This window comes from Agathobaculum ammoniilyticum, from assembly GCF_025567315.1.
Taxonomy (GTDB): domain Bacteria; phylum Bacillota; class Clostridia; order Oscillospirales; family Butyricicoccaceae; genus Agathobaculum; species Agathobaculum ammoniilyticum.
Genome location: NZ_JAOQJE010000003.1, coordinates 110,768 through 160,125, shown reverse-complemented (window position 1 = coordinate 160,125; position 49,358 = coordinate 110,768). Strand labels below are relative to the sequence as shown.

Below are 49,358 nucleotides of genomic sequence, written 5' to 3'. Positions count from 1 at the left end.
AGACGGTATGCACCATACTGGTCACATCCAAACGGCCGGAATCGATCAGATCAAGCGCGCGGCGCTGCGTATAGGGATTGATATAGGACGCTTTGAGGACGATTTCCTTTTGAAAAACGGTAAAAGGCTTAACCGCGATCGCTTCATCCGGCCTGGTCAGGCCGAACATCATTACGACTGCCTTGGGGCCGGCCAGTTCAATGGCCTGCTCGATGGTGGCCGGCCGGCCGACGCATTCGATAACCGTGTTCAGACAGAGCATGCCGTGCGCGGCGAGTGCTGTCGGCACGTCCTCGTGCAGCGGATCGATGCAGACATCCGTGCCAAGCGCTTTACCGACCGCGCGTTTACCTTCGACCGGCTCCAGCAGCGCGATACGCGACGCGCCCGCAAGCCTTGCCAGCTGCACCATAATCAGGCCGATCATTCCGCCGCCGATCACGGCGACATGGCTGCCGGGTCGGATCTCGCACATATCCATGCCGTGCAGACAGCAGGCGACCGGTTCGGTCATTGCGCCCTGTTGGAACGAAGTACCGTCTCCGAGCGGGTAAACCTGCTTTTCGTTGACTGCGCAGTATTCCGCGAAAGCGCCGTCCACAGTGGTGCCGTAGCCGGTCATGTGCGTGCAGTAATGCGCCATACCGTCGCGGCAGAATTCGCATGCCCCGCAATAGTAATTGGGATCGACGCACACGCGGTCCCCTTTGCGGTAGCGCGTGACCGCGCTGCCGGTATCCGCGATAACGCCGGAGAATTCGTGTCCCAGAACCGTGGGGGGATGGGTTTCGGCCGCGCCCTTGTCCCCTTCGAAAATATGCACATCCGTACCGCAGACGCCGCATGCCTTGACTTGGATCAGCACATCGTGCGCGCCGACGGCGGGGATGGGACGGTTCTCTATCCGGATATCATGCCTGCCGTAAAAAACTGCGCTTTTCATAACAGCTTCCTCCTCTGCAATCCGATTGTTTGGATGGTTCTATCCCTATGATACCAGCCTGCGTGGCGCAATACAATATGCACCGCGCGGGTTTTCTGTTTTCCTGCTGGGAAACGCATGGTTCAATGCGCGGGACGAGGGCAGCCCCGTCTGCCGGCGGACACGAAAAGCGGGCGGCAGTCAAAAAAATACCGCGCGGATCAGCCGGTTCGGCCGACCCGCGCGGTACCGATTGGAGGGAGACTTGTGGTTACAGGGCCAATCCCTCCACCCAGGATTTTAGCTCGGACTCGGACAGACGGCCGTTGAGCAGGCGCCCGTTGACGATTTTGGTATCAGCGGCCACGCTGCTTCGCAGGCTGTCCGCAGTCCGGCCAAGGCCGCTGCCGCCCGAGGTGGCAAACAGGATGATGGTCTTGCCCGAAAAATCGTAGCTTTCCAAAAAGCTGTTGATAATGGTGGGCGCGATATACCACCAGATAGGGAAGCCGACAAAAATAACGTCATACGCTTCGATGGGTGCGTCCGTGTCGGCAAGCGCCGGACGGGAGGCGCTGTCCTGCATTTCGACAGAGCTGCGGGAGCGCTTATTGGTCCAGTCCAGATCGGCGCGCGTATAAGGCACGGCGGGTTTGATCTCGTAAAGGTCCGCGCCAATCGCTACGGCCAGCGACTTCGCAGCTTTCGCGGTCACGCCGCTGGCGGAAAAATAAGATACCAATGCTTTTTTCATGGTCAAGTCCTCCTCATTCAGTCAGTGATTTTCCAAGCGCATAGGCCAGCTTGGGGAAACGGCTGCTTTGGGTCATGGATACGGTGCCGCAGCCAGTACCCAGGAGCATGCCTTGGTCGTTGAAATGTAAATACCTGCACAAGGTCTGGTAATGGCCGGCAAGGTCATGCATCGTCCAGTCGTTGCTGTCCCAAGCCGCTGCGATCAGCGCCGTTTTCAGATGCTTTGCCGACAGCTCGTCGTTGAAGCTGTAAAAGCGGTTGATCGCTGTTTTGAGCTGGGCGGACATGCCGAAATAATAGAGCGGCGTGACAAATACCACCATATCGGAAGCAAGGATTCGGCGCCGCAGCTCCTCCATGCCATCCTTCTGCACACAGGAGCCGGACATGCCGCAGGCGTCGCACCCCAGGCAGGGGCGAAGGTCCGAGCGCGCCACGTCAAAGACCTGTGTCTGGTGTCCGGCCTCTGTGGCACCGCGTATGAATTCCGCAGCCAACAAATTGGAGGAACCGTGCTTGTGAGGGCTGCTCTCCATCACTAAAATCTTCATGTTTCACACCTCCTCGGATCAATAGGATAATTATCGTAAGGACGGCCTTGGCGCCTTTACGACAATTTTATTATACCGCACCTCTGCAGAAATAGCGAATGCTTGTTTTCTATCGCCAGAAATACATTTGGTGCATGATCGCGCTTGCGGCCGCCCCGCGCCTGTGCTATACTGGACAGGCAGGGGGTGGAAGCGTGGAACTTCGGGCGTTGCGGTACTTTCTGGCCGTGGCCAGGGAAGAAAATATCACCAGGGCGGCGGCGCTGCTCCATATGACCCAGCCGACCCTGTCCCGTCAGTTGATGCAGCTGGAAGAGGAGTTGGGTGTCAAGCTGTTCCGCCGCAGCCAGCACAGGATTATCCTCACCGATGCCGGCGTGCTGCTTCGCCGCCGGGCGCAGGAGATCGTCGGACTGGCAGAGAGGGCCGCGCGGGAGCTGCATCCGGCGGAAGAGGTTTCTGGCGAGATCTCCATAGGGAGCGGCGACCTGAAAAGCATCAGCCTGCTGGCTGATATGCTGGCGGAATTCCATCAGGCGTATCCCCTGGTGCGGTATGTGATCTACAGCGGGAATTCGGACGGTATCAAGGAGCGTATCGAACAGGGGCTTCTGGATATCGGGCTGCTGCTGGAGCCGGTGGAGATCAGCAAATATGAGATCCTGCGGCTGCCGGTGCGGGAGAGCTGGGGGCTGTTGGTGCCGGAGGATTCGGCGTTTGCAGACAGGAAATGTGTAACACCGAAGGATCTGGTCGGCCAGCGGCTGATCCTGCCCACGCGGGAATTGATGCAGCAAGAGATGCTCCGCTGGTTCGGGCCGTATGCAGAACAGATACAGGTTGTGGCGAGTGGGAACCTGCCGTATAATCAGGCGCAGCTGGCCCGCAAAGGGCTTGGGCTTTATCTTGCGATCGAGCTGGACTGCGCTTACGAAGGGCTACGGATGCTTCCGCTATCGCCGCCGCTGGAATCCAGCACGGTTCTGGCGTGGAAAAAAACAGAATCCTTTTCAGCGGCTACGGCGGCATTCCTTGGGTTTGCTCAAAAATACATAAAACGCATATCTGACCATCCATTATAAGTATTAGACAGGGATCGGCTTTGGCCTTACAATGTAGATGTCCGTTCAGGGCGTCTACATTTTTTTATTTTGAGGGATGGGAAATGACAATCCTGGAGGCGAGCGAACGATATCAGATCCCCCTGGAAATCCTGCGGGAATATGAGCGGTGGGGGCTGTGCGGGGCGGTCAAGCAGGTGATGGGCGAGTGGCAGTATGACGATCAGGATCTGGAACGGCTGAGCCTGATCCTGACCCTGCACGACATCGGCTTTACCTCAGAGGAGGTGGAGACGTACATGCGCCTGCTGCTGGAGCAAAGAGGAACGGGAAAGAAGCGGCTACGGATGCTGGAGCAGAAGCGAAAGGCCGCGCTGGACGAGATCCATTTTCGGGAAAGGCAGGTGGCGCGCATGGACGGCCTGCGGCACCGGCTTTTACAGGAGCAACAATCGACAGAGGAGGCGGAACGATGATTTTGAAAGAAACCTATGCACTGGCCAACGGCGTGGCAATACCCAAGCTGGGGCTGGGGACCTGGTTCATCCCCGACGAGCAGGCGGCGGAAGCGGTAAAAGCGGCGACCGCCTTGGGTTACCGCCATATCGATACCGCGCAGGCTTACGGCAACGAGGCGGGCGTAGGCGAGGGCGTGCGCGCCTGCGGCCTGCCGCGGGAACAGGTGTTCGTCACCAGCAAGGTGGCGGCCGAGGCGAAGGATTACGACAGCGCGGCGCATTCGATCGACGGGTCGCTCGCCAAAATGGGGCTGGACTATATCGATATGATGATCATTCACAGCCCGCAGCCTTGGGCGGATTTCCGCGGCGGGGACTATGCGGAGGGCAATCGGGCGGCCTGGCGCGCGCTGGAGGATGCGTATGCGGCCGGCAAGGTAAAGGCGATCGGCGTATCCAATTTCCTGCCGGACGATCTGGAAAATATCCTGTCGTCCTGCCGGATAAAGCCCATGGTCAACCAGGTTTTGCTCCACATCAGCAACACCGATCGGGCGCTGCTGGACTACTGCAAAAACCAGGGGATATTGGTGGAGGCCTATTCGCCGATCGCCCACGGTGAGGCGCTCAAGAATGAACAGATCACCGCTATGGCGGCAAAGTACGGCGTATCCCCGGCGGCGCTGTGCATCCGCTATGTGCTTGAGCTGGGTACGGTCGCCCTGCCTAAGACAGCGGATCCTGCCCATATGAAAGAGAACGCGGCGGTGGATTTTCTGATCGACCCAGCGGATATGGAAAAGCTGATGCGGCTCCCACCCATCGAGAGCTATGGGGAGTTCAGTTGCTTCCCCGTGTTCAGCGGCAAGTAAAAACAGGAGGGATACCATATGAAAAGCTTGGATCAAAATGCATTTGCAAAGCAGAATATATTTGGCTTGGGCGCGGAGAATACCGCCTATGCCCAGTATTTTATCGGGCAGTCCTTTCTCAACCCGCTGACACGGCCGGAAGACGGGATATTCCTGGGCAACGTCACCTTTGAACCGGGCTGCCGGAATAACTGGCACATCCACCACGCACAAAAGGGCGGCGGTCAGATCCTGCTCTGCACGGCGGGCGAGGGCTGGTATCAGGAAGCGGGCAAGGGGGCGGTCAGCCTGACGCCCGGGACCGTAATTGTCATCCCGCCGGAGATCAAGCACTGGCATGGGGCGAAAAGGGATGCGTGGTTCAGCCATATTGCGATCGAAGTACCCGGCGAGGGATGCAGCAACGAATGGTGCGAGCCGGTGACGGACGAAGAATACGCCGGCCTGTAAAATGTTTGCGGCCTGCGGCGCCGGACTGGATGAAGCGAAAAGGAGAGCGATCGACGATGTCTCGAATGGAAAAAGCGGAACAAGCGATAGCCAAATTGTATGGGGATACGGCTGGCGCGCTGCGGCAGAGCGATCCGGAATTTGCCGCGATCAAGGAGCGACTGATCTACGGCGAAATCTATGCCGAAGAACGGCTGGATGCCGGACTGCGCGAGCTGCTCATTCTGGTGGTGGCGGTCACAAACCAGACGATGCATGAGGTCAGGCGCCATGTCAGAGCGGCGCTCCGGTGCGGCGTACCCCCGCAGCAGATACGGGAGGCGGTCTACCAGTGCGCGCCATACATCGGACTGGGAAAAACCGAAGCGGCGGTAGAGGCGGCCAGCGAAACGCTGGCTGACAGCGGTATTCCACTGCCGCTGCCCAGTGGCTACACGGTGGAGGAGGAAGGGCGGCTGGCGGCCGGCATCGCCGCGCAAAAAGCCATTTTCGGCGGCTCCATCGACGCGATGCGCGCTGCCGCGCCGGACAACCAGAAAAATATACAGGATTATCTTTCCGCCTACTGCTTTGGCGACTTTTATACCCGTGAGGGGCTGGGTCTGCAGGAACGGGAGCTTTTGACCTTCGCCATCCTCTGCGCCCAGGGCGGGTGTGAGCCGCAGGTCAAAGCGCATGTGGGCGGAAACAACGCCGTGGGAAACGGCAAGGAAATCCTGCTGGGCACATTGACGGTGTGCCTGCCGTATATCGGCTTCCCGCGCACGCTCAATGCGCTGGCCTGCGTCAATGAGGTTTTGCCGGAGGAGAAATAAGGAATCATAAGATAAGGACAGCCCTGCCCGTGGACATATGCACAGGCAGGGCTGTTCGCTTGCTTTGAGGGCGGGAAGGCGCAACCCCTATCCGTCTAAAGAATAGGTAATCTTCACATTGCCCTTGCCCATGTCCGATTCCAGGGCGGAGAGGGACCCTTCCAGCCGGCCCAAACGGGTAAAGCTCCAGGAGTTGGTAGAGTAGTAAAGCACGATGTTATTACTCTGATACAGAATAAGGTTCCCGGCCGCAGCGTCGATAGGCTCGTCGCTTTGGGACAGGATGGCGGGCGGCCCGCCCACCTTTTCAAACCCGCCGTAGTCATGAGCCTGTATGGTGAGAGAGCTGCCGTTTTCGGCCAGAAAAGCCGTGAAAGCAGCAGCGTAGGCATTATCCGCCAAGGTCGCGATATAGGTGTGTCCGTTAAATGATACCTGAAGCTGGTCAGCGGCTTGCGCGTCCGCGGCAGGTCCGCCGGCCAGCCGGCGATGTCGTCGGGGGAGACTGTGCCGGAAAAACGCCTGCCCTCCAGCCAGACCGCACCCTCCGTCAGCTCCGGCAGACCCGTGTTGCTGTATGGCACTGCCGCCGGAGGTGCAGAAGCCTGCCACGGTTTTGACGCTCCAGTCGTAGCTTTCCGCGAAGGTGCGCGTGATCTTGGGCGGGATGCCCCACCAGATAGGACACCCCAGCAACACTACATCGTAAGACGCCCAGTTTTCCACGACGCAGCCGCCGGCAAAATCGCGGGACGGGCGGTTTCGTCCTGCTATTCGGTGTTGGTGCGGCAGTCGCTGTTATAATCCAGGTCAGCGGCCGTATAGGGATGTTCTGGCAGGATTTCAAAAAGGTCTGCGTTTAAGGGACTGGGCAATAGTTTCCGCAATTCCGGTGGCGGAGAAATAGGCGACCAGAATCCAGCCGCCCGTTTTGGCACCGGTGTTTCCCTCCGGCGTACTCTGCACGCCGGAATTCTGATCGCTGCCGGATACCGCCGAAGAACCCGCGCCGTTTTCCGGAAGTGGCGCTCCGCCTGAATTGGCGGGGCTGCCGAAGGCCGCGCAGGAAGCGGCCAGAACAAGCGACAGAAAAAAGTTGAAAATACGTTCCATGAGCATATTCTCCTGTTGACAAGGGTGTGCTGTTTCCGCATTTATGTGCGCCGCGCGTGCAAGGCTGGCGCAGCGGTTACAGGCTGGTCAGCACCGGATTGCGCAGGTAGTCATATACCCGACGCACTTCGCTGGGGCGGCGGGGTCCAGCATAAAGTCCCACACATCCAGGTTTTCCGCCCGCCGCTCTCGGTGGATGCTTTTGGGGATGACAGCCACGCCCCGCTGGATATCCCAGCGTAGGATGACCTGTGCCACGCTTTTACCGTGCTTGCAGGCGACTGCCGTCAATACAGGATCGGTGAACATGCCGTGCATGTCCTCGGCAAAGGGCGCCCAGGCCTCGGGCTGCACGCCCGGCTCGGCCATGATGCGCGCAGCTCCTCCTTCCGCTGGAAGTAGGGATGGCGCTCGATCTGGTTGACCATGGGCCGAGTATCCGCATTCCAGCACAGGTCCATCAGCAGGGCGGCGTCAAAGTTGCACACGCCGCTGGCCCGCACCTTTCCGGTATGGTATAGCTCCTCCATAGCGCGCCGCGCGCCGTAGTAATCGCCGAAGGGAATGTGGATGAGGTACAGGTCCAGATAGTCCAGCCCCAGCTTCTGTAGAGACTCGGCAAACGCCGCTTTGGTCTTTTCAAAAGCCTATCTGGTGAATGTACGCCTTGGGGGTGACGAACAGCTCCTACCGCGGATCGCCGCGCCCACCGCCTGTTCGTTTTGGTATGAGCTGGCGGTGTCAATGCGCCGGTAGCCCGCGCCGAGCGCGGGCTGTACGGTCCGGAGGCATCCCTCCCTGTCGGTGACCTGCAAGCCCCCGAAACCTTCCAGTAGCATGGTCACGCCGTTGTACAGTTTGACGGTTTGCATGCGGATGCAAGAGGCATGCGGTGCAAAAGCGGCGCCGCTTACGTCCAACATGATGACGCCGCATATAAAGCAAAATTTCTGTAAAAGAGAGATTGGTATGCGATTGCTTGGTTGACATTCTGATGTTGATATATCATGACATTTAGTGTATAATACATGACATTGCTAAGGGGAGGTATCACAAATGGCTGTTAGTTATGATAATCTCTGGAAATTACTGATAGATAAAAAACTCAAGCGGACCGATTTGAAGCAGTTGTGTGGAATCAGCAGTAACGTTCTTGCCAAGCTGGGCAAAAATGAGCCGGTATCTATTGATTCGCTTGAAAAGATTTGCTTATCCTTAAACTGCCATATTGAAGAAATCATGCAAATAGTGGAGGATAATAAGTGATGGAGCACTTTATTAAGTGTGGAGATACATTGGATTTGATTCAATCGGTTCCCAAGAATTCAATCGATTTACTTGTTACATCACCTCCTTATTGGGCAAAGCGTGTTTATAATGGCGAGGGCGAAATCGGTTCTGAAAAAACACCGGAAGCATATGTTGCTCGCCTTGCGGATTTTTTTGATGAGTTGAAGCCATATCTGAAAGACGAAGCAAATGTTTTTATCAATATAGGGGACACATTCTTTGGTTCTGGAGCAGGAGCATGGAAGAAATACCTTGATGGAGAAGGAAATGTTACGGAAGTACAGAAGGAACGAAAAGAAAAGTTTTTTACAACTAAGCCGCTTCAGCCCAAAATCAGGCAAAACGGAAAACTATATCAAAACAAACAGCTTTTGCTGATACCGTCACGGTTTGCCATTGAAATGCAAGAGCACGGCTGGCTCCTGAGAGATGACATTATTTGGCACAAGCCGAACCGTATACCTGCAAGTGTTACCGATAGATTCAATAACACATATGAGCATGTTTTTCATTTCACACTAAAGAAGAAATACTTTTTTGATCTTGACGCTGTAAAGGTTTTAGGACAAAACGGCAAAATGAAAAATCCAGGAGATGTATGGTCGATCAACACGCAGCCCCTGAATGGAGATCATACTGCAACTTTTCCAGAGAGCTTGGTTGAACAGATTGTAAAATGCGGTTCTCCGGCCGGCGGAACGGTTTTTGATCCGTTCCTTGGAACTGGCACAACATGGGTGGTATGTGAACGATTAGGAAGAAAATGTATTGGCTTTGAAATCAACGAAGGATACTTCAATTTTGCGAGCCAAAGATTTAGGGAGGCAAAAGGCAAGCAGTAATGGCTGATTATATTGAAATAAATAGCGAACGACTTTGTGACTGCAAAAAAGGGTATCTCTCCTGTGTTGAAGCAAGAGAATGGATGAAAAACCAGATTGGGGTATGGAATTTTAATTATGAACCTCGCGATGTTCGGGATAAAACAGTACACCCTGCCGTGTTTCCGATCGGCCTTGCAACAAGAGTAATAGAACAATTTACCCATAAAGGGGAACTCGTTTTAGATCCCTTCTGCGGTTCGGGAACAACACTTGTTGCAGCACAGGACCTTGAAAGAAACTGTATTGGAATTGACCTGAAGCAAGAATACGTTGATTTGTCAAATAGTCGTGTTGACAATGAAAAAAACGGCAATCCGTGCAAGCAAATTGCTGTCTGCAGAGATGCAAGAACGCTTTCTGAGGTGGTCAGGCCCAGGACAGTCAAGCTATCACTCACATCCCCGCCGTATGCCAATATTTTAAATAGAGAAAGAAAAAACAAGAGCAGACGCGGTGATTTAAGAGAAAATAAACAATATCTCAAGGTGGAGCAGTACAGCCAGGACGAACGAGACTTGGGAACGCTCTCTGCTGAACAGTTTGAAACGGCGATTTGCGAAATTTATTCATCAATGAAGTCTGTCTTTTCGGAAAAGGCCCATGCTCTGATTAATATTACAGACGCATGGATTGATGGAAAAAGGGTGCCGCTGCATATCAATATCATTAATGCACTTGTAAAGGCGGGGTATGAATTTAGAAATACAATCATCTGGGACAGAAGAAATCTGGTAAATAGGATCGGTATTTTTGGTTGGCCGAGCAGTTACATCACAATGGGAACAACATTTGAATATATTCTTGATTTTACGCTTCCAGCCGAGCCTGAATCAGCACAAAAGTAAAAGCAGACAGTCTCATTTTTGTGGATGAGGCTGTCTGCTTTTTATATAATGATGAATGACGTGTTTTTCCTATGGAATGGGTTTGCAGATTGCAGAATTTCAAATTTTGTTCCGTAGCTGTGTTTAATGAAACATTCCCAGTGCGTATACTTTATCTCGAGTCTGACTCGCAGAAATATGGGGCCTTCTCCCTTTGCTTTGGTATGCTTACAGGACTCGTTCAACGCTTTCAAACAAAGTGGAAAGTTTTTTTACTGGTATACGGATATGCGGTCCTCGGTCATGCGGGGCTTTTTTTCCGAACTCGTTTGCTGGTTGATCTATGCACAACTCCATTACTACCGCACCGCTGCTTATAGCGTCGTAAATGTTTTTGGGCGAACTTAAAATGTAGGCTTCAATGAAATGAAATCGTTCGTATTCTGAGTTGGCTGGCCCTTGCGTTTCTGCAAGAACGAATAGTACCTGATTGATTTTTCCTTTCCCGCCTGTTAGATCCCAGGTTGCCAGGTATTCCTCTTCGTGATAGAGACACACTTCTGATACCCCCTGCGCGCGCAGAGTAAAACCAAGGCGATTAAATTTATTTCCGTAAATGGTTGTAAAGAGTTTACGCTTTAAGGAGTCGTCTCTGTTTGACGGCTTCTCGTAACTAAAGCGGTTAAAGATTTGCCTGGGAGTCATTCCGGAAGTTGATGTTTGGTGAAATAGGGTTAACTTACTGGTTTTACCCTTTTTCTTGCGCATTCCTTTTAACTCATATGTGCCTAAATCGGCAAGATGAAGGTTGTTTTCGGCAACACCAAATTCGCGTTCTAGTATTTGCCCCACAATTCCGTCATCAGCGCGAAACATACCTTTGGGAACGGAAATGAATCCTTTGGAATTGATTTCTTTCAGTCGTTCTATCACAGCCTCTTTGGTCCAGATATCAGCCATTGCAGTTCCTCGCTTTCTATGAATTGTTTGTCTGTTTTGCGGCTCTGCGGGCTCTGCTGCAGCCAGCCCGCTGATGCTTAGGTGAAAATTGGGCATAAGCTAAAAAATCCTTATTTTATCTTCCGATAAAATAAGGATCTATGGTGGACCTGAAGAGATTCGAACTCTCGACCTCTCGGATGCGAACCGAACGCTCTCCCAACTGAGCTACAGGCCCAAATATAAAAAATTTTTCGCTCTTGGGTGTAGCAGACTAACTGCCCTTGACAAGTAATAATTATACATGTAGAATGGAAATATGTCAAGCATTTTTTTAAACGGCTGGCAAAAAAAGCGTGCATCAGCCAGATGCGCCAAAAGGAGAATGTAAAATGAACAACAGCGAAAAAACCATGGAAAAGATCGTTGCCCTGTGTAAGGGCCGCGGCTTCGTATACTCCGGCTCGGAGATCTACGGCGGCCTGGCCAACACCTGGGACTACGGCCCGCTCGGCGTGGAGTTCAAGAACAACGTTAAGGCCGCGTGGCGCAAGAAGTTTGTGCAGGAGAGTCCGTATAACGTCGGTCTGGACGCGGCGATCCTGATGAACCCGACCACTTGGGTCGCTTCCGGCCATGTCGGCGGCTTTTCCGACCCGCTGATGGACTGCAAGGACTGCAAAACCCGTCACCGTGCAGACCAGCTCATCGAGGAGCAGGCCGGCGAGAATCCGGCCGGCTGGACCAACGAGCAGATGAAAACGTATATTGACGAGCATCAGCTTGCCTGTCCGAACTGCGGCGGTCATAATTTCACCGATATCCGCCAGTTCAACCTGATGTTCAAGACCTATCAGGGCGTAACCGAAAATGCCAAGAATGAGATCTTTCTCCGGCCGGAGACCGCGCAGGGTATTTTTGTCAATTTCCAGAATATCCAGCGCACTACCCGCAAGAAGATCCCCTTTGGCGTGGGACAGGTGGGCAAGTCCTTCCGCAATGAGATCACGCCTGGCAACTTCACCTTCCGCACCCGCGAGTTTGAGCAGATGGAACTGGAGTTCTTCTGCAAGCCTGGCACTGACCTCGAATGGTTCAAATACTGGAAGGACTACTGCCATAACTGGCTGCTGTCCCTTGGCATAAAGGACGAGAACCTGCGTCTGCGCGACCATGATCCGGAGGAGCTGTCGCACTACTCCAATGCCACCACGGATATCGAATTCCTGTTCCCGTTCGGCTGGGGCGAGCTGTGGGGCATCGCGGACCGCACCGACTTCGACCTGACCCAGCACCAGAAAACTTCGGGCGTTTCCATGGAGTATTTCGACCAGGAGGGGAACGAAAAGTATATCCCGTACGTCATCGAGCCGTCTCTCGGCGCGGACCGCGTGGCGCTCGCTTTCCTGTGCGATGCCTACGACGAAGAGGTCGTCGGCCAGGATAAGAACGGCAAGGACGACGTGCGTACCGTGCTGCGCCTGCATCCGGCGCTCGCGCCGTTCAAGGCGGCCGTGCTGCCGCTGTCCAAAAAGCTGTCGGAAAAGGCAATGCCGGTGTGGGAAATGCTGGCAAAGCAGTTCTCTGTCGATTTCGACGACGCTGGCTCGATCGGCAAGCGCTACCGCCGCGAGGATGAGATCGGCACCCCCTACTGCATCACGGTCGATTTCGAAACCGAGCAGGACGGCTGCGTGACCGTGCGCGACCGCGACACCATGGAACAGGAGCGCATCCGGATTGAGGATGTTGCAGACTACCTTGCCAAGAAGATCGCATTCTGAAAATTCGCTGTTTTCAAAAACCCGCTGCATTTTGCAGCGGGTTTTTTCTATACAGGGGGTTGACAAGTAAAGTAGGGAAGTTTATAATTTGATTATTCCTATTGGAATAATATGAAATTAAGGGAGGAGCCGCCATGTGCTTTTGGCTAAAAACGCTGCTGCGGTCTAATTTTCGGTTTGGGCGAATGTGACGCAGCTTCTGTGGAAATAACGGTAATGACAAACCAAAAGGGAAAGGAAGCACTTACCATGACAACAATAAAAAATACCGAAAATTGGGCGTTTGAAACCAAGCAGCTCCACATCGGGCAGGAAAGTCCGGATCCGGCAAGCGGCGCACGCGCGGTACCGATTTACCAGACGGCTTCGTACGTTTTCCAGAACTGCGCCCATGCGGCGGCGCGCTTCTGCCTGGAGGATGCAGGGAACATCTATGGCCGCCTGACTAATTCGACGCAGGAGGTGCTGGAGAAGCGTCTCGCTGCGCTGGAGGGCGGCGCGGCTGCGTTAGCGACCGCGTCAGGAGCGGCGGCCATCTCTTATACGATACAAGCGCTGGCACAGGCAGGGGAACACATCGTGGCGCAAAAGACGATCTACGGCGGCACCTATAATCTGTTGGCGCATACCCTACCGCAGTATGGAATAACGACCTCTTTTGTGGATGCGCATGATCTTGCGGCGGTGGAAGCGGCCATTCAGCCGAATACAAAGGCGGTTTATCTGGAGACTCTGGGCAACCCGAATAGTGACATTCCTGATATCGATACGATCGCGGCGATCGCTCACCGGCACGGCCTGCCGTTGGTGATCGACAATACCTTTGGCACGCCCTATTTGATCCAGCCGATCGAGCATGGGGCGGATATTGTCGTTCACTCGGCGACCAAGTTTATTGGGGGACATGGAACAACGCTCGGCGGTGTGATTATAGACAGCGGTAGATTCAATTGGGCGGCGTCCGGCCGGTACGCACCGATCAGCGAGCCAAATCCCAGCTATCACGGCGTATCGTTCACCAAGGCGGCTGGCTCAGCGGCGTTTGTCACCTACATCCGTGCGATTCTGCTGCGCGATACGGGCGCGGCAATATCGCCGTTTAACGCGTTCCTGCTCCTGCAGGGGGTGGAAACGCTGTCGCTGCGGCTGGAACGGCATGCGGAGAATACAAAACAGGTCGTTGCGTTCTTGGCAGCGCACCCCAAGGTAGAGCGCGTCAATCATCCCTCTTTACCGGAGCATCCGGATCATGCACTTTATCAGAGATACTTTCCGCAGGGCGGCGCCTCTATTTTCACGTTTGAGATCAAAGGCGGGCAGGAGGAGGCGCATCACTTTATCGATAAGCTGCAGATATTCTCCCTGCTGGCCAATGTGGCAGATGTTAAGAGCCTTGTGATCCATCCAGCGACCACGACGCATTCACAGCTCAACGAACGGGAGCTTCTCGACCAAGGGATCAAGCCGAACACGATCAGGCTTTCGATCGGTACGGAAAATATCAAGGATATTCTGGCCGACCTGGAGCAGGCGCTCGCATGAAAGATGGAAGTGCAAAAAAGAACACCCGATCGGGTGTTCTTTTTTGTTCAGGAGGCATGTCGCTCTACAGGCTCCTGGACATTTCGGAACAGAAGCGAGATACACCAGACCGCCGCCAGACCGACCAGGCAATAGACGATACGGCTCATTACGCTGGCGGAGCCGCCAAACAGAAATGCGACGAGGTCAAAGCCGAACAAGCCGACGCCGCCCCAGTTCAGGCCGCCGATGATAGCGAGTGTCAGCGCGATTTTATCGATCATTTGAAAAATCTCCCCTCTTGGTTTTGCAATAGTATGGCCGAAAAAGGGAGAAATATACGGAACGGAAAATAGTTGTTTTATCAAAGCCGGCTGTTGCGCTGCTTGGGGGGCGCCTTTTAAAGCTGTGAGAAAACCTCGCCGATCGGCGCGTGGATGACCAGATCCGCGCGGCGGTCGGCAGGGGTAGAGGTTTTGTTGACCAGTACCAGCTTGCTACCGCGGTAATAATCGATCAGGCTCGCGGCCGGATAAACAGCCAGCGAGGTGCCGCCGATAATCAGGATATCCGCATTTGCAATGTATTCGACGCTTTTGTTGATTGTAACGCTGTCCAGGCTTTCTTCGTAGAGGACGACATCCGGTTTGATGGTGCCGCCGCAGGTGCATTTGGGTACGCCCTTGCCCGCGGCGATGTCACGTACGTCGTACGGCTTGCGGCAGCGCATGCAGTAGTTGCGCAGAACCGAGCCGTGCAGCTCAAGCACTTCTTCGGAGCCGGCCTTCTGGTGCAGCCCGTCGATATTTTGCGTGACGACCGCGCGGCACTTGCCCATGCGCTCCCATTCTGCCAGCTTTCGGTGCGCTGCGTTGGGCTGCGCGTCCAGCGCAAGCATTTTTGCACGGTAGAAGCGGAAAAATTCCTCCGGCTCAGCCATGAAGAACGTATGGCTCAAAATGGTTTCGGGCGGGTATTTGTACTGCTGGTTATACAGCCCGTCCACCGAGCGGAAGTCAGGGATGCCGCTTTCCGTGGATACGCCTGCGCCGCCGAAGAAAACGATATTGTCGCTCGCATCGACCCATTCTTTTAACTTTGCGATCTGTGCGTCCATACCGGCGCGCCTCCTTTTATTCCGTAAACGTGACCGTACCCTCCCTGCGAGGCTTGGCGGGGGTCTCCTTTGCAATGTAGCCGACCGCGGCGGAGCAGATGACGATATGGTCCTCCGGCACGCCGTATTCGGTCAGCAGCGCGCGCACCGAGGGGATGTCGCAGGTCTCGCGCAGCTGGTTGATCCAGCAAGAACCAAGCCCCAGCTCGGTGGCCATGAGCAGCAGGTTCTCCATCGCGGCGGCGCCGTCGACGAAAGCGTGGTGCTCGCCGCGCTGATAGGAGATGATGATGTTGACCGGAGCGCCGTAAAAGTTGTATTCCGGACCGCGGTTGTCCACCTCAGCGACTGCGCGGGCGAGCTTGTAGGATTTTTCCGCGCTGTAAACGACTGTAAAATGCCACAGGTATTTGCCTACGCCGGAGGGCGCCCACTCGGCGGCCTCGACAAGCTGCATGATCTGTTCCTTGGGCGGGAGCTCGGCCTGAAACGCGCGCGTGGAGCGGCGGCTTTGGATGACTTGCATCAGGTTGGACATAGGGAAAGACCTCCTTAAACGATAAGAATAAATATAGTATAGCGCTCCGCGCGGCCGGTTTCAATACAAGATGAACAAAAATGCGGGAAAGGTTGTAAAAAAACTGTGAAAAACCGCGTTTATATGGTATACTGATACAGATTTGAAAAAATGGATGGAGGAGACGAACGCGATATGATCACGATTACCGACCTGAGCCTGAACTTCAGCGGCGAGCCGCTGTTCAAAGACGTAAACCTGAAATTCACCGAGGGCAACTGCTATGGCGTTATCGGCGCCAATGGCGCGGGCAAATCCACGTTTCTGCGCATCTTGTCCGGCGACCTCGACCCCTCGACCGGCACGGTGTCCATCGCGGCCAAGACCCGCATGAGCGTGCTTAAGCAGGACCACTTTGCCTTTAATGAGGAGAGCGTGCTGAATACCGTGCTGGGTGGCAACCCGCGTCTGCTGGAAGTGATGCGCGAAAAGGACGCGCTTTATACCAAGGAGGACTTCACCGAGGAGGACGGCAACAAGGCCGCCGAGCTTGAGGCCGAGTTTGCTGAGATGGGCGGCTGGGACGCGGAAACCGAGGCGGGGCAGCTCATCAACGGCCTGGGACTGGACGCGGACGCGATCCTGTATACCGAGATGCAGTACCTCGGGGACGTGGAAAAGGTCAAGGTGCTGCTTGCCCGCGCGCTGTTCGGCAAGCCGGACATCCTGCTGTTGGACGAGCCGACCAACCACTTGGATATCCAGGCGGTGCGCTGGCTGGAGGACTTCCTCGCGGACTTTGAGGGCACTGTGCTGGTGGTGTCGCACGACCGCCATTTCCTCAATAACGTATGTACCCATATTGTGGATATCGATTACGGTAAGATCAAGCTGTATGTGGGCAACTACGAGTTCTGGTATGAGTCCTCGCAGCTCATCCAGCGCATGATTAAAGACCAGAACCGCAAGAACGAGGAAAAGATCAAGGAGTTACAGAACTTCATCCAGCGCTTTGCGGCCAACAAGTCCAAATCGCGCCAGGCGACCAGCCGCCGCAAGCTGATCGACAAGCTGACTGTCGAGGAGCTGCCGGCCTCCTCGCGCCGCTACCCGTGGGTCGCGTTCCAGCAGGACCGCGAGGCGGGAAAGGATATCTTAGAGGTGCGCGGCATTTCCAAAACCATTGATGGGGAAAAGGTGCTGGATAATGTGTCTTTCATTGTGCGCCGCGGTGATAAGATCGCCTTTATCTCGGATAATGAGCTGGCCATGACCACGCTGTTCCAAATCCTGATGGGCGAGATTAAGCCGGACGAGGGCAGCTTCAAGTGGGGCGTGACCACCTCGCAGAGCTATTTCCCCAAAGACAACAACGACTTTTTCGAGGGCCATGAGGAAAACATGCTCGACTGGATCGCACCCTATTCCCAGACCGATACGCTGGAGTCCACGCTGCGCGGCTTCTTGGGACGGATGCTGTTCTCGGGCGATGATGTGTATAAGCCGGTGCGCGTGCTGTCCGGCGGCGAAAAGGTGCGCCTGATGCTTGCCCGAATGATGCTGTTCGGTTCGAATGTGCTGGTCATCGACCAGCCGACCAACCATCTGGACCTGGAATCCATCACTGCCGTGAACAACGGCGTGCGCGATTTTAAGGGTACGGTGCTGTTCGCCTCGCATGACCATGAGTTTGTGCAGACCATTGCGACCCGCATCATCGAGATACGGGAACAGGGCGTTCTGGACAAGGAATGCACCTACGACGAGTTCCTCGAGTTCCGCGAAACCTATCAGGGCTGATGCGCGGGCGTTTCGGGGCGGGGCTGCTCGGCGTGCTTGTGATCGGGCTGCTGTTCGGAGCAGCGAGCCTCAGCGCTTCCCTGCTAGGGTGGGGCTGTCCGGTGCAGCATTTTACCGGCGTGCCATGCCCAGGCTGCGGCCTGTCTCGCGCGGTATACGCGCTGCTGCGCCTGGATTTTGCGGCAGCGTTTCGGTATCATCCGATGGTCTATGTGCTGCCGCCGGTGGTTTTATATGTCCTGTTCGGGAAAAAACCGCTGCTTGGCAGCAAAACACGCGAGCGGGCGCTGCTCTGGGGTGTAATGACACTCTGGGCGGCGGTCTGGATAGTTCGTCTGGCCGCGCACGACCCGCTGGTATGGGGGTCTGTCTGAAACCGGATACAGCAGCGCGCGGCGCGGGCCGTGCGCTGCTTTTCTGTGCTGGATAAATCCGGCGCGATTGCTTGCCTATATCCGGTATTTTGTGGTATACTATAAAATAACTGGGCATATATCGAGGAGGAAAACGCAGCTATGACCGTTACCTGTCCGCATTGTCAGGCCGAGACCGACCATAAGATGCTCGACCATATCAATATTGACCGTAATCCCGAACTGCGGGCTAAGGTGCAGGATCTGTCCTGCTTCCGCGTCGCATGCCCAAACTGCGGCGAAACCGTGCTGGTGGTGTACCCCTGCCTGTACCATGATATGTCGAATCAGTTTATGGTCTGGTTGTGGCCGGAGGAGGGCGAAGCGCCCCGCGCGGAATTCGACCCGCTGGCAGGCTATACCCTGCGTATTGTGGACAGTATGAACGCGTTCCGCGAAAAGATCAATATTCTGGAGCACGGCCTGGACGACCGCACGGTTGAGATCATGAAGCTGCTGCTGTTTACCCAACTGGACCACGATCTGGATGTGGTTGAACTGCTGTTTCATGAACTGGACGAGCGCACGGGGGATATCCGGTTCGTTGCCGTGCTGTCGGACGGGGCGGAGCAATACGCCGCTATGCCGGGGGCGGTTTACCAGCGCATACACGGTGATGTGGAGGACTACCTGTATACCACCGGCGGGGATTTTGCGCGCATTGACATGACCTGGGCGCACGAGGCGCTCGGGCTGCTGCACGAGCTGGGATAAAAAACAGCCGCTCCGTATAGGAGAGGCTGTTGAAAATACCGGCTGTGTTATCCGTAAAAGAACTGGACAAGCGTGCCGCCGATGACTGCAACGGCGAGCGTGGCCGCAATGACTGGAAGCGCGCGCCGGCGGCCCTCTTTTTCTTCAAAGAGGACGATGTAGCCGAAGCCGGCGCCGGTTGACAGGCCGGCGATCAAAGCGCCGAAGCTGATCGTCCCGCTGACGAAAAGCTCGGAGAGCAAAACGCTCATCGCACAACTGGGTACCAGGCCGAGCAGCGCGCAGAGCAGCGGCTGGAAAATGCTGTCCGACAGCATGAGGGCGGCGACGCGCTCCTCGCCGATGCCGTGTACCACGAGATTCAGCGCAAGCAGTACGGCAAACAGGAAGAACGCGGTCTTGAGCGTGTGCCAGACAACGCTCCAAATAGGCGAGCCTGCACTGCAGTCACAGGCGGTCATTTCGATCTCCAGCGCTTCGCCGCTTTCCGCGCGGTGGGAACGGAATACGGTAAAACGCAGGATATAGCCGCCGATCACCGCAATGCCGAATTTGACCGCCAGCAGCAGCACGACCTGCGGCACGCTTGCACCGCCGGCCAGCATAACGGGCACCGCCTCGTCGGAGGTAGCCAGAAAGACGGCGACCAGTGTCGCGGGGGCGAGATAGCCGGCGGAAAAGAGCGCGGCCGCGGCTGCGGAAAACCCGCATTGTGGGATTGTTCCGGCCAGCGCGCCGACGACCGGACCGAATTGCGCCGCGCGGGACAACAGCGCGGGGGTGTTGGTGAGGCGGTTTTCGATATAGTAAAGCAAAGCATAAACCAGCAGCAGCAGAGGTACGGTTTTGACGACATCGAAAAACGCTTCGGGTACCACATGGGCTAAAAGATGCAGCAAAAAGATTCACCTCAGATTTAATGGGGGCATAAAAACGTACTATAATAGTATAACACAAGGCGGTGCGTTCGGGCAAGCGGGATTTGCCGGAATCAGCCAATTCAAAAAAGGAAACGAAACGATATTATGAAATTTCAAGAACTAAAGATCGAAAAAAATATTCTCAAAGCGCTGGAAGAGGCGGGCTATGAGCAGCCAACGCCGATCCAGCAGAAGGCGATTCCGCCCGTTCTGGACGGACACGACCTGATGGGCTGCGCGCAGACCGGTACGGGTAAGACGTGCGCGTTTTCCGTGCCGATCATCCAACGCTTATGCGCGCAGGGGGAAACGGGCGCGGTGCGGGCGCTGATCCTGACGCCGACCCGCGAGCTGGCGCTGCAGATTTATGAAAATGTGTGTCAGTACGCGCGCTATACGCGCTGCACAGCCGCGGTGGTGTTCGGCGGCGTTTCCCAGGTGCCGCAGGTGGAAGCGCTGCAGCGCGGCGCGGATATCCTGATCGCAACACCCGGCCGGCTGTGGGACCTGATGGGGCAGAAGCTGGTTTCGCTGGACAAGGTGGAATGCTTTGTGCTGGATGAGGCGGACCGCATGCTGGATATGGGCTTTTTCCCAGATGTCAAGCGCATTATCAAGTATCTGCCGGAGGAACGGCAGACGCTGCTGTTCTCCGCGACAATTCCGCAGGAGATTGCGTCGCTGGCCAACAGGCTTTTGAAGAATCCGGCAAGGATCTCGATTACGCCGTCCGCCAAGCCGGTCGAGAAAATTGAGCAAAAGGTGTACCTGGTCGAAAAAGCGGAAAAGCGGGAACTTTTGACCGAAGTCATCCGTCAAAGCAACGTGCATCAAACGCTGGTCTTTACGCGCACCAAGCACGGTGCGGACCGTGTGGCGCGCGACCTGAACCGCGCGGGCATCAAGTCCAAGGCGATCCACGGCGATAAATCGCAGAACCAGCGCCAGACCGCGCTGGCGGATTTCAAGGCCTGCAAGATTGCGGTGCTGGTCGCGACCGATATTGCGGCGCGTGGCATCGATATCACCGAGCTGCCGCTTGTGATCAATTTCGAGCTGCCCAATATTCCGGAAACGTATGTCCACCGCATTGGCCGCACGGGCCGCGCCGGACAGGAGGGGACGGCGGTTTCGTTCTGTGACCGGAGCGAGCGGCCGTATCTTGCGGATATCGAAAAGCTGATCGGGAAAAAGATACCGGTCGCGGGCGAGATCCCGCATGAGGAAAAGCCAGCGGCCTCCGCAGAGCGGGAGAGCGGCCAGCGCAAAACGACGAATACCCGCACCCGCCGCAAGCTGGTTTCGGAAAATGCCCCCGCAGAGGCGGTAGCGGCTGAAGCGGAGCGGGAGAAGGCCGAGAAGCAGAAGGCGCGCAAAGCCGCGCCTGCCAAGCGTGCGCCGCGTAGGGAAAAAGCGGCGGAGCTGCAGCTGGAGCAGCGCGCGAAAGCGGCCGCACCGCGCGCGCGGCGCACCGCCGCCGCATCCGTATCCCGCGGCCGTGGACGGAGAAACGACCCATACGCGCGGTTTGAAAAAAATGAACCGCGGGTGGACGCGCATACCCCGTCCCGCGCCTATGCGCTGAGCGCGGAGGCGGCGGAACGTATCCGCAAAAAGGTGGAGGCCGCGCTGTCGGCCCGCGGACAGAAGGCGGAAAAATCTCCTGCGGCGCAGCCGCAGGAGAAGAAAAGCGCAACGGCTCGCCGCCACAGCCCGCGCCGCCGCAGCGGGAAATAGAAAAAGCGTAAAAGGGGAGAAAACAGACCATGAACGGCGCCAGACACCGCTTTGCCTTAGGGCTAACCTGTTTTTTTATGATATGCCTGACCGTGGTCTACCCCTTTTTGCTGTATACGCCCAATGCATTTGTAACACGCTGGCGAGAGTGGTATATCGAGACCGCAATGGGGACGATGACGCATCAGTGGCTGGCCACCTGGTTTATCCCACACGATATTATCGAGGAGGTCATGGTGAAACGCTATCTGCTGAACCAGAAGCAGGAGGGCGCGGAAAGCGCCTGGGGAGACAGTGGAAATCATACGGCGACGGCATCCACCCCCAAGGAGCGTTTTTACCAGACCTTTTCCGAACTGGACAGGGACAGCTTTGAGCAATTCCTTCAGGACAATCCGGAGTACATAGCCAACGGATACGACCATATTGATATTGACCTGATCGGCGAAGCGGACAAAAGGGATTATCATACCGGCATAACGACTAAGCAGGGGGATACGGTGTTAGCGATCAACGCGGAATACGGTATCCTGATCGCGGAGATGGTCGGCGAGGACGCGCTCGGTATGGAGTATGCGGGTAAGCTGGCGCTGTGCAAGCAGCCGGAGCGTGTGATTGTCGGCACCTGCGAGGGCTTGTTTGAATATGGCTCCTATGTGTCGGACATAACGCGCGCGTATGACGCTATACTCGGCATCAACGCATCCGGCTTTGCCGATTATGAGGGGAACGGTACAGGCGGGCTGCCATATGGGTTCCTGAAAAGCGAGGGCAGGAAACTGCAGAGCGCGGTCGGAGACGGCTGGAAGATCATCGGCTTCGATGAAAACGACCATTTGCAGGTCGGCGCGTTCAGCGATACCTCCAATCTGCGGGATGCGGTCGAATTCCATCCGGCGCTTATCATTAATGGGGAAAACCTGGTCGCGGGTACGGGGCTGAATGAAGAGCAGCCGCGTACTGCGATCGGACAGGCAGAGGACGGCACTGTGATTATGCTGGTCGTGGACGGGCGGCAGTTCCACTCGTTTGGCATTTCGATCGAGCGCTGCGGCGAGATCATGGAGAGCTATGGCGCATACCAAGCCTCCATGCTGGACGGAGGCTCGTCCTCGGTTATGGTGTACGACGGACGGGAAATCACCAGCCCGACCACACTTTCCAAGAATCCGGAGGGCCGCTATCTGCCGGACGCCTTCTTGGTAAAATAAAAATCCGGATGGAAAATGAAAAAAGCCTTGTGTTTCAGCGCAGCATATGGTAAAATAATTAAGCGCCTGTAGGACAGGCGCAAAATGGAGAAGTATCGAAGTGGTCATAACGAGCTCGACTCGAAATCGAGTTGACGGTAAAACGTCACGTGGGTTCGAATCCCACCTTCTCCGCCATATAATCGCACTTTTTCTTGATGGAAAAGTGCGATTTTTTAGTCCCAATTTCCTTGTCGATCCACATGCTCCCGTCGGATAACTATGCAAAATGTCTTGCAATATTGCCTGAAATATAGTAACTTTGGTACTATAAGAAAGAGAGAGGTGCCGCATGGTGCGGAAAACAGTCTGTACCTCCGTGTTGAAGGCCGTGCTGGCCGGGCTGCAGTCGGGCGCATAGGACGGTTCAGAGTTCTCGATGAGTTGCTGGGCGCAGGAGGGCGTGGCTGCAGCCTACCAAAGCAGGGCCGTTTCGGACGAGTTTGATTTGGGTGCAGATTGCCTATTCTTTGGGGAATCTGGTGTTCGGCGGCAGCAATAACCCGTCGGACAAAAACTGCCTGATCTACCGGCATACGTTTACGCTCGATCTGTACAGCCGTCAGGTTGCTGCCTCCTCTCATCAGGCCATTCCCTGTTTGGTTTCTTCCGTATCGTGGCGGAACGACTACCATCCTGTAAAGCGCTGAGTGTTTTCACCGGCCTTTAGGTTGGTGAGAACAGACAGGGTGTCAATATACAAAGAACAGTCTCGGATCAGATCCGAGGCTGTGTGGGTTGTGATCTGCCAAAGTGCCAAAATGGGGGAGGGGCTCTGCCGGATAAAACTGCCGAACTGTGGCGTTGTGAAGCCGGTTTCTGTTTAGACAATAGGATAGATCTTGCCCTTGCTGATGAGCCTTGCGCGGAGTGGAGGGCGAATGCGTTTTTACATACATATACTCTTGAACTTCTTTTATAAGTGAATTTATATCACAAAGAAAAAGGGGCGGCTGTGATACCACAGCCGCTCTGGTATAATCATTTCGCTTAAGGATAGCGCGCCGCTCGGTATCATGATAAACTGATATGGCTTGACTCCATGCACCGGCCTGCCTTTTACGATAAAATAAAACCGGCGTGGGAGCAAAAATAAACCGTTTCCCGTGAACCGTGCGGATACACCGGAGGCGCCAATCCCATTGCCCTCCTATGCTTCGCAAGGCAAGTCGGGAATCTCGTCGCATAATTTGCGGCCTGCCCTCTGCCGCAGATGTTCGTTTGCCTGATTGAGCGGGCCGAACGTTTGGCATGGGCAGAACACATATCGGCAGGCATCCATTACAGCACATGCGGACTGTAACGTCTGTTTGGTGATCGGCTGATAGGCATGTTCGGAAATGACCTCCGCTGCCAGCATGGACGCGACAGGATAATCCATGTCGTTTTCATGCAGGATTCCGGCGGCGAACGGGATGCCGTGCTGTTGCAAGCGGCGGTATATCGGGAGTCCGCTGCCGCCTCCGCCGATGACAAACACCTGCGGCTGCCCCCGCGCTGCCTGCAGTTCCGGAAAGCCAAAGGCTTCATTATAGGAACCGGAGGTGATTCCATACAGTTCGGCAATATAGCCGCCGGAGAAAATCTCTTCCGGCGTGCCGTAGCGGTCTACCGCGTTGTGCCGGACACAAAGGATGTGATCGGATACCTTTTGCGCCAGATCGATCTCGTGCAGGGACATAACGACCGCCAGTTGTTTTTCGCGCACCAGTTGTTTGAGCATAGACAATAATTCGAGCTTATAGCGGATGTCCAGAAAGGAGGTTGGCTCGTCAAGCACGATTACTTCAGGCTCCTGGCAGATGGCGCGTGCCAGAAGTACGCGCTGCCGCTGCCCGTCGCTGATCTGCGAAAAGTCGCGGTCATACAGCTCCTCCGCATGCACCAGCGCCATAGCTTCCCGCACTTTGCGGCGGTCAGCGGCGGATAAAACGCCCATAAGCCCTGTATAGGGATACCGTCCCGTGCTGACTACATCCCCGCAGGTCATCAGTTCAGGCTGGACACGCTCAGTCATCAGGACGGACATCGACTGTGCAACTGTCTGCTCCGACAGGCTGCGCATCGCGCGGCCGTCCAGATATACGGTCCCGCCAATCAGGGCAAGCTGCCGAATGATGCTTTTCAATATAGTGGATTTACCTGCGCCATTCGGCCCGATGAGCGACAGGATCTCGCCTTTGCGGACGTGAATCTCAATATCGCGGATCAGAGGAACGCCGCGATACCCTACTGTCATGTGTTCCGTGCGGATTTTATAGGTATCCACAGCGGCTTCCTCCTTTCATCCTGCCTGCATCCTGCGGCGCACCATGATGTAAATGACGACCGGTGCGCCTAAAACCGCTGTTACTGAGCTGATGCCTAGTTCGGTAGGAGCAAAAGCTGTGCGCGCGATCAGATCGCAGAACAGGCTGAAGGCCGCGCCGCCCAGAAAAGAGCCGGGGATGATCAGAAGCGGTTTGGCAGTCTGGAACAGGCTTTTTACAAGATGCGGTACCGCAATGCCGACAAACGAGATCGGTCCGGCAAAAGCGGCCACGCATGCGGATAACAGGCTGGACAGCAAAATCAGGGATAAGCGGAAGGCCCGAATATTCACCCCCATATTCTGCGCATAGACCTCGCCCATCTGATAGGCGCTGATCGGCTTAGAGAGCAGGAAGGTAAGCAGCAGCGCGGCCAGCACAACGGGTGCCATGATGTAAATGTTTTCCCATGAAATGCCGGAAAAGCTGCCCATTGACCAGTTATGAAGATTGACGATATTGGAATCATCGGCAAAGGTTACAACAAAATCCGTAACCGCAGAACAGATATTGCCGATCATTACGCCGCAGATGATGAGCAGCGACATTTTCCTGACCTTCTGGGAAATGAGCAGCACAAACCCCATGCATAGCATGGCGCCCACAAAGGCCGCCGTAATCATCAGCGCCGAGCCGATGATCAGGCCGTGCGCAAGTGCGCCCACCAAAGCCAGCGAAACCATCAGTCGGGAACCGGATGAAATGCCCAGAATAAACGGGCTGGCGATAGGGTTGGCAAAAAAGGTCTGCAGCAGAAAACCGGAAACCGACAGCGCGCCTCCCAGTAAAACCGCGGCCAGAATGCGCGGCAGGCGGATGTCCCAGATGACGGCGGCGTTTTCACCGCTGCGAAACAGCAGGATGTGCAGCACTTCGCTGACGGACAGATGCAGGCTGCCCGAATGGATGTTCCAGATCAGCAGGGCCAGCAGCAGTATGGCCAGCATGCCGAAGGATAAGATATAACGCCTGGTTCGTTTTTCTTCCATAGGTACCTTCTTTTATGTCAGCCGATGCAGGTAGGTCAGAGGTTCCGGAGCCTCTTCGGTCAGTACGGCGTGGATATCCAGAATCATATCGCCAAGGCCCATCGTGGACTGGAACAGGTTTTGTCCGGTACACCACACGTCGCCGTTCCGGACCGCCTTGAAATCAGCGAGTAGCGGGCTTTTGGCCAGCAACTCGTCGATGGAATGCAGTTCCCCGTCAATCGTGCTGTTATAGATGATGACATCCGCGTCTTTGGCTCCCGTATAAAACATCTCCATCTGCATATTCATGGTAGAGAGTGCGTTGTCATTCCCAAGGTCGCTGAAGATGTATGTTCCGCCCGCCATTTCGATCATTTTCGCCACATAGTCGTTGGACTTGCGGACATTGGCGGAACCATTGGAATTGATATAAAAGAACACGACGGCCTTGCCGGTGTTCTCCTGCTCTATCACAGGCCGCAGGCTGTCGAGCGCCTGCTGATATATGGCTTCCGCCGCCTCCTCACGGTTCAGCAGCACTCCGTACAGCTTCAGCCACTCCATGCGCCCCAGCGGGCTGCTCTCGTAGCTGGAGCGCTCTACCAGTACGGGTACGCCCAACCGTTCGAGCTGTTCTTTCACCTCGGGTGAATGATAGATCATGGTCGATTCGACCGCCAGATCGCATTGCTCAGCATAAATCAGTTCATAATCCGGCGCACTGTATTTGCCGGCGTACAGCATCGCTCCGTTTTGCATTGCGGCTTTGGCCTCATCAATATACCAGCCTCTTTCGTCTGTGCCGGACAGCCGGATGCTGCCGATACCGTCCAGCGCGCAGAACAGGTCCATGGCAGAGGTTGCAACCAGATAGATATGGTCCAGCGGTTGCGTAAGGACAACGGTCGTATCCGCCAGCCCATCCGGCACCGGCTTGTTTTCCGGAACGACAAGATAATCGTTGCCGTCGACAATATGGATTAACGCATAGCCGCCGGTGTAATAATCGACTGTGAACTGGTCGGCGTATTGCAGGTCAAGGCCGCTTTCCACCGTGAGGCTGTCCCAACTGACTGCGGAAGGCTCACCTGACACCGGCTCGGATGCGGGGGAGCAGGCGGCCAGCAGAACGGCAAGCGAAAGGATGGCCGCCGCCATTCCATGCCTTTTCATGATGCCGCCGGAGAAAGGGAAGCCGAATCGAAGCGTAGCGCGTAATCAATTTCATGCGGCTGGCTCATTGCAACCGTATCAGCAACCACCGCCATTTTCCAGTCAAAACAGGCCACAGGGATGGTAAACACCGAACGGTCGTTTTCAATGACAGCGTCATAGCGCACATCAGCAACCTTCATGTAGTCGTAGTTCGAGCTGCTCCAGACGATAGTTGCCGTGACCTCGCCGTCCCTGACCGTCACCTGCGCGGGCGATTCCACGCTCGCGCGGCCGGAGCCGCCCTCCAGGGCGACGTCAACCTGATAGCTGCCATCCGCCAGCGCCAGCTCCTCCGGCGTTGTTACGACGCCATCGGCAAAAGCGTCAACCGGCAGGGAATCGGCGCGGAACACCAGCGTGCGGTCGTACCATTTTTCCTTGTTTTTGCTGAATGCGGCGCAGGGGATGCCAGCATCCAGCGCATCGACCGGCACGGTATAGGTGTGGGCGCCTGCGGCCTCTTCGACAAACGGGATATATGCCGTCTTGTCTGCGGCTGCGGCCTGCTCGCCCGTACCCATATAGACATACAGGTAGCCGGCTCCGCCCATGGTCATTTGTGCGGTCATGCTTCCGTCCTTTACGGTAAGCCGACAGGCGACGATATGGAACATGGATGAGCTGGAGTCTACCGTTATATCGTATACGCCGTCCCTGATCTGAGAGCCGTCGATCGGTGTCATATCCTCCGCAACAACGTCTTCTACGCCGGCCATCTCGTCGGCGGAAGCGACTGCGTCATTTACGGGTGGAATATCGGATTGCTGACCATTTCTATCAGCGGTGCAGCCCACCCCGAACAGCAGCAGGGCCGTCAGAGCGGCAAGTGGTACAAGGTTGCCTGTTCTCATGTGTTTAGCGCGGTTTTCGTGAGAATACCGCATCCTCCTTTTGCAAAAAAATGTTCCCTCGACATTCTGAACGGGGTCCGGCCTGAGAAGCCGCACCCCGTTCAGAACAAGAAGTATAAAAAAGCAGAAAGATAAGGAAAGAAAGCTGTTTGAAATAATCAGCCTAATTTTGCCGCTGCAGCCTGTGCGTGCTGTACCAGCAAGTCCTGGATCGCTTCGAGCTGCCCTAAGCCCTCTACGATCGTAATCACTTCATAACCGGCGTCCTCGAAAGCGGTTTTCCAAGCGCCTTCCTCATCGCCGGCCATATCGTTGTTGGCATGGTCGCCTGCCACGATCATCAGCGGACGAAGCACTACCTTTTTGTAATTGCCGGCCTGGACAAGCGACAGGACATCCTCTAACGTCGGAGAGGCTTCCACCGTGCCGACAAAGTAATTGGCATGGCCGCCGTCCGTCAACACCTGCTGCATCCTGGCATATACGCTGTTGGAATCGGCCTCGGTCCCGTGGCCCATAAAGCAGATTGCGGTTTCGCCGTCGTCATATTCCGCAGTCGCCGCGACGATTGCATCCGCGACGGCCTGGAAATCCGCGTCACTGGTCAGCAGCGGTTCGCCGATGACTACCTTTTCAAAAGAATCGCTGTATTCCGCGAGTTCATTGACCAGATCATTGTATTCCAGACCATTCATCAGATGGGTCGGCTGAACGACCAGATTTTTGACACCGTTATCAGCGGCGCGGTTCAGCGCCTCGCCAACGTTGTCAATCACTTCGCCATCGCGGTCCTTGACGTGGTCAAGGATGATTTGGCTGGTAAAGCCGCGGCGTACCGAGTAGTCAGGGAATGCTTCCTGCATGGCTTTCTCGATGGCGCCGATCGTAAGCCGGCGGTTGTCGTTATAGCTGGTGCCGAAGCTGACAACCAGCAGTTCGTTTTCGCCAATATCGTCCTGATTGAGCGGATCGTCCAGACTGGCGTCTCCGGTATCATAGTTTTCATCGGGGGCAGTCTGTTCTGTCTCCCCGCCGGCCGCGGTTTCAGCGTGGGTATCCGTGTTGTCTTCCGCCTGCGTTTGAGTGGAAGCGCATCCGGCCAGCAGAGAAGCAAGCAGGACGGCCGATAGCAGGACAACCAGCAGTTTTTTAAGTTTCATTTTTGTTTTTCCTCCTTTTGGGGGACATCCCCTGTGATGTATATAAAATGCACACCACTTCTGAAAAAGTACAGGAAAAACAAAACCCTTTTACTGCATATGACGTGCAAATAAAAGGGTCGTAAAGAGACAAACGCGGCTACAGTACGACCAATTACTCGTGATCTGGAATGTGATTCCTGTACCAACAGGCGGCAGGTTTCCTGACTTGCAGATCGCTACGCACGGCCGCCTTCCCGGTTTGCACCAGTGGACTGAATGGACGCGCATTCCCTGCTTACAGTGACGAGATCGTACAGGCTTCCCACCTGTTTCCCTTTTAACCCGCATCTTCGACAGATAAGGAAGTGCAGGCACCGACTGCTCGCTGTATTCAGTTTTGAATCTATTCCTCATTATACAACCTATATCGCAGATGTCAAGCAGATACTTTGGATAAGCTTATTGAACTTTTATAAATCCGCTGCCGATCTGTGCTATGATAATAAACGGGCAGGTGAACGATATGACGGATATTCCTTATATCATAGCAGATTTCGCGCGGAGGGTATGGGAATGAACAAAGGTATTAACGCTGTCAAAAAATAAGGAAGCGTTTTGCTGCTTCCTTGAGATAGCAGAAGCTTTGAGAAAAGCTCTGGTCTGAATCAGACCAGAGCTTTTTTGCTGCATAAAAATCAGGCAGGAGCGGGAAAAACTTTGCTGATTGAACGGCGCATCAAAATACTCGGCCGGCAAAGAGGGGATACAGAAAGCCGCTGCAGATATGCGCCGAAGCGCTATAGCAGATTTTGTGTCCGGTACGAGCGGGGTGTAGCCTTATACTGTTCCTTGAATTTTTTTGTAAAGTAGCTGGTGTTATTGAAGCCGGTTGAATAACAGATATCAGATATGCTGTTTTTGGTGCTTGTCAGTAGCTGCGCGGCTTGTAGCAGGCGGAACTGGTTGACATATTCGATCGGCGTCATTCTGGAAAGCTCGGAAAAGCAGCGGAAGCATTCGCTTTTGCTAATGTTGGCGGCTGCAGCGATCTCGGAAATCGTGATGGGCTGCGCATAATTTTTGCGAATGAAATGCAGCATAGTCCGCATGCGCTGCTCCCGCAGGAATTTGCTGCTGTCCTCGGAAACCGAAGCGGCCTTGGGCAGGATGGCAAGCAGATTGCGCCAAATGCCGATCAAATGCTCCAGCAGGAACAGCTCATAGGCGGTATGGGTGCTTTCGGCGTAGTACATGCGCTTGAGCAGTTCCAGAACCACATGCCCCTCCTTGCGTTCCGGCGTGATGACAAAGGCCTCTGGATGGCGGGAAGTCAGCGGGGCCGCATATTTTTCACAGTTGGAGACTTGAAACAGATTGGTCAGGAACTGCGGGAGCAAAACCACATTGTAGCCAATGGCGTTTGAGGAAAGCGCTTTCATCATATGTACGGCTTCCGGCGCGATATAGATAGCGCTGCCCTCGCTAACTATATAGCGGGTGCCGTTGACCCGATATTCCGCATTTCCTTTCAACATGATCTGAAGCTCAAACTCATTGTGCCAGTGGCTTGGGAAACTGCCGTCTGCAAACGTGTCGAAATGGTCCACAAATTCGGATAGGGGGAACATCTGGTTCAAATAGGTCAATTCCTCTTTTACTGCGTGCAGCGCGCTGATATTTTCCATACAGGGCTTCCTCCTTTGCAGAAGTAGTTTTAAAGTCTCATGAAGGCGGAAAAAGGGCGTTGTGAGAAATGTACAATAGGGAAAACGAATTTTGCGTTTTAACCACGGATATGCCTATAAATAGTTAAGAAAAAATCAAAAAACAAAAATGCTGTTGTTCAATGTGACGATAACAGGATTGGAGAGGGATAGAAATGACGTTGGATTTGCCTGAAACTGTTGCGATATTCCCAGTGACGTGGGAGGATAATTACAATTCCTGAAATTAAATTGATTGAACCCCTTGTGCTTTCATAGTACTATACCAGTATAAAAGAGTTGCCGGTAATTTTCAAGAGCATTATCCTAAATGAACGGAAGATTGAAAGGGGCTGTAAAAAGTGCGGAAATCAGAACTTTTTCTCGGAGAAGCGAAAAGGACGACCGTCTGCATCATACCGGCATGGATATACGGGGCGGCGCCGGAAAACGATTGGATGCAAGCGATCCAGTTGGCATAGTTCCGGCTACGATTTTCCCAGCTTGCACAATGCTTGAGGGAAAACGGATTGCCTTGGGGCGATCCGGATTGTGATTGGAAAGAGAAAGGAGTTTTTCAGTTGGAGCATACTTCGGAAATCCAGCGGAGCAGAGAGGACCACGTTGTCAGCCTGCGGGAAAAGATATGCTATGGTTTGGGCGATTCGGCCTGTAATGTGGTATACGGCCTGTGCAGCACGCTGCTTACCTTTTTTTATACGGATTATGTAGGTGTCAGTGCCGCGCTCGTCGGTATCATTTTCCTGATTACGCGTGTGTTTGACGGTGTTTCGGATATTATCATGGGCTTTATCACGGACCGGACGAAATCCAAGTACGGCAAAGCGCGGCCGTGGATTCTGTGGATGGCGGTGCCGTATGCGGTGACGTTCGTCCTGCTGTTCCTCATTCCGGCGAATGCGCCGGTCATGGTGCAGGCAGTGTATATTTTCGTCACCTATAACCTGGTCAATACGGTGGTTTATACCGCGCTCAACCTGCCGTATTCCACGATGGCCTCTCTGATTACGCGCGACCAGAAATCCCGTACCTCCACCCAGGCGATCCGCATTTTCTGCGGGCCGATGGGCAAGATGGTGGTTACGGTTTCCACGATCCCGCTGGTGCAGGCGTTTGGCAACACCCAGCAGAGCTGGATCATCGTTTCGATCATCTTCGCCGTGATCGCGCTGGTGCTGCTGCTGGTCTGCTTCTTCAATATTGAGGAGCGCGTGGTGATCGAAGCGGCCAAAACCGAGAAGGTATCGGTGGGAAGAAGCCTAAAGGCGCTGTTTTCCAACCAGTACTGGGCGATCTGCCTGGGGCTGTGGGGCTTTATGGTCATGATGAGCACTGTCACCGGTACGATCGAAACCTATTACTGTAAATACATATTGGGCAACGAGGCCTTGTACAGTCCGATCTACGCGGCGGAGCTGATCGCGCAGAGCATCGTTGTGCTGATCGTGCCGCAGTTTGTACTCCGCTTCGGAAAGAGGAATCTGACGCTTGCCGGTATTCTGCTGGTAATCGTGGCGCAGTTTGTGTGGATGAGCAACCCGATGAGCGTCACCGTCGCCATGGTCAGCGCCGTGCTGCGCGGCATCGGTGTTGCGCCGCTGTGGGCCTGCGTATTCCCGATGATCGCGGACTGCGCGGAATTCGGTCAGTGGAAGACCCACGTCCGGCAGGACGGCATGATTTTCAGCGCCGCTTCGGTCGGCTCCAAGCTGGGCGGCGGCCTTGCTTCGGCGGGCATCGGCCTGCTGATGGATTCGGTCGGGTATGACGGCCTGGCCGCGGTACAGAACGCGGACGCGATGGCGATGATCAAAGCAATCTGCATGTATGCGCCAATCATTTTCTCTGTCATCATCGTGATCCTCTGCCTGCTTTACAAGCTGGATAAGCTCTATCCGCAGGTGATTGCGGATCTGAAAAAGCGCGACGAGCAGGGCATCCTGTAAACGGGCTGCACAATAGGAAGCAGCACAGAACACGGAAAGAAGGTGAAGACAGAAGACATGATAGATTTTGCGATTAATATTGAAACCATTTATCCAGGCATGGAGGTATGCGAGAAAATCGAGCGGGTCAGCGCGGCGGGATTTCGGGCGATCGAATTCTGGAGCTGGCACGACAAGGACCTCGCGGACATCCGGCGGGTCTGCCAGGAACGGGGCGTGTCCGTCAAAGCGTTCAGCGGCACCAGTATCTACTCCCTGTGTGATCGGGCGCACAGCCAGGACTGTATCGACTGGATCCGGCAGTCGCTCGACGCGGCGAAAATGCTGAGCTGCGACAAGCTGATCCTGTTCCCAAATCACTTTACGCCAAACGGCTGCGCGGACTTCCGCGACCAGTACAGCCATACCGCGATGCTCGCCAACATCACGCATACGCTTACCAGGCTGGCGCCGGTGCTGGAGGCAAACGGGGTGACCGCCCTGGTCGAACCGCTTAACAATTTGGGGGGCGACGCGGGCATGTCGCTGACCACAACCGAGGAGGGCGCGGACATCGTGCGCGCGGTCGGTTCGGAGCGGGTCGGTCTGCTGTGCGATGTGTTCCATATGCAGTTGATGCACGGGAACCTGCTGCGCAGCATCACCAACAACCTGGGCGTGGTGAAATACATCCATCTGGCGGACGCGCCCGACCGGCACGAGCCGGGAACGGGGGAGATCAACTTTGATTTCCTGCTGCGCGGCGTGGCAGAAAGCGGCTACGCGGGGACGGTCTGCTTTGAATATTTTCCGGCAGGGGACACCGAGGCCGGCTTCCCCGCAGTCAAAAAGCTTTGCGATTCCATTTCAAAATAAAACCAACCACTATCATCAATTTTTAAGGAGGACGACAAAATGTTCAAGGAAGTAACGTACGGTATGGTAGGCGGCGACCTGAAAGCTCTGATCGGCGAGTGCCACCGCAAGGCGCTGGGCCTGGATCCGCGCGCGAAGCTGGTCTGCGGCTGCTTTTCCGCGATCGACGAGCTGAATGACGAGTGCGCGGAGGCGTACCACGTTGATAAATCCCGCGTGTATTACAACGCGGAGGATATGGCAAAGGCTGAGGCTGGCAAGATCGATTTCGTTTCCATCTGCACGCCGAACTTTGTGCATTACTCCGCTGCCAAGACCTTTCTGGAGCACGGCATCAACGTCGTGTGTGAGAAGCCCCTCACCCTGACCGTGGAAGAAGCCGAGGACCTGGCCCGCATTGCCAAGGAGAAAAAACTGGTGTTCGCGGTGGACTACTGCTATTCCGGCTATGTTATGTGCAAGGTCATGAAGCAGATGATTGCGCGCGGCGACATCGGCCAGATCATCGCGGTCAATGCCAACTATATTGAGAACAGCTTCCTCAGCCTGCTGGCCGAAAAGGAGCAGGTCAACGGCCGTATCTGGCGCACCGATCCCAAGTATAGCGGCATCTCCAACACCTGCGCGGACGATGGCACGCATGTCGAGCATCTGGTACACTATGTCACCGGCCTGAAGATCAAGCGCCTGCTGGCCACGACTGATACGTTCGGCAAAAAGCTGGACCTGAACGACAACATTATTCTGGAGTATGAAAACGGCGTTCACGGTGCTTACTGGTTCACCCAGGTAGCCTGCGGCTGCCCCAACGAAATCGACCTGCGGATCATGGGTACGGAGGGCTGCCTGGAGTGGCACCAGACCCGTCCGGACGAAGTGGTTTACATCAAAAAGGGCGAGGCGCCCCGCACGCTCTGCCGCGCAGGCGACGGCATCGACGTACCCGCAGGCAAGCTGGCGCGTGTGCCGTTCGGCCATCCGGAAGGCTACTATATCGCGATCGCCAATATCTACCGCAGCGTGATCGACACGATCCTCAAGCTCAAAAACGGCGAGACCCCGACCGAGGAGGATCTGGACTTTCCGGATGTGGAAACCGGCGTCAACGGCGTCAAGTTCTTCCACGCTGTCGTTGAGAGCGCGCAGAACAACTCCAAGTGGGTGGAGATCAACTAAGAGCAGAGCGGCCTGGCAGGGGCAGGGCGGCCGGCCCTGTCCGTGCCGGACCGGAACAGGAGGAAAAGACAATGGCAAACATGCAGAAGGCAATCGTTTACAAGGGGCCGGGCCAATTCGCCTATGAGGACCGCCCTATTCCCGAGATCAAGAACCGGAACGATGTCAAGATCAAAAGTTACGGCTGCGCGGTCTGCGGTACGGACGTGAATATTTTTGCCACGCCCCAGAAGCATCCGTGCAAGCAGGATATTATTTTCGGCCATGAGTTCTGCGGCGAGGTCGCGGAGGTGGGCGAAGGCGTCACCGACCTCAAGCCGGGCGATAAGGTGGTCATCGACCCACACGGCCCCTGCGGCGAGTGCGACAACTGCCTGGCCGGCCTGCCCGAAGCCTGCCAGCACGTCAGCTCACGCGGCGTGTTCGCGGATGGCGGCCTGACCAATTACGTCGTACTGCCCAAGCAGTACTGCTATAAGGTAGCGCCGGAAACCAAGCCTGAGCTGATGGGCGTGGCCGAGCCGCTCGCGGGCTGCGGCTGCGCGCTGGAAAAGCTGAACGTGCATGTGGGCGATACCGCATGCGTACTGGGCGCCGGCCCGATCGGCCTGATGTTCATCGCGCTGCTCAAGGCGAACGGCTGCCGCAAGATCATCGTTTCCGAGCCGATCGAACACCGCCGCAAGCTGGCGCTGGAGGTCGGCGCGACCCGCGTGGTCAATCCAGATACCGAGAACCTGCAGCAGATTGTCAAGGAGGAAACCGGCGGTCTGGGCGTGGACCACTGTGTAGAGGCGGTGGCCGCGATGCTGGTGGACTGCGTCTATCTGGTGCGGCCGCACGGCAAGGTGCTGCAGTTCGGACACGATGAGCTGGCTCGCCCGGAATTTCCGGTCGCCGAGCTGCTCAAGAACGAGATCGAGGTTTACGGCGGCTATCTGGGCAAGTATTATATGCGCAAGGTCGCGCAGATCATAGAATCCGGCATTCTGCCGCTCGATAAGATCGTGACCGATGTGATACCGGCCTCCCGTTATCAGGAGGCGCTCGACCTGGCGGCGAGCCGCCAGTGCGGCAAGGTATTCGTTTCCATGGACCTGTGAGAAAGGACAGCGCGGAATGGTAGATAAAAAAGAGGTATTGCGCCTGACCGAGCTGGCATACCAGGCGCGCCGCGACCTGTGCAAACTGTGCGGGGCGTACAGCGGCAACATCCATATGGGCGGCGACATGTCCATGCTCGATGTGCTGACCTGCCTGTTCCACCGCACGATGAACGTCTCTCCCGAACGGGAGCAGGACCCCGCCCGCGACCGCTTCATTCTCAGCAAGGGACACGGCGCGGTCGGCATGTACATCGTGATGGCGCAAAAGGGGTTTTTTGATTACCAGGAGATCTGCGAGACCTACGGCCAGGTGGGCAGCAAGTTCGGACAACATCCCTGCAAGACCCGACTGCCGATGCTGGACGCCTCCACTGGTTCGCTCGGCCACGGCCTGCCGCTCAGCGTCGGCCTAGCGGCCTCGTCCCGCCAGAAGGGGCGCCGGAACCGCGTGTTTTGCCTGATGGGTGACGGCGAGACCTGTGAAGGCTCAGTGTGGGAGGCTGCGATGGCGGGCCACGCGCTTGGCCTGGGCAATCTGGTGGCGGTCGTGGACCGTAACAGGCAGCTCATGACCAGCTTTTCCGAGGATTCGATTAAGCTCGCCCCCTATGCGGATAAATGGCGCGCGTTCGGCTGGAACGTGATCGAGATTGCGGATGGCAACGACATGCAGCAGGTGGCCGACGCGCTCGAGCGCCTGCCGGAAAGCAGCAGCGGCGTGCCGACCGCGGTTATCGCGGACACGGTCAAGGGCAAGAATATTTCCTTTATGGAACGGGAGATCAAATGGCATGCGGGCAGCATGAACGAGGCGGATCTGCAGACCGCGCTGGCCGACCTGGACGCGGCGCTGGACCGGCAGAGAAAGGAGTTATAAATGAAGCAGTCATATACTCTGGATGAATATAACTCCGCGCGTTCTGTGGTGGGCGACACGATAGCGGAGCTTGGCGGAAAGGATAGCCGCGTCTGGCTGCTCACGCCGGATATCGGCTTCGGCTGCAAGGAGTTTCATGAGAAATATCCGGACCGTTTCATCGACACCGGCATCGCGGAGCAGGATGTGGTCGGCGTATCGGCCGGCCTGGCGTATGACGGGAACATCCCGTTCATCATCGGCATGATGCCGTTCATGAGCATGCGCGCGCTCGAACAGGTGCGCACGGATGTATGCTATCCCAACCTGCCGGTGCGCATCATCGCCAACTATGCGGGACTGACCGGCAACGGCGGCTCCACCCATTATGCGATGGAGGACATGGCGCTGTATTCCTCGCTGGTCAACATGACGGTCTGCGCGGCATCCGATCCGGTGCAGCTGCGCCAAATCATCGAGAAAAGCCTGTATTACGAAGGCCCGCTGTCCATCCGCATTGACCCAGGCAAGGAAAACCGTGTGCTGTACACGGCGGAGGACAGGTTTGAGATCGGCAAGGGCCACCTGGCGCGGGACGGAAAGGATATCACCATCATCGCCTGCGGCGAGATGGTCAGCTATGCGCTGCAGCTGCACGACAAGGCAAAGAAGGCTGGCATCGGTGTGCGCGTGATCGATATGTTCACGGTCAAGCCGCTGGACGAAGAGATCGTGCGCAAGGCCGCTGAGGAAACCGGCCGCATCATCGTTTGGGAGGACCACTTGATGAAAAACGGCCTGGCCAGCGCGGTTGCGGACCTGCTGTGCGACAACGGTATCGCACTCAAATCGTTCAAGCGCTTCGGCATCCCGCAGGTGTACCCGGGCTTTGGCAGCGCGGAGGACCTGTATCACCTGTACGGCTATGACCCGGAAGCCGTTTGGGAATATGTGAGCAAGCTGTTAGGATAAATGCGGTGCTTCGGTCGGCCCGCCCTGCGTGGCGGAGCGGCCGGAACGCGCAGAGGAGGACATAAGATGAGCGTTTATATGTGGAACACCTTTTGCCCCACGCTGTTCGGGACGGGCGCTTCCGGGGAGACAGGGGAGCGTGCAAAGGCGCTCGGCATGCATCGGGTAATGGTCTGCACCGAACAGGCGCTGTGCGAATTCGGTGTGGTAACGCCGGTCATCGATGCGCTGAAAGACGCCGGCCTGGAGGTGTTCGTGTTCGACCGGTGCCGTGCGGACGCACCGAGCGATATCTGCGACGCGGGCGCGGCCTATGTGCGGGAGCACGCGATCGACGGCGTTGTGGCGGTCGGCGGCGGCAGCACGCTGGACACCGCAAAGGCGGTCGGCATCGTCATCAGCCAGAATGGCACGACCATCCGCGACTACTATGGGATAGGAGAGGCGGAGCATACCCTCAAGCTGATCACGCTGAGCACGACCTCGGGTACGGGCAGCGAATTGTCGCAGTGGGCGGTCATCGGCGATGTGGAAACCGGCGCCAAGGAAATGCCGGTGTATAAGCCGGATCTGGCAATCGTCGATCCGGCGCTGACCTACTCCGTGCCTGCGGGTGTGACCGCCGCGACCGGCATGGATGTGCTGGCGCACTGCGTGGAGGCGATCACGAACCGGAATTACAACCCGTATGGCTATATTTTCGGCAAGGAGGGCATTCGGCTGACGCTGCAGTGGCTTCCGGTCGCCGTAAAAGAGCCGAAGAATGCGCAGGCGCGAGAGGCGATGTCCCTGGCCGCGAGCCTGGGCGGCATGGCGATCTCCGCCTGCGGCTGCCAGATCGGACACAGCTTCAGCCAGACGTTTGGCGCGCGCCATCATGTGCCGCACGGATTGGGCTGCGCGTGGGGGTTGCCGGGCGTCATGGTCTATACCGCCAAATATGGTGAGCGCAGGAATCTGGAGGAAGTCGCCGAGGCAATGGGGGTCGCCTGCACTGCGGAAACCGGAACCATGGAGCTTGCGGAGACGCTGGCGCAGCGCGTGGTTGGGCTGATGAAAGAACTACAGATCAAATCGCTGCGCGAATCCGGCTTCTTGCTGGAGGACTGCCTGGCTTCCGCGGAGCAGTTCGCGCATGACGGGGCGTTCGGCAACGCACCCGGCGCGCCCAGTATGGAGGAGATCAGGGAATACATCTCCTATACCTATGCGGCGTATTGATGGAAAACGGCGGGCGGCCGGCGCAGAGGGCGCAGCCGCCTTGCGACCGTGAAATAGCGGCCGCTTCTCTCTCTTACAAAAACCGGTGTTTTATTCTCAGAATAAAACACCGGTTTTGTGTTGGGTTGGAAAGGGTGGCGGGGTCAGTTCCCTGTGGGACAGTGCCAGATGTGCGCGTTGGCATCCGGTTCGGTCAGCCAGAGGTGCGCAGTGTCGTCGATGCGGGTCTTGTCCCACGGGTTGCCGGGCAGGTGCCGGATTCCCCAGGCATAGCAGCAGGTATAGCCGGGGGCGGTGACCTGCGGGTGCATCCCTTTTGTAATCAGAGCTAGGCCGTTGTGGTGGGTCTCATATAACTCCCCGTCGCCCCAGCCCGCGCCAAAGCCGCTGGGGTGATCGAAACGGTAAAAATATACCTCGGGCTGGGGGTGATGATGCGGCGGGTAGGAGGACCATTTGCCCGGCAGGTTGACGACCTCGCCCAAAACCATGTTGGAATACGGCGCGTTATCCAGATCGAAGCAGGTACGGACATCGCGCTTAGTGCAGCCCATCAGCTCGCCCTGGTCGCCGCGCGGCCAAGTGTCGGTATCCTCCGGCCCGTACATGCGGCAGGGGAAAACCGTGTCGTTCTCTGTTTTTTGAATGTAAATATGGCAGGCTCCATGAGCGGTGATCCGGACTTCGACGCCCTTGCAGACGTGCAGGCAGGATGGGTTGTAATCAAGCGGGTTGGGACGGTCCACGTCGCGGGCCTGCCCTTCCCATTCCAGCGTGCAGCGTCCGTCGAACACCAGCGCGGCCATCTCCTTGCGGTCCTCCCGCAAAGAGATGGTGTCGCCGGCCTCCATGACAAGAAGCCCGACGTCCATCATGGCTTTTTTTCCGTATCCTTCTTCCAAACGGAGATATTCATTATATCCCCGCTTGACCTGCTTATCCATATACATATGCTGTCCCTCCATGCGGCATCGGTGGTTTTCTGGCCCGTGATTCAATAAAAAATATTTTCTGTCCGCGGATTGTAAAGACCAGTCTGTTATTCTATAATTATAGCAGATAATGCGGAAAATACTTGCAATATATTCTCGGTTAATAACATGATTTTAAGGAGGGGGATGGATGGAAGCACAAAGTGAAAAGCAGAAAGAGGCCGCTGCCGGCATTCCCCTCCGCATATATCCCGCGCTGGACGGGAGCGAGGCGGACGTGGTTGACCGCGTGCCGTTCCACTGGCATACGGAAAGCGAGATCGTCATTGTCGATGCGGGGACGGTTTCGCTTGTCATAGCCGACCGTGCATACCAGGGAACGCGCGGAGATATTTTTTTCATCGGAAGTGAAGAACTGCATGAAATACGGGCGACAGGGCAGGGGAACCAGTTTCACTCGTTCTTGTTTTCGCTGGAACTGTTGGAGTTTGCCCGCGCCGACGATGCTGAAACCAGCCTGCTGGAACCGCTGGCCGAGGGACATCTGCGCTTCCCCAGGCAAGTACGGAAAGGGGAGGCGGGGCAAAAGGCGCTGCACAGGCTGCTGGCCCGTCTCGTTTGTGCCTGCCTTCGGCAAAGCTTGGGTTGGCGGCTGACAGCCAAGGCGGCCCTGCTGGAGATCGTGGCGGTGTGCGCGGACTATTCGTTGATAGAAAAAGTGGACGCGCCCTGCGGCACGGATGAACGACTGCGGCAGAAAAAAGCGATCGTGGCTTATCTGGATGAGCATTTTACGGAGCCGGTCCGGCTTCCGGACGTAGCGGCGGCGTTTGGGCTTTCCCCTCAGTATTTCAGCACATTGTTTCGGGAAAGCTTCGGCCGGACGCTGATGCAGCATGTCAATTTCCTGCGTACCGAAAGGGCGGCGCGCCTGCTGCGGACAAGCAGCCTTCCGGTCATGGAGATTGGGCTGCGCGTCGGTTATGAAAATTTCAGCTATTTTATCAAGCGGTTTCGGGAGGCTTACGGCGTCCCGCCATCGGTCTACCGGAAAAACAACAGGGAATTCGCCGCAACGCCTGTTGGGCGCGCGCATTGAAAAGAATACCGGCGGAAGCGTCCTGCTTCCGCCGGTTGGTTTTTATACGCAAAGCGTCAGTTGCCAGCAAACCGCAGCTTGATGTTTTCCTGCTTGCAAAGGCTGACATATTCCTTGGCAGGCTCCCGATCGGTGATGAAGCCGGTCAGATCCTTTAAGTGGCAAAAGGTGACGATGGCCTCGCGCCCGATCTTGGAGGAATCCGCCATGCAGTAGATGCTGTCTGCACGGTGGACGACCGCGCGCTTGATCTCCGCTTCGAGGAAAGTGGTGTTGGTCATGCCGGCGGTCAGGGAAACCCCTGTTGCGCCCATGAACGCCTTGTTGATCCGCATGTTGGAAAGCGCTTCGATCGTGGACAGGCCGACGAACGAATCGGTCGTGGGGCTGTAGATGCCGCCGAGCGAGATGATGTTCAGGTTTTCGTATTTTGCCGCTTCGCTCAACGCACCGAGCGAATGCGTGATAATGGTGATGCGGTTTTTCGCCACCAGATAACGCAGCAGGCAGAGTGTGGTTGTGCCGGAGTCGATAAATATGGTGTCCCCGTCCGCGACCTCCTCAGCGGCCATGCGGCCGATCAGCGACTTGTCCGCCGGATTGAGACTGGAACGGATCGGCGTGGGTACTGCGCCGGAGGGTACCGTGGCGGTAACGCCGCCATATACCTTTGTAATATGCCCGCGCATTTCCAACTCGTTCAGGTCGCGGCGGATCGTGTTCTTGGAAACCTCGAAAACCTCGCACAGCTCGTCAATGCTGACCGTTTCGTGCGAGATGACATACTGCTCTATGGCATTTAAACGGCTGACTTTCATCTTCCTCATTCCCCAATCGCGGGCCATTAAAGGTATGGCAGATTTACTGATATTTAGTTTATCAAAGATTCAGAAAAATGTCCACTGTGCCGCATCATGCCAAAATCGGCATTTTTTGATATGGAAAACAGGGGGTTTATAGCGCGGTAACGGGACCGCGCATACTTGCGAGCTGGAAAAAGTGGTTAAGTTATGGGTAAAAAATTATTTCCTGATGCATAGAATGTGGTTTTGTGTTTGTTGCATTGTGCGCAAGTGCGCGCTGGCATGATTTTTGCAGGAAAAGCAGATAAAACAGGGGGGCCTGCGCGGAAAATACGGAAAAACCAAACAAATCAAAGGGGAATACTGCCTTTGAAGCGTTCGCGCGCCTCGTGAAAATTATCATGCGGTGTAAAAATAAGGGGCAAATTTTTGTTAACAAATGCTTGGATATTGGTTGAAATCTGGTTGGTTTGGTGGTACACTGTAAACGAAAACGGTGTCCGGCAGGACGGCCGTGTTCCGGAATCTGTTCCGCGGAGAGAAAATACTGATATAGAATTAGGCAGGTGTATGCAATGCAGAAAGCAGAAAAAATGCAGGAGCTACGCGTATTTGCAGCGCAGATCCGTCTCGAAACGCTCAAGACGATCGGTTCGCTGGGCTTCGGCCATGTAGGCGGCTCGATGTCGGTTGCGGACGCTCTGGCGGTGCTCTACGGCGGTGTTATGAACATCGACCCGAAGAACCCGCGCTGGGAGGACCGTGACTGGTGCGTCATGTCCAAGGGACATGCCGGACCGGCCATGTATGCCACCCTTGGGCTCAAGGGCTTCTATCCGGTTGAGGAAGCGTATACCCTCAATAAGCCCCACACCAACTTCCCGTCCCACACCGACCGCCAGAAGACCCCCGGCGTCGATCTGACGACCGGCTCGCTCGGACAGGGCATGTCCACGGCTGTCGGCGCGGCGCTCGGCAACAAAATGGACGGACGCGACAGCCATGTGTTCGTGTTCGTCGGCGATGGCGAGTGCGACGAGGGCCAGGTTTGGGAAGCGGCCCAGTTTGCCGCGCATTATAAGCTCGACCACCTGATCTGCTTTGTCGACTATAACAAGCGCCAGCTTGACGGTGCGTGCGAGGACGTTATGAGCCACGGCAAGGGCATCGGCGCGAAGTTCGACGCGTTCGGCTGGAATGTGATCGATCTTCCGGATGGCAACGACGTGGAGGCGATCTACGACGCGGTGCAGCTGGCATACGATGTAAAGGGCAAGCCCACCTGTATCGTTTTGAACACTGTCAAGGGCAAGGGCGCGACGTTTGCAGAGCCGTCCGGCGCGCATTCTTCGCAGCCGACTCCCGAGCAGTGGGACGAAGCGATTAAGGCCTCTGAAGCGGCGTATGCCGCTGTCAAGGCACAGTAAGGGAGGGGATGCAAATGAGCTTTACTTTGATTGGCAAGCACGAGAAGGATTCCCGTGCAATGCGTGACGCATATGTCACTGCGGTACATGACCTGATGGCAAAGGGCGAGCCTGTCGTACATATTGACTGCGACCTTGAGGGCTGCAGCAACGTGGGCAAGCTGGCCAAGGAATTTCCGAACAATGTATACAATGCCGGTATCGCGGAAGCGAACGCAATGGGCATCGCCGCGGGCCTGACCGCCACCGGCAAGACCGTGTTCATGCACTCGTTCGGTCCGTTCGCGTCCCGCCGCGCGTTTGATCAGGCGTTTATGTCCGCGGCCTACGCCGGCCTGCCGGTGCATGTGATCGGCTCAGACCCGGGCGTCTGCGCGGCGTTCAACGGCGGCACCCATATGCCGTTTGAGGATATGGCGCTGTATCTGTCCGTGCCGGACGCGGTCGTTATCGACCCGACCGACTACGCGATGCTCAACTGCCTGACCGGCAAGCTGGCGGCATCGGGCAAGTTCTCCTACACCCGTCTGGTCCGTAAGGGCTTCACCACAGTGTATGCGGACGGTTCGGACTTTGAGATCGGCAAGGGCATTGAGCTGCGCGACGGTAAGGATGTTGCAATCATCGCCTCTGGTATCCTGGTGGATGAGGCGCTCAAGGCGGAGGAAGCGCTCAAGGCTGAGGGGATCTCCGCAAAGGTTGTGGATATGTTCACCTGGAAGCCGCTGGATGAAGAGCTGGTTAAGAAGTGCGCTGCGGAGTGCGGCTGTATCGTCACCGCAGAGAACCATCAGGTCGGCTGTGGCTTGGGCAGCGTCGTAGCGAACTGCCTGGTCAAGAACGCGCCCGTACCGATGGAAATGGTGGGTGTGCAGGACCGCTTCGGCCAGGTTGGTCCGGAGGATTTTCTGCGCAAGGAGTACAACCTCACTGCCGACGATATCGTGGCGGCGGCGAAAAAAGCGATCTCCCGCAAGTAAGGCATTCCATAATGGAAAAAGCGGCAGCTTTGGCTGCCGCTTTTTATATAGCGCTATCGGTCGCTTAACCCAACGAGGTAATCAAGCGAAACCCCATAATATTGCGCTAAGCGGATCAATAAATGCACCGGTATTTCACGTTTACCAGTTTCGTAATTACTATAAGTGCGTTGGTCGATTTTCAGATATTCTGCAAGTTGAATCTGACTGGTGTCAGAATCCTCGCGCATATGCCGTAAACGCGGATAATGATACATAGCATTCACCTCATATAATATAGTTTACCTATACTTTCAATAAATATGTTGATTTTACTATCGTTTGATAGTAAGATTGAAATGAGGTGATTTGAATGGAAAAGAAATGCAAAACCTGTAAGCATTACCGGCCGCACTATGTAAAAATAAAGGGCTGCGGATTTCGCCGGACCCGTGGCGGCCACTGCACCTATCCGCGCGGTAAACTGCGCTATGAGGACAAAGCCGCCTGCGCGAATTACCAGCCGGCTCAAACGGAGCAATAAAAACGCGGGAAAAACAGCAAGTCCCCCTTTACGAAAGCAGGCCCGACTCCTATAATAAGGGTATATCAGAGAGAAAGAGGTAGGGTTGATGGCGCAGCAGTTGGACAGCCCGCTTGGGACTGCACCAGAGGGGAAGCTGGTGCTGCAGCTCGCCATTCCGGCGATGCTGGCGCAGTTCGTCAATATTTTGTACAGCGTGGTCGACCGGATGTACGTCGGCCATATTGCGGAGGTCGGCGCGGAGGCGCTGGCGGGCGTAGGCGTCTGCGCGCCGGTTGTGACGATGATTACGGCGTTTGCCGCGCTGGTGGGCTTTGGCGGCGGGCCGCTTATGAGCATCCGTATGGGGCGGCAGGACTTGGAGGGCGCGCGCCAGATCGTTGCCAACAGCTTTTATCTGCTCCTGGCGCTTTCGGTTGTAGTCACAGTGCCGGTGGTGGTGCTGCGCAGGCCGATCCTGTTTGCATTCGGCGCGAGCGAGCAGCTTTGGCCCTATGCGGAGGCGTACTTTACCACCTATGTGCTGGGGACGGTGTTCGCGCTCCTCAGTGTGGGGCTGAACCAGATTGTGATGAGCCAGGGCTTTTCCGGCACGGCGATGCGGTCGGTCATGCTGGGCGCGGCTGTCAATATTGCGCTTGATCCGGTCTGCATCTTCGCGCTGGATATGGGGGTGCGCGGCGCCGCCGTGGCGACCGTGCTTTCGCAGGTCTGCTCGGCCATGTATACGCTGCGGTTCCTGTTCAGCCGCCGCGCGCTGGTGGGCATAACGAACTGTCCGCTGCATTTCGGCTGGATCCGGCGTATTTTTCAGGTCGGCCTGTCGCCAGCGCTGATTATCGCGCTGGATAACGTGTTGCTCATTTCGGTGAACGTGATGCTGCGCAAATACGGCGGCGCGGACAGCGACATGCTGATCGCGTGCGCGGCTATCCTGCAGAGCTTTATGCTGATCATCACCATGCCGCTGGGCGGCATCACAGCGGGTACGCAGTCTATTCTGGGCTATAACTACGGCGCGGGGGATACCCGCCGCGTCATGCGCGCGGAGAAGCGCATCGTATTGCTGTGCTTCATTTTTACCGCTGTTATGTTTGTGATTGCGCAGACCATGGCCACGCCTTTTGTCCGTATCTTTACCACGGATCCGGTACATATCGAGCAGGCGGCCTGGATGATACGCACCTATACGCTGGGGGTGCTCGGCTTGGCGATCCAGTACCCCTTTGTGGACGGCATGACCGGCATGGGGCTGGTACGCTGGGGGTTGACGTTCTCCCTGCTCCGCAAGGGTATCTTTTTCGCCGGCGTGTATCTCCTGCCCGCGCTATTTTCCGCAACGACGCTGCTGTATGCCGAGCCGATATCGGATATCCTGTCCGCAACGGTTTCGGGCGCGGCGTTTATCCTGCTGTTTCCACGGCTGATGCGCAGGCGGGAGGCAGAGAACTGACGGCTTTTTCCATTCTGCCCCTATGCAGCACGGGTTTTTTGTTGTAAAATAGCGATAGAAAAAAACAGGCGCAAAAAAGTTATGGAGGAAAGCGATATGGATTTGAAAGAACGCGCGCTCAAGGCGCATGAGCAGTGGGGCGGCAAGATCGAGGTCGTTGCTCGGTGTGAGGTAAACAGCAAGGAGGACCTTTCGGTCGCCTATACGCCGGGCGTGGCCGAGCCGTGCCTTAAAATTAAGGATGACCCGTCGCTGAGCTATACTTATACCCGCCGGCATAACCTGGTTGCGGTTATTACGGACGGCACAGCGGTACTCGGCTTGGGCGATATCGGCCCTGTCGCCGGCATGCCGGTGATGGAGGGCAAATGCGCGCTGTTCAAGGCGTTTGCGGATGTGGACGCGTTCCCACTGTGCGTGGCCTCCAAGGATGTGGACGAGATCGTACGCACCATCCAGCTTATTTCGGGTTCGTTCGGCGGCATTAATCTGGAGGATATCGCCGCGCCGCGCTGCTTTGAGATCGAGCGAAAGCTCAAGGAGGTTTGCGACATTCCGGTATTCCATGACGATCAGCATGGAACGGCGGTGTGCTGCGGCGCGGCGCTGATTAACGCCTGCCGGCTGACCGGCCGCAGGGTGGAGGATATCCGGATGGTGGTCAATGGCTGCGGCGCGGCCGCGATCGCGGTGACAAAGTTCCTGATGTTCCTCGGCGTGCAGCATATCACGATGGTGGAGCGCTTTGGCATCGTCTGCGAAGGGGACGAGCGTCTCAATCCCGCGCAGGCGGAGATGGCAAAGCTGACCAACCGCGCGCACTTGACCGGCGCGCTCGCGGACGCAGTCAAGGGCGCGGATGTGTTCTTCGGCATGTCGGTACCGCAGGTGTTGACTGCGGAAATGGTTTCCACCATGTCGGCGAAGCCGATGGTGTTTGCCATGGCCAATCCGGTACCTGAGATCTGGCCGGAGGACGCCAAAAAGGGCGGCGCGGCGGTGGTCGGCACCGGACGGTCGGACTACCCGAACCAGATCAATAATGTGCTTGCATTCCCAGGCATTTTCCGCGGGGCGCTCGATGTGCGCGCCAGAGATATCAATGAGGAGATGAAGCTCGCGGCGGCAAGGGCGATCGCGTACTGCGTGTCCGATGAGGAGCTGACCGCGGAATACATCATGCCCATGGCGTTTGACCATAAGGTGATACGGGCGGTCGCGGACGCGGTCGCGCAGGCGGCGCGCGATTCGGGCGTGGCCCGCATCTGAACGGCGTAATCACGCGTGGAAAGAGCGGGACGCAGGCGGCTGGAACGCTTGGAAAAGCAGGAAAAACGCGCGGCGGCACGGTATGAAAAAGCAAAGCCGTCTGTTTTTGCCACCGTACAGGACAAGATACCGGACGGCCTGCGCGGCAAGCTGGAACTGGCGTTCTGCAAGGGGTTCCGGCTGGTGTTTGAAAAGGGGGAAGGGCTGATCGGCAAAACTTATGACGCCGACCAGCTCTGCGGACGCTATGAGCAGTATGCCGCCGCAGTGCGGACGAAAGCGACAGGGGCGCGGCTGCGCCGTTTGCGCCGCGGCGCGCGGTCGGCTGTGCGGGGCGGTACGGGCGTCGCTCTGGCGGAGGGCGCGGCGCTGGGCGTGCTGGGGATCGGCCTGCCGGATATCCCCTTGTTCCTCGGCGGTCTGCTGCGCGGGCTTTACCGTATCGCGCTTAGCTATGGCTTTGATTGTCACAGCGACAGGGAGCGCCGCTACCTGCTCCTGTTGGTCGCGGCTTCGCTCAGCAAGGGAGAGGAGCGCGAGCGGTTTGCGGCGTCCGCGGAGGCGGTGGCGGCCGGCGGCGCCTTACCCTCTTTGGAGGAATGTATGGACGCGGCGGCCGGACGGCTTGCGGAGGAGATGCTCACGGCAAAGTTCGTGCAGGGGCTGCCGCTGGTCGGCCTGGCGGGCGGTTTGCGGAATGTTCCGGTCTACCGGCGCGTCACGGCCTGTGCTGCACGGGCATACGAGCGGCGCTGGCTGCTCGAACAGGAGAACAGGGAAAAATAAGCGGACGCACCCCAGTTTGGCTGGGGTGCGTTTTCCTATGCGACCGTGCGCAGATAGGCGCGTATCGTGATCTGGTAGCAGATAAGGTAAAACAGCGCGAACACCAGCATGGAAAGCGCGATGCTGCCGTACAGCACCAGCGGCGTGTCGATCGAAATGAGACCCATGAAGGTGGAGAGGAAAGGCGTGGCGAACGCAATATGCAGCAGGGTCCCGCCCAGCGGCAGCAGGAATACAACGCGAAGCTGCCGGCGGGCTGTGCGCACCGTCATTTCATCAGACAGGCCGATCGAGCGCAGGATGCGGAAGCGGCCGGCGTCCTCTATGCCCTCGGAAAGTTGCTTGTAGTATAGGACCAGCGAGGTGCAGGCCAAAAAAACCAGTACGAAAAAGACGCCGAGAAAGGCGAGCGTGGTGAACATCAAGGTGATGTCCTCCACGGTCACGTTGGTAAAGTTGATGCCGGACTGGCTGTTTGTGATCGTCTGCCCCACGCGGGCGATCACCGCACCCTGTCCGAACAGGACGCAGAGCGAGCAGCAAAGCGTGAACAGGGCGGCGCAGCCGAACAGGCAGATATTAACCAGCCCAGCCGCGTTTTTGCGCAGCCGGTGCTGCAGGCCGGAGACGACAACAAATTCCGAAGCGTCCGTGTAAAAGCGCGGCCCTTTGCGCAGGCGGCGCAAAACCTCGGCGATGACGCCGGTGAACACGCCGTAGGTGCCGAGGATGACTAGCAGCAGTGCCAGCGTGAAGCTGGCCAGCGTGGCGCTTCTTCCGCTGGTCAGGGAGAGAAAATATGCGGCGAACAGACAAGATGAGCCGAGTATGGCGGCCAGCAGGCGGCCGCGCATGGGACGTTCCCCTTGGGTCTGTTCGCGCAGCAGTGAGCAGGGCTGGGTACGTGCGGCCCGCCATACGCCGATCACAACGAGTACGGCGAAGCAGGCGGCGAAAACCTTGACCGTCGCGAGCAGGGGTGGGAAAGAAAGGCCCCAGACAATGCCGGACGGGATGCCGAGCGCAGCCAGCAG

General features: G+C 56.3%; 51 protein-coding genes, 2 tRNA genes, 1 pseudogene and 1 riboswitch (1 of these 55 cut by a window edge). Of the genes and pseudogenes, 31 read left to right on the top strand and 23 right to left on the bottom strand.

Annotation, left to right across the window (positions count from 1 at the left end; genetic code table 11):
• From OCV66_RS04835 to OCV66_RS04825, 3 genes are all read right to left on the bottom strand, one after another.
• A partial coding sequence (locus OCV66_RS04835) for a zinc-dependent alcohol dehydrogenase family protein (protein ID WP_147573862.1) occupies window positions 1–943 on the bottom strand: 943 nt, incomplete at its 3' end.
• A 250-nt stretch (window positions 944–1,193) separates the two neighbouring features.
• On the bottom strand, window positions 1,194–1,676 hold the full coding sequence (locus OCV66_RS04830) for a flavodoxin (RefSeq protein WP_054326149.1): 483 nt from the start codon (window positions 1,674–1,676) through the stop codon (window positions 1,194–1,196).
• A 13-nt stretch (window positions 1,677–1,689) separates the two neighbouring features.
• Entirely contained in the window at window positions 1,690–2,229 is a 540-nt protein-coding gene (locus tag OCV66_RS04825) for a flavodoxin family protein (protein ID WP_147573848.1), read from the bottom strand.
• Window positions 2,230–2,327: 98 nt separating this feature from the next.
• Here OCV66_RS04825 and OCV66_RS04820 point away from each other — a divergent pair, with 98 nt between their 5' ends.
• The 5 genes from OCV66_RS04820 (at window position 2,328) to OCV66_RS04800 (ending at window position 5,885) form a co-directional block, all read left to right on the top strand.
• Window positions 2,328–3,311: a LysR family transcriptional regulator gene (locus tag OCV66_RS04820; RefSeq protein WP_307718885.1), complete on the top strand. Its 984-nt coding sequence runs from the start codon at window positions 2,328–2,330 to the stop codon at window positions 3,309–3,311.
• Between the two features lie 83 nt (window positions 3,312–3,394).
• Window positions 3,395–3,766, top strand: coding sequence for a MerR family transcriptional regulator (locus OCV66_RS04815; RefSeq protein ID WP_054326151.1), 372 nt, complete (start codon window positions 3,395–3,397; stop codon window positions 3,764–3,766).
• Window positions 3,763–4,620 carry an aldo/keto reductase gene (locus tag OCV66_RS04810; RefSeq protein ID WP_054326152.1) on the top strand — a complete coding sequence of 286 codons (858 nt, stop codon included), beginning with the start codon at window positions 3,763–3,765 and terminating at the stop codon, window positions 4,618–4,620. Before OCV66_RS04815 ends, OCV66_RS04810 begins: the two co-directional genes overlap by 4 nt.
• Window positions 4,621–4,638: 18 nt before the next feature.
• Entirely contained in the window at window positions 4,639–5,070 is a 432-nt protein-coding gene (locus OCV66_RS04805) for a cupin domain-containing protein (protein ID WP_054326153.1), read from the top strand.
• A gap of 56 nt (window positions 5,071–5,126) precedes the next feature.
• A complete protein-coding gene (locus tag OCV66_RS04800) occupies window positions 5,127–5,885 on the top strand; it encodes a carboxymuconolactone decarboxylase family protein (RefSeq protein ID WP_054326154.1) in 759 nt (252 codons plus the stop codon).
• 87 nt (window positions 5,886–5,972) lie between these two features.
• Here OCV66_RS04800 and OCV66_RS04795 read toward each other — a convergent pair whose 3' ends face one another.
• The 4 genes and pseudogenes from OCV66_RS04795 to OCV66_RS04780 all read right to left on the bottom strand — a co-directional run bounded on the left by OCV66_RS04795 (window position 5,973) and on the right by OCV66_RS04780 (window position 7,837).
• Window positions 5,973–6,611: a cyclophilin-like fold protein gene (locus OCV66_RS04795; RefSeq protein ID WP_054326155.1), complete on the bottom strand. Its 639-nt coding sequence runs from the start codon at window positions 6,609–6,611 to the stop codon at window positions 5,973–5,975.
• A 117-nt stretch (window positions 6,612–6,728) separates the two neighbouring features.
• On the bottom strand, window positions 6,729–6,998 hold the full coding sequence (locus OCV66_RS04790) for a hypothetical protein (RefSeq protein ID WP_054326156.1): 270 nt from the start codon (window positions 6,996–6,998) through the stop codon (window positions 6,729–6,731).
• An 87-nt stretch (window positions 6,999–7,085) separates the two neighbouring features.
• Complete coding sequence (locus OCV66_RS04785; protein WP_207724457.1) at window positions 7,086–7,367, bottom strand: aldo/keto reductase; 282 nt, start codon at window positions 7,365–7,367, stop codon at window positions 7,086–7,088.
• A pseudogene (locus tag OCV66_RS04780) lies at window positions 7,286–7,837 on the bottom strand (aldo/keto reductase). Before OCV66_RS04780 ends, OCV66_RS04785 begins: the two are co-directional and overlap by 82 nt.
• A gap of 217 nt (window positions 7,838–8,054) precedes the next feature.
• Between OCV66_RS04780 and OCV66_RS04775 the strand changes: the two are divergent.
• Genes OCV66_RS04775 through OCV66_RS04765 form a run of 3 tightly spaced genes read left to right on the top strand, consistent with a single transcriptional unit; the run spans window position 8,055 to window position 10,017 of the window.
• Entirely contained in the window at window positions 8,055–8,264 is a 210-nt protein-coding gene (locus OCV66_RS04775) for a helix-turn-helix domain-containing protein (protein WP_054326157.1), read from the top strand.
• A complete protein-coding gene (locus OCV66_RS04770) occupies window positions 8,264–9,130 on the top strand; it encodes a DNA-methyltransferase (RefSeq protein WP_107630693.1) in 867 nt (288 codons plus the stop codon). Before OCV66_RS04775 ends, OCV66_RS04770 begins: the two co-directional genes overlap by 1 nt.
• Window positions 9,130–10,017 (top strand): site-specific DNA-methyltransferase, encoded by an 888-nt coding sequence (locus OCV66_RS04765; protein ID WP_107630692.1) that lies wholly within the window; start codon window positions 9,130–9,132, stop codon window positions 10,015–10,017. Before OCV66_RS04770 ends, OCV66_RS04765 begins: the two co-directional genes overlap by 1 nt.
• A gap of 207 nt (window positions 10,018–10,224) precedes the next feature.
• On the opposite strand, the gene OCV66_RS04760 is transcribed toward OCV66_RS04765, so the two are convergent.
• Together OCV66_RS04760 and OCV66_RS04755 are read right to left on the bottom strand one after the other, a co-directional pair.
• Window positions 10,225–11,052 (bottom strand): MvaI/BcnI family restriction endonuclease, encoded by an 828-nt coding sequence (locus OCV66_RS04760; protein WP_107630691.1) that lies wholly within the window; start codon window positions 11,050–11,052, stop codon window positions 10,225–10,227.
• Window positions 11,053–11,097: 45 nt separating this feature from the next.
• Window positions 11,098–11,173: transfer RNA gene (locus OCV66_RS04755), tRNA-Ala, on the bottom strand.
• Window positions 11,174–11,327: 154 nt separating this feature from the next.
• On the opposite strand from OCV66_RS04755, the gene OCV66_RS04750 reads away from it, so the two are divergent.
• Both OCV66_RS04750 and OCV66_RS04745 read left to right on the top strand, forming a co-directional pair.
• Window positions 11,328–12,719, top strand: coding sequence for a glycine--tRNA ligase (locus OCV66_RS04750; protein ID WP_054326159.1), 1,392 nt, complete (start codon window positions 11,328–11,330; stop codon window positions 12,717–12,719).
• Between the two features lie 249 nt (window positions 12,720–12,968).
• The gene (locus OCV66_RS04745) at window positions 12,969–14,261 is read left to right on the top strand and encodes an O-acetylhomoserine aminocarboxypropyltransferase/cysteine synthase family protein (protein WP_054326160.1); all 1,293 of its coding nucleotides are present in this window, start codon (window positions 12,969–12,971) and stop codon (window positions 14,259–14,261) included.
• 47 nt (window positions 14,262–14,308) lie between these two features.
• Here the strand turns inward: OCV66_RS04745 and OCV66_RS04740 are convergent, their stop codons facing one another.
• The 3 genes from OCV66_RS04740 to OCV66_RS04730 form a co-directional block, all read right to left on the bottom strand.
• Entirely contained in the window at window positions 14,309–14,524 is a 216-nt protein-coding gene (locus tag OCV66_RS04740) for a DUF378 domain-containing protein (RefSeq protein ID WP_054326161.1), read from the bottom strand.
• A 116-nt stretch (window positions 14,525–14,640) separates the two neighbouring features.
• Window positions 14,641–15,357, bottom strand: coding sequence for an NAD-dependent protein deacylase (locus tag OCV66_RS04735; RefSeq protein WP_054326330.1), 717 nt, complete (start codon window positions 15,355–15,357; stop codon window positions 14,641–14,643).
• Window positions 15,358–15,373: 16 nt separating this feature from the next.
• Complete coding sequence (locus OCV66_RS04730) at window positions 15,374–15,895, bottom strand: nitroreductase family protein (RefSeq protein WP_107630689.1); 522 nt, start codon at window positions 15,893–15,895, stop codon at window positions 15,374–15,376.
• A 174-nt stretch (window positions 15,896–16,069) separates the two neighbouring features.
• Between OCV66_RS04730 and OCV66_RS04725 the strand changes: the two genes are divergently transcribed.
• From OCV66_RS04725 to OCV66_RS04715, 3 genes are all read left to right on the top strand, one after another.
• Entirely contained in the window at window positions 16,070–17,674 is a 1,605-nt protein-coding gene (locus tag OCV66_RS04725; RefSeq protein ID WP_107630688.1) for an ABC-F family ATP-binding cassette domain-containing protein, read from the top strand.
• On the top strand, window positions 17,674–18,048 hold the full coding sequence (locus tag OCV66_RS04720; RefSeq protein ID WP_186949792.1) for a DUF2752 domain-containing protein: 375 nt from the start codon (window positions 17,674–17,676) through the stop codon (window positions 18,046–18,048). Before OCV66_RS04725 ends, OCV66_RS04720 begins: the two co-directional genes overlap by 1 nt.
• A 141-nt stretch (window positions 18,049–18,189) precedes the next feature.
• Window positions 18,190–18,801, top strand: coding sequence for a CpXC domain-containing protein (locus OCV66_RS04715; protein WP_054326163.1), 612 nt, complete (start codon window positions 18,190–18,192; stop codon window positions 18,799–18,801).
• Window positions 18,802–18,848: 47 nt separating this feature from the next.
• On the opposite strand, the gene OCV66_RS04710 is transcribed toward OCV66_RS04715, so the two are convergent.
• Entirely contained in the window at window positions 18,849–19,700 is an 852-nt protein-coding gene (locus tag OCV66_RS04710) for a putative manganese transporter (RefSeq protein WP_054326164.1), read from the bottom strand.
• Window positions 19,701–19,826: 126 nt separating this feature from the next.
• Between OCV66_RS04710 and OCV66_RS04705 the strand changes: the two genes are divergently transcribed.
• From OCV66_RS04705 to OCV66_RS04690, 4 genes are all read left to right on the top strand, one after another.
• Window positions 19,827–21,458: a DEAD/DEAH box helicase gene (locus OCV66_RS04705; RefSeq protein ID WP_147573846.1), complete on the top strand. Its 1,632-nt coding sequence runs from the start codon at window positions 19,827–19,829 to the stop codon at window positions 21,456–21,458.
• A 29-nt stretch (window positions 21,459–21,487) separates the two neighbouring features.
• On the top strand, window positions 21,488–22,669 hold the full coding sequence (locus tag OCV66_RS04700) for a phosphodiester glycosidase family protein (RefSeq protein WP_054326166.1): 1,182 nt from the start codon (window positions 21,488–21,490) through the stop codon (window positions 22,667–22,669).
• An 86-nt stretch (window positions 22,670–22,755) separates the two neighbouring features.
• Window positions 22,756–22,846, top strand: a tRNA-Ser gene (locus OCV66_RS04695).
• 314 nt (window positions 22,847–23,160) lie between these two features.
• Window positions 23,161–23,358, top strand: a complete 198-nt coding sequence (locus OCV66_RS04690) for a hypothetical protein (RefSeq protein ID WP_054326167.1) — start codon at window positions 23,161–23,163, stop codon at window positions 23,356–23,358.
• Between the two features lie 500 nt (window positions 23,359–23,858).
• Here OCV66_RS04690 and OCV66_RS04685 read toward each other — a convergent pair whose 3' ends face one another.
• From OCV66_RS04685 to OCV66_RS04660, 6 genes are all read right to left on the bottom strand, one after another.
• Window positions 23,859–24,977, bottom strand: coding sequence for an ABC transporter ATP-binding protein (locus OCV66_RS04685; protein ID WP_390126225.1), 1,119 nt, complete (start codon window positions 24,975–24,977; stop codon window positions 23,859–23,861).
• Window positions 24,978–24,992: 15 nt separating this feature from the next.
• On the bottom strand, window positions 24,993–26,006 hold the full coding sequence (locus OCV66_RS04680) for a FecCD family ABC transporter permease (RefSeq protein ID WP_054326168.1): 1,014 nt from the start codon (window positions 26,004–26,006) through the stop codon (window positions 24,993–24,995).
• A 12-nt stretch (window positions 26,007–26,018) separates the two neighbouring features.
• Window positions 26,019–27,161, bottom strand: coding sequence for an ABC transporter substrate-binding protein (locus tag OCV66_RS04675; protein WP_082396726.1), 1,143 nt, complete (start codon window positions 27,159–27,161; stop codon window positions 26,019–26,021).
• Window positions 27,158–28,087, bottom strand: coding sequence for a hypothetical protein (locus OCV66_RS04670; RefSeq protein WP_147573845.1), 930 nt, complete (start codon window positions 28,085–28,087; stop codon window positions 27,158–27,160). Before OCV66_RS04670 ends, OCV66_RS04675 begins: the two co-directional genes overlap by 4 nt.
• 125 nt (window positions 28,088–28,212) lie before the next feature.
• Window positions 28,213–29,214: a sirohydrochlorin cobaltochelatase gene (locus tag OCV66_RS04665; protein ID WP_054326171.1), complete on the bottom strand. Its 1,002-nt coding sequence runs from the start codon at window positions 29,212–29,214 to the stop codon at window positions 28,213–28,215.
• A gap of 176 nt (window positions 29,215–29,390) precedes the next feature.
• Window positions 29,391–29,590: riboswitch (cobalamin riboswitch) on the bottom strand.
• A gap of 403 nt (window positions 29,591–29,993) precedes the next feature.
• Window positions 29,994–30,881, bottom strand: a complete 888-nt coding sequence (locus OCV66_RS04660; RefSeq protein WP_054326172.1) for a helix-turn-helix transcriptional regulator — start codon at window positions 30,879–30,881, stop codon at window positions 29,994–29,996.
• Between the two features lie 599 nt (window positions 30,882–31,480).
• Here OCV66_RS04660 and OCV66_RS04655 point away from each other — a divergent pair.
• From OCV66_RS04655 to OCV66_RS04625, 7 genes are all read left to right on the top strand, one after another.
• Entirely contained in the window at window positions 31,481–32,866 is a 1,386-nt protein-coding gene (locus OCV66_RS04655; protein ID WP_207724456.1) for an MFS transporter, read from the top strand.
• 57 nt (window positions 32,867–32,923) lie between these two features.
• On the top strand, window positions 32,924–33,721 hold the full coding sequence (locus OCV66_RS04650; RefSeq protein ID WP_147573844.1) for a TIM barrel protein: 798 nt from the start codon (window positions 32,924–32,926) through the stop codon (window positions 33,719–33,721).
• Between the two features lie 39 nt (window positions 33,722–33,760).
• Window positions 33,761–34,897 (top strand): Gfo/Idh/MocA family protein, encoded by a 1,137-nt coding sequence (locus OCV66_RS04645; protein WP_054326175.1) that lies wholly within the window; start codon window positions 33,761–33,763, stop codon window positions 34,895–34,897.
• Between the two features lie 71 nt (window positions 34,898–34,968).
• The gene (locus OCV66_RS04640) at window positions 34,969–36,000 is read left to right on the top strand and encodes a zinc-dependent alcohol dehydrogenase (protein WP_054326176.1); all 1,032 of its coding nucleotides are present in this window, start codon (window positions 34,969–34,971) and stop codon (window positions 35,998–36,000) included.
• A gap of 16 nt (window positions 36,001–36,016) precedes the next feature.
• Window positions 36,017–36,880 (top strand): transketolase, encoded by an 864-nt coding sequence (locus OCV66_RS04635; protein ID WP_054326177.1) that lies wholly within the window; start codon window positions 36,017–36,019, stop codon window positions 36,878–36,880.
• Window positions 36,881–37,831, top strand: coding sequence for a transketolase family protein (locus tag OCV66_RS04630; RefSeq protein ID WP_147573843.1), 951 nt, complete (start codon window positions 36,881–36,883; stop codon window positions 37,829–37,831).
• Window positions 37,832–37,897: 66 nt separating this feature from the next.
• Complete coding sequence (locus OCV66_RS04625) at window positions 37,898–39,052, top strand: iron-containing alcohol dehydrogenase (protein ID WP_054326180.1); 1,155 nt, start codon at window positions 37,898–37,900, stop codon at window positions 39,050–39,052.
• A gap of 143 nt (window positions 39,053–39,195) precedes the next feature.
• Here the strand turns inward: OCV66_RS04625 and OCV66_RS04620 are convergent, their stop codons facing one another.
• Window positions 39,196–40,002, bottom strand: coding sequence for a 5-deoxy-glucuronate isomerase (locus OCV66_RS04620; RefSeq protein WP_054326181.1), 807 nt, complete (start codon window positions 40,000–40,002; stop codon window positions 39,196–39,198).
• Between the two features lie 172 nt (window positions 40,003–40,174).
• Between OCV66_RS04620 and OCV66_RS04615 the strand changes: the two genes are divergently transcribed.
• Window positions 40,175–41,083, top strand: a complete 909-nt coding sequence (locus tag OCV66_RS04615) for a helix-turn-helix transcriptional regulator (RefSeq protein ID WP_147573842.1) — start codon at window positions 40,175–40,177, stop codon at window positions 41,081–41,083.
• A 56-nt stretch (window positions 41,084–41,139) separates the two neighbouring features.
• On the opposite strand, the gene OCV66_RS04610 is transcribed toward OCV66_RS04615, so the two are convergent.
• Window positions 41,140–41,901: a DeoR/GlpR family DNA-binding transcription regulator gene (locus OCV66_RS04610; protein ID WP_054326183.1), complete on the bottom strand. Its 762-nt coding sequence runs from the start codon at window positions 41,899–41,901 to the stop codon at window positions 41,140–41,142.
• 560 nt (window positions 41,902–42,461) lie between these two features.
• On the opposite strand from OCV66_RS04610, the gene OCV66_RS04605 reads away from it, so the two are divergent.
• Window positions 42,462–43,313 (top strand): transketolase, encoded by an 852-nt coding sequence (locus OCV66_RS04605; protein WP_054326184.1) that lies wholly within the window; start codon window positions 42,462–42,464, stop codon window positions 43,311–43,313.
• Window positions 43,314–43,327: 14 nt separating this feature from the next.
• Complete coding sequence (locus tag OCV66_RS04600) at window positions 43,328–44,293, top strand: transketolase family protein (RefSeq protein WP_054326185.1); 966 nt, start codon at window positions 43,328–43,330, stop codon at window positions 44,291–44,293.
• Between the two features lie 53 nt (window positions 44,294–44,346).
• On the opposite strand, the gene OCV66_RS04595 is transcribed toward OCV66_RS04600, so the two are convergent.
• Window positions 44,347–44,523, bottom strand: coding sequence for a helix-turn-helix domain-containing protein (locus OCV66_RS04595; RefSeq protein WP_307718896.1), 177 nt, complete (start codon window positions 44,521–44,523; stop codon window positions 44,347–44,349).
• A 122-nt stretch (window positions 44,524–44,645) separates the two neighbouring features.
• Here OCV66_RS04595 and OCV66_RS04590 point away from each other — a divergent pair, with 122 nt between their 5' ends.
• From OCV66_RS04590 to OCV66_RS04575, 4 genes are all read left to right on the top strand, one after another.
• Entirely contained in the window at window positions 44,646–44,816 is a 171-nt protein-coding gene (locus OCV66_RS04590) for a hypothetical protein (protein WP_153802370.1), read from the top strand.
• Window positions 44,817–44,904: 88 nt separating this feature from the next.
• Window positions 44,905–46,269 carry an MATE family efflux transporter gene (locus OCV66_RS04585; RefSeq protein ID WP_107630649.1) on the top strand — a complete coding sequence of 455 codons (1,365 nt, stop codon included), beginning with the start codon at window positions 44,905–44,907 and terminating at the stop codon, window positions 46,267–46,269.
• A 96-nt stretch (window positions 46,270–46,365) separates the two neighbouring features.
• On the top strand, window positions 46,366–47,538 hold the full coding sequence (locus tag OCV66_RS04580; protein ID WP_054326332.1) for an NAD(P)-dependent malic enzyme: 1,173 nt from the start codon (window positions 46,366–46,368) through the stop codon (window positions 47,536–47,538).
• 15 nt (window positions 47,539–47,553) lie between these two features.
• Window positions 47,554–48,324 carry an EcsC family protein gene (locus OCV66_RS04575; protein ID WP_082396734.1) on the top strand — a complete coding sequence of 257 codons (771 nt, stop codon included), beginning with the start codon at window positions 47,554–47,556 and terminating at the stop codon, window positions 48,322–48,324.
• Between the two features lie 35 nt (window positions 48,325–48,359).
• On the opposite strand, the gene OCV66_RS04570 is transcribed toward OCV66_RS04575, so the two are convergent.
• Window positions 48,360–49,358, bottom strand: partial view of an FtsX-like permease family protein gene (locus tag OCV66_RS04570; RefSeq protein WP_147573841.1) — the 3' portion only. It continues 411 nt past the right edge of the window; the window shows 999 of its 1,410 coding nt (coding positions 412–1,410); the start codon falls outside the window, past its right edge; the stop codon is at window positions 48,360–48,362.

Excerpts from the sequence above, each read along its gene's own strand:
- OCV66_RS04830 (WP_054326149.1), bottom strand. The coding sequence starts at position 1,676 with ATGAAAAAAGCATTGGTATCTTATTTTTCCGCCAGCGGCGTGACCGCG.
- OCV66_RS04825 (WP_147573848.1), bottom strand. The coding sequence starts at position 2,229 with ATGAAGATTTTAGTGATGGAGAGCAGCCCTCACAAGCACGGTTCCTCC.
- OCV66_RS04820 (WP_307718885.1), top strand. The coding sequence starts at position 2,328 with ATGCTTGTTTTCTATCGCCAGAAATACATTTGGTGCATGATCGCGCTT.
- OCV66_RS04815 (WP_054326151.1), top strand. The coding sequence starts at position 3,395 with ATGACAATCCTGGAGGCGAGCGAACGATATCAGATCCCCCTGGAAATC.
- OCV66_RS04810 (WP_054326152.1), top strand. The coding sequence starts at position 3,763 with ATGATTTTGAAAGAAACCTATGCACTGGCCAACGGCGTGGCAATACCC.
- OCV66_RS04805 (WP_054326153.1), top strand. The coding sequence starts at position 4,639 with ATGAAAAGCTTGGATCAAAATGCATTTGCAAAGCAGAATATATTTGGC.
- OCV66_RS04800 (WP_054326154.1), top strand. The coding sequence starts at position 5,127 with ATGTCTCGAATGGAAAAAGCGGAACAAGCGATAGCCAAATTGTATGGG.
- OCV66_RS04790 (WP_054326156.1), bottom strand. The coding sequence starts at position 6,998 with ATGGAACGTATTTTCAACTTTTTTCTGTCGCTTGTTCTGGCCGCTTCC.
- OCV66_RS04785 (WP_207724457.1), bottom strand. The coding sequence starts at position 7,367 with ATGGCCGAGCCGGGCGTGCAGCCCGAGGCCTGGGCGCCCTTTGCCGAG.
- OCV66_RS04775 (WP_054326157.1), top strand. The coding sequence starts at position 8,055 with ATGGCTGTTAGTTATGATAATCTCTGGAAATTACTGATAGATAAAAAA.
- OCV66_RS04770 (WP_107630693.1), top strand. The coding sequence starts at position 8,264 with ATGGAGCACTTTATTAAGTGTGGAGATACATTGGATTTGATTCAATCG.
- OCV66_RS04765 (WP_107630692.1), top strand. The coding sequence starts at position 9,130 with ATGGCTGATTATATTGAAATAAATAGCGAACGACTTTGTGACTGCAAA.
- OCV66_RS04760 (WP_107630691.1), bottom strand. The coding sequence starts at position 11,052 with ATGCCCAATTTTCACCTAAGCATCAGCGGGCTGGCTGCAGCAGAGCCC.
- OCV66_RS04750 (WP_054326159.1), top strand. The coding sequence starts at position 11,328 with ATGAACAACAGCGAAAAAACCATGGAAAAGATCGTTGCCCTGTGTAAG.
- OCV66_RS04745 (WP_054326160.1), top strand. The coding sequence starts at position 12,969 with ATGACAACAATAAAAAATACCGAAAATTGGGCGTTTGAAACCAAGCAG.
- OCV66_RS04740 (WP_054326161.1), bottom strand. The coding sequence starts at position 14,524 with ATGATCGATAAAATCGCGCTGACACTCGCTATCATCGGCGGCCTGAAC.
- OCV66_RS04735 (WP_054326330.1), bottom strand. The coding sequence starts at position 15,357 with ATGGACGCACAGATCGCAAAGTTAAAAGAATGGGTCGATGCGAGCGAC.
- OCV66_RS04730 (WP_107630689.1), bottom strand. The coding sequence starts at position 15,895 with ATGTCCAACCTGATGCAAGTCATCCAAAGCCGCCGCTCCACGCGCGCG.
- OCV66_RS04725 (WP_107630688.1), top strand. The coding sequence starts at position 16,070 with ATGATCACGATTACCGACCTGAGCCTGAACTTCAGCGGCGAGCCGCTG.
- OCV66_RS04720 (WP_186949792.1), top strand. The coding sequence starts at position 17,674 with ATGCGCGGGCGTTTCGGGGCGGGGCTGCTCGGCGTGCTTGTGATCGGG.
- OCV66_RS04715 (WP_054326163.1), top strand. The coding sequence starts at position 18,190 with ATGACCGTTACCTGTCCGCATTGTCAGGCCGAGACCGACCATAAGATG.
- OCV66_RS04705 (WP_147573846.1), top strand. The coding sequence starts at position 19,827 with ATGAAATTTCAAGAACTAAAGATCGAAAAAAATATTCTCAAAGCGCTG.
- OCV66_RS04700 (WP_054326166.1), top strand. The coding sequence starts at position 21,488 with ATGAACGGCGCCAGACACCGCTTTGCCTTAGGGCTAACCTGTTTTTTT.
- OCV66_RS04680 (WP_054326168.1), bottom strand. The coding sequence starts at position 26,006 with ATGGAAGAAAAACGAACCAGGCGTTATATCTTATCCTTCGGCATGCTG.
- OCV66_RS04675 (WP_082396726.1), bottom strand. The coding sequence starts at position 27,161 with ATGAAAAGGCATGGAATGGCGGCGGCCATCCTTTCGCTTGCCGTTCTG.
- OCV66_RS04670 (WP_147573845.1), bottom strand. The coding sequence starts at position 28,087 with ATGCGGTATTCTCACGAAAACCGCGCTAAACACATGAGAACAGGCAAC.
- OCV66_RS04665 (WP_054326171.1), bottom strand. The coding sequence starts at position 29,214 with ATGAAACTTAAAAAACTGCTGGTTGTCCTGCTATCGGCCGTCCTGCTT.
- OCV66_RS04660 (WP_054326172.1), bottom strand. The coding sequence starts at position 30,881 with ATGGAAAATATCAGCGCGCTGCACGCAGTAAAAGAGGAATTGACCTAT.
- OCV66_RS04650 (WP_147573844.1), top strand. The coding sequence starts at position 32,924 with ATGATAGATTTTGCGATTAATATTGAAACCATTTATCCAGGCATGGAG.
- OCV66_RS04645 (WP_054326175.1), top strand. The coding sequence starts at position 33,761 with ATGTTCAAGGAAGTAACGTACGGTATGGTAGGCGGCGACCTGAAAGCT.
- OCV66_RS04640 (WP_054326176.1), top strand. The coding sequence starts at position 34,969 with ATGGCAAACATGCAGAAGGCAATCGTTTACAAGGGGCCGGGCCAATTC.
- OCV66_RS04635 (WP_054326177.1), top strand. The coding sequence starts at position 36,017 with ATGGTAGATAAAAAAGAGGTATTGCGCCTGACCGAGCTGGCATACCAG.
- OCV66_RS04630 (WP_147573843.1), top strand. The coding sequence starts at position 36,881 with ATGAAGCAGTCATATACTCTGGATGAATATAACTCCGCGCGTTCTGTG.
- OCV66_RS04625 (WP_054326180.1), top strand. The coding sequence starts at position 37,898 with ATGAGCGTTTATATGTGGAACACCTTTTGCCCCACGCTGTTCGGGACG.
- OCV66_RS04620 (WP_054326181.1), bottom strand. The coding sequence starts at position 40,002 with ATGTATATGGATAAGCAGGTCAAGCGGGGATATAATGAATATCTCCGT.
- OCV66_RS04615 (WP_147573842.1), top strand. The coding sequence starts at position 40,175 with ATGGAAGCACAAAGTGAAAAGCAGAAAGAGGCCGCTGCCGGCATTCCC.
- OCV66_RS04610 (WP_054326183.1), bottom strand. The coding sequence starts at position 41,901 with ATGAAAGTCAGCCGTTTAAATGCCATAGAGCAGTATGTCATCTCGCAC.
- OCV66_RS04605 (WP_054326184.1), top strand. The coding sequence starts at position 42,462 with ATGCAGAAAGCAGAAAAAATGCAGGAGCTACGCGTATTTGCAGCGCAG.
- OCV66_RS04600 (WP_054326185.1), top strand. The coding sequence starts at position 43,328 with ATGAGCTTTACTTTGATTGGCAAGCACGAGAAGGATTCCCGTGCAATG.
- OCV66_RS04595 (WP_307718896.1), bottom strand. The coding sequence starts at position 44,523 with ATGCGCGAGGATTCTGACACCAGTCAGATTCAACTTGCAGAATATCTG.
- OCV66_RS04590 (WP_153802370.1), top strand. The coding sequence starts at position 44,646 with ATGGAAAAGAAATGCAAAACCTGTAAGCATTACCGGCCGCACTATGTA.
- OCV66_RS04585 (WP_107630649.1), top strand. The coding sequence starts at position 44,905 with ATGGCGCAGCAGTTGGACAGCCCGCTTGGGACTGCACCAGAGGGGAAG.
- OCV66_RS04580 (WP_054326332.1), top strand. The coding sequence starts at position 46,366 with ATGGATTTGAAAGAACGCGCGCTCAAGGCGCATGAGCAGTGGGGCGGC.